Here is a 55,415-nt window from a genome sequence, read left to right as displayed (position 1 = left end):
GTATAAAGATATAAGTTTAAATTTTATAGAGAGTTTTTAGAATTTTCAATTAAAATATCAAGAATAAAATTTTATTGTGTAAGATATATAACAGGAACATATAAAATTATGTTTCTAATAAATAGGAGGATTTAACTAATGTTATTAGAAAATTTAAGAAAAGAGGTATTACAAGCGTCTTTAGACCTTTTAAACTATAATTTAGTTACACTAACAGGAGGAAATGTCAGTGGAAGAGATGAAGAAACTGGATATATAGCAATCACACCAAGTGGAATGGATTATAGAAATCTTACACCAAATGATATTGTCATAATAGACATAGATGGAAATACTGTAGATGGTAAATGGAAGGCATCAGTAGATTCACCAGACCACTTATATATATATAAACATAGAGATGATATAAATAGTATAATACATACACACTCTACATATTCAAGTTGCTTTGCAATTTTAAATGAATCTATAGAGTGTGCAAGTACAACTCTTGCAAATGAAGTGGGAGGTTCAGTTCCAGTCGCAAAATTTTCACCACCAACATCTAATCAGATGGGAAAATGCGTTATTGATGCAATAGGTGATAAGAGAGCTTGTCTTTTAGCAAATCATGGAGTGATTGCAGTTGGACCATCTGTAAACCATGCACTTACAGCAGCAGTAATGTTAGAAGATGCAGCAAAAGTGTATTATTTAGCGAAGTCAATTGGTACACCAGTATTATTACCAGATGAAGAAGTCAAAAGAGCTAGAAATGTATTTCTTAATGTGTATGGTCAGGATAAGTAAACTTGATAAAACTCTCAGAGTAATATAAAAACACAGATGTTCAGTAATAGTAAGGTGTTGTATTATGTTATAATAAGTTTAATGATTTAGAAATAATAATTTAAAGTTAAATACTATGTAAACTTATTTAAATTTAAAATAATATGAAGATAAAATATAAAAGGAGTCTGTATTTTTATGTATTACTTATTAAACAAAAACACCAATTCTTACTTTAACTTAGCTCTAGAAGAGTATCTATTTTTAAATGAGAAATATAATGATGATATCATAATTATATGGAGAAATGAAGAATCTATTTTTATGGGAAAAAATCAAAATCCATATCAGGAAATACATCATGATGTTATTGAAAAGGGTGAAATTCCCATTTTAAGAAGAATATCTGGTGGAGGTACTGTGTATCATGACTTAGGAAACATCAATATGTCATTTATACAAAAAAATAGGAATCTTCATGAAATCGATTTTTTAGAACATACTAAATTTATGCAAAGTATGCTTTTATCATTAGGATTAAATGTATCTATAACTGAAAGAAAAGATTTATTTTTGAATGGTAAAAAAATTTCTGGTTCTGCACAATCAATAAAAAGACAAAATTCTCTTTATCATGGAACTCTTCTTTATGATTCAGATTTAAATAAATTAACTAAGTATTTAAATTCAAATAAATCAACAGAATCAAAGGCAACTAAGTCTGTTTCAAGTAAAGTCACAAATATTAATTTTATACTCAAAAAAGATATAAACTATTTTTTAGATTATTGTGTTGATTATCTAAAGTCTAATATAAAAAATATAAAAGAAATTAAATTAGATGATGATGATATTAAAAGTGTATACAATTTGGTAGAAGATAAATATAAAAAGTTAGAGTGGATATATAATAAAACACCTAAGTTTCAAGTAATCTTACCAATTGATAATAAGAGTAAAATTAATGTACATATTAATAAGTGGAAAATATCTAAATGTTTTATTTCTTGCGAGGATAGTATTGTTAATCTGGATAAATTGATAGAAATAGATTTTAATAAACAAGAAATAAAAAATAATATTTTAGAGAATTATCCAGATTACATAGATTTAATTAATTTAATATTTTAATACAAAACCACTAGATTGATAAATTTGTTTTATATCAATTTAGTGGTTTAAACGTTTTTTATAGATATACAAACTGTTACAAAGTTGTAAAATAAAAAGATGAAGCTATTGAAAAATCAATATAATTTGCAACAGACACACATATTTTAGGTTAAAAAATGGATATTACCTATTTATACAACTGAAAATTTAATATATAATTAATCAGATGGTTAAAATATAAAAACAGTAAAAGTTTTAATAAATGATAGGTAAAAATAAAATACGAGGTGATACCATGTATAGTGTTATAATTGTTGCGGCAGGAAGCGGAAGGAGAATGAACTTAGACGTAAATAAGCAGTTCATAAAATTAAGAGAAAAAGAAATCATAGCGCATACAATTCAAGTTTTTTACGAAAATATAAATATAGATGAAATTGTGGTATGTATAAAAAAAGAAGAGGAAGATTTTTTTAAGGAAAATATAATAAATAAATATAACTTTAAAAATATAAAAATAGCATATGGTGGAAAAGAAAGACAAGATTCAATATATAATGGATTAAAAAAATTAGATAAAAATTGTGATATAGTACTTATTCATGATGGAGCGAGACCTTTTGTAGACCATAGAATAATAAATGAATCTATAAAAATGGCTAAAGAAAAAAAGGCCGTAGTTGTAGGTGTACCAGTAAGTGATACTATAAAAATAGTATCTGATGGTACAGTACAAGAAACTCCAGAAAGAAGGCTATTGTGGGCAGCACAAACCCCTCAAACTTTTGAATATAATCTTATAATAAATGCTTATGAACAAGCGTATAAAACTAACTATTATGGAACAGATGACTCAATGCTAGTAGAAAATATAGGGCAAAGTGTTACGATGGTAATGGGTTCTTATGAAAATATAAAAATAACTAGTCCAGAAGATTTAAATATAGCAGAACAAATATTAAATATGGAAAAAAGAGATGAAGTGAATAGTAGAAGGAGAATTATATGAGAATAGGATTGGGATATGATGTACACAAATTGACAGAAGAAAGAAAACTTATAATTGGTGGAGTAGAGATACCACATGATAAAGGTTTACTAGGTCATTCTGATGCTGATGTATTGATACATGCAATAATGGATTCTATTTTAGGGGCATTAGCTTTAGGCGATATAGGTAAGCATTTCCCAGATACAGATGAAAAATATAAGGGAATAGATAGTATGAAATTACTAGAACATGTATATAATCTAATAACAAGTAAAGGATATAAAATTGGAAATATAGATAGTACTATAATTGCTCAAAGTCCTAAGATGGCTCCTCACATTGAGAGTATGAGAAAAAATATAGCAAAAGTTTTAAATACAGATATTGAAAATATAAATATAAAAGCAACCACAGAAGAAGGTCTTGGTTTTACAGGAGCAAAACAAGGAATAGCTTCACAAAGTATTTGTTTATTATTATTGACAAGTCAGAATAATTAATATATTATTAGTAATAAGTTTAATGGATATCAAATAATAGGCCTATATAGAATATCTATAATATGTGAATTTAAGTAAAATTAATATAAATATAAAATTAGCTATGATAAAGAAATAGTAAAATGATGAAATCTTCACAGAGAGAAAACAGAGGTGAGAGTTTTCAAGAGGAAGTCTTTGAACCTGTCTTTTAGCTTAAAGATATAAAAATCTTTACGGTAGGAACCGTTACATTCCCTAAAGAGAGCTATTTACATAGCTAACTAGAGTGGTACCGCGGAAATTAAACCTTTCGTCTCTATACTTGTATAGAGATGAGAGGTTTTTTATATTTTCAGGAAAACAATATTCAGGAGGAATTTATTAATGAAAATGTCTAAAATGTTTATGCCAACATTGAAGGAGATTCCAGCAGATGCTGAAATCACAAGCCATCAATTAATGGTAAGGTCAGGAATGATAAAAAAAATGACTTCAGGGGTTTATAATCAATTGCCAATGGGGTTAAGGGTATTCAAAAAAATTGAGCAAATAATTAGAGAAGAATTAAATAAAAAAGATTGTCAAGAAATACTATGTGCGGCTTTACTTCCATCAGAATTGTGGAAAGAATCTGGAAGATGGACTGCTATGGGTGCAGAAATGTTTAGGTTAAAAGATAGAACAGAAAGAGACTACTGCCTTGGACCAACACATGAAGAAGCCTTTACTGACATAATAAGACAAGAAATTACTTCATATAAACAATTACCACTGAACTTGTATCAAATACAAGTAAAGTATAGAGATGAGAGAAGACCAAGATTTGGTGTTATGAGAACTAAGACTTTTACAATGAAGGATGCATACAGTTTTGATGTAGATGAAGCAGGGTTAGATAAATCATATCAAGATATGTTTGATGCATATGTAAGTATATTTGATAGATGTGGATTAGACAACAGTCCAGTTCAAGCGGATTCAGGTGCTATAGGAGGTTCCACATCAGCTGAATTTATGGTTAAATCAGAAGTTGGCGAAGATGAAGTTGTATTCTGTAGTGGATGTGATTATGCAGCCAATGTAGAAAGAGCAGAGTCTTGTAATGCAGTATCAGAAAAAGAAGAAATGAAAGAATTACAAGAAGTTCATACACCAGGAGCAGCTACAATAAAAGAATTAGAAGAATTTTTAAATGCTTCTCCAGATAAATTTGCTAAGACTTTAGTATATGAAGCAGATGGGAAAACAGTTGTAGTTGTTGTAAGAGGAGATAGAGAAGTTAATGAAGTTAAAGTATCTAATGCAATAGGTTCTGTTATAGAATTTGCACTTGCTACAGACGATGTTGTAAGAAAAGTAACTAATGCAGAGGTTGGATTTGCTGGACCAATAGGAGTAAATGCTGATTATGTCTTTATAGATAAAGAAATTGTTGAGCAAAGAAATATAGTTGTTGGAGCTAATAAAACTGAGTATCATATAAGAAATGCTAACTATGGAAGAGATTTTGAAGGTATAGTTGGAGACTTTAGAAATGTTCAAGAAGGTGACAAATGTATAGTATGTGGTAAACCTCTTGAAATAGCTAGAGGTGTTGAAGTAGGACATATATTTAAGTTAGGAACTAAATACTCAGAATCTATGAATGCAAACTTTATTGATAGAGATGGTAAATCAAAACCTATAATAATGGGATGCTATGGTATAGGTGTAGAAAGAACAGCAGCAGCTATAATTGAGCAACATAATGATGAAAAAGGTATAATTTGGCCTTTATCAGTAGCTCCATATCATGTTGTGATAATTCCAGCAAATATGAAAAATGAGGAACAAATGTCATTAGCTGAAAAGATATATAATGATTTACAAGATATGGGTGTAGAAGTCTTATTAGACGATAGAGATGAAAGAATTGGTGTTAAATTCAACGATTCAGAATTAATAGGAATACCTATGAGAATTACAGTAGGTAAAAATATTGATGAAGGGAAAGTAGAATTTAAACTTAGATATGAAGAAGATAAAGAATTAATTAAAATAGAAGAAATAAGTGAAAAAGTAAAAGCAGAATTTATCAAAAACAATGTTAAGTTAGGATAATAATTTAAAGAAAGCTACTGTATAGATAATCAGAGTTGTACTTTATAAATGCCCTTTTATCTATATAAAAAAGATAAAAGGGTGTTTTTGTATAAAAACATAATAAATGAGGAGGTAATTAAGATGGCAAAAAATGAAAAACAATTTGTTGAAGAAATAACAAAAATGGAAGATGATTTTCCACAATGGTATACGGATGTTATAACTAAGACTGATTTAGTTGATTATGCACCAGTAAAAGGATTTATGGTCGTGAAACCATACGGATATGCTTTATGGGAAAAAATGCAAGAATTTATGGATAAAAAATTCAAAGAAACTGGACATAAAAACTGTTATTTTCCATTATTAATACCAGAAAGTTTATTAAACAAAGAAGCAGAGCATGTTGAGGGGTTTGCTCCAGAAGTTGCATGGGTAACACATGGAGGAAATAAAAAATTAGAAGAAAGATTATGTGTAAGACCTACTTCAGAAACTATAATATGTACAATGTATGCTAAATGGTTAAAATCATATAGAGAGCTACCATATCTTTATAACCAATGGTGTTCAGTTGTTAGATGGGAAAAATCAACTAGACCTTTCTTAAGAACATCTGAATTCTTATGGCAAGAAGGTCATACATTACATGAAACAGCAGAAGAAGCACAACAAGAAACAATACAACAATTAGAAATATATAAAGCTTTATGTGAAGAATTGCTTGCAATGCCAGTTGTGTCTGGTCAAAAAAGTGAAAGTGAAAAATTTGCAGGTGGTGAAAGAACATATACTATAGAAGCTATGATGCATGATGGGAAAGCATTGCAATCAGGTACAAGTCACTTCTTAGGGCAACACTTTACAAAAGCTTTTGATATTACTTTTGCAGATAGAGAAGGTAACTTAGCTAATCCATATCATACATCTTGGGGAGCATCTACAAGACTTATAGGTGGGCTTATAATGACTCATAGTGATAATAGAGGTTTAGTATTCCCACCAAGAGTAGCTCCAATACAAGTTGTTATAGTTCCTATAGCTGCTAAAAAAGGCAATGTAATGGAAACTGTTGATAAAATATATGCAGATTTAAAAGCTAAAGGTGTAGCTGTAGAAGTTGATGATAGAGATAACTATACAACTGGATGGAAATTTAATGAGTGGGAAATGAAAGGTGTACCAGTAAGAATTGAAATTGGACCAAAAGATATAGAAAATAATCAAGCTATGATATTTAGAAGAGATACTCTAGAAAAGAGTTCTATGCCTCTAGAAGGATTAGCTGATGCTGTATATGATTTATTTGATGTTATTCACAATGAGATGTTTGAAAGAGCAAGAAAACATAGAGAAGATAACACATCTGTAGTTGAAAATATGGATGAGTTTAGAACAGCTTTGGAAGAAAAACCAGGATTCATAAAGACTATGTGGTGCGGGGATGCTGAATGTGAGGCTAAGATTAAGGAAGAAACAGGAGCAACTATAAGATGCTTACCTTTTGAACAAGAAAACTTAGGTCACAAGTGTGTATATTGTGGAAAAGAAGCAGACCATATGGTAGTAATGGCAAAAGCTTACTAGAATCATACATTTGAATAAATGTAAAAATAATTCAACTGAGATGTAAAGTATTTAATACTTTACATCTCAGTTTTTTTGTTGTTTACTATTCGGCTAAGATTAATAATACTTTCAAGATAATTATCTACATATTGTATATTTTATTATATGATACACCCTAAACTAGTTAATTAGTAAATAGAGAATCAAAGTATATTTATTAACTATATTTTACTTTTAAAATCATTATCTAAATTTACTTTATTATTATGGTAGAATATGTAATATGTATGCTTAAAAAATAAAGGAGTATTCTAAGATGATTAATAAAGATATAAAAAAAATATTGAATATTATTGTTATTACAATTATCAGTTCCTTTTTACTTGTTTGCATATTGATGTGGGTTTCAGCTTATTTATCCAATGATACAAAAGAATTTAATGAATATTGGAACATCAAAATACCTTCACCCAGTGAGGAAAAAGTAGTATTAATATCAGAAGAAAGCTTTCTTGGAGATGGAGAAAGTTTTATTATTTATAAATATTCAGATACTAAATTTGATAAAATAAAAAACTTACATATAGGCAAGAGTATAGATGATAAAAATATAAATAATATAAATGAACAGATTAAAAATTTTAAAAGTAAAATTTTAACTTTAAATGATGTTAAAGACGATTCTAATCGCAGGAAACATATAGAAGAAGCATTTGGAAATTATCCTATAAAAACATGTGTAAGCGATAACTATTTGCACATAAAAAAAGAGGATGGAAGTGAACTTCTTTTGATTGTTAGAAATGATGAAAGAAAAATATATATATTACAAATAATAATGTAGAAAGATACGATAGGTTGAGGAGTTTAGATGCTATGAGGTTTACAACAGATGCATTTTTGATTTTTTAAATTTTAGGGCTGTAGTACTATTTTTGATAGCATATTTATTATATAGACTTCTAAGAAGTTGATAATAAATATTTATGAATATTCATAAATAATACCTTTAATTTTTAGAAAAATAAATAGATTAAAAGAAAGATTTATGAAATTAAACCTAGTATTTTCTGATATAATAAACATGTGTATTTTTAAATAAAAAGGATATTATTATTAAGTTTGATTAAAAATAAACTTGCAAAACAATGTACTAGTTTAATATTATAGTTATATTGAATAAAATATCAGGAGGAAGTAAAAATGAATGTAAGAGTAAGGTTTGCACCAAGTCCAACAGGATTTGTACATATAGGTAGTTTAAGAACTGCTTTGTATAACTATTTATTTGCAAAGAAAATGGGTGGAGAATATATATTAAGAGTAGAAGATACAGACCAAAGTAGATTAGTAGAAGGTGCTATAGAGAATATGCTTAATGCTATGAAATGGGCTGGTGTTAATCATGATGAGGGTGTTATATTAGATGATAATGGAAAAGTAATACAAAAAGGAGAATATGGACCATATATTCAATCTCAAAGATTAGATATATACCAAGAATATATAAAACAACTTTTAGATAGTGGAAAAGCTTATTACTGTTTCTGTACAAAGGAAAGATTAGATGAAGTAAGAGATGCTCAAAAGGCAGCAGGAGAAACGGCTAAATATGATGGTTACTGCAAAAATCTTTCTAAAGAAGAGATAGAAGCTAATATAAAAGCAGGAGTACCATATGTTATAAGATTAAAATTACCAGAAAATCATACAATTAAATTTACAGATTTAGTTAGAGGAGACATGGAATTCAATACTAATGATTTGGATGACCAAGTTTTGATGAAAACAGATGGATTCCCAACTTATCATTTTGCAGTAGTGGTAGACGATTATTTAATGAAAATTACACATGTTATAAGAGGGGAAGAGTGGGTATCATCTACTCCAAAACATGTTTATTTATATGAAGCATTTGGATGGGAAGCACCAGTATTTGTACATTTACCAAATATACTTAATAAAGAAAAGAAAAAATTAAGTAAGAGACAAGGTGATGTGGCAGTTGAAGATTTTAAGAAAAAAGGATATTTACCAGAAGGATTAGTAAACTATGTAGCACTAGTTGGTTGGTCTCCAGAAGATAATCAAGAGTTATTTACAATGGAAGAATTAGAAAAAGCTTTCTCTGTGGAAAGAGTATCTAAAAGTGGAGGAGTATTTGACACTGAAAAGTTAAACTGGGTTAATCAACATTATATAAAAGATGGTGATGATGCTTATTTAACAGACTTAGCTATACCATTCTTAATAGAAGATGGATTTATAACAGAAGCAGAAGCTACTAGTAAGTATGAATTTTTAAAGAGTATGATATCAGTGCTTAAAGAAAAGTTACAATATGTAAAAGAAGTTACTGAGCATGCAAGTATATTTTTTGGAGATAAAGTAGAGGTAGAAACTGAAGAAGGAAGTGACTTCTTAAAATTAGAACACATACCTACTTTAATAGATGCATTACAAGAAAAAATAGAAAAAGCAGAAGTATTAAATGCTGAGTTTGGTCAAGCAATGCTTAAAGAGATACAAAAAGAGTATAAAATAAAAGGAAAAAATTTATTTATGGGTTCAAGAATAATTTTGACAGGACAAATGCATGGTCCAGATTTACCAAAAGTAATGGAAGTTTTAGGAAAAGAAACTTGCTTAAATAGAATAACTTATGTAAAAAATCATATATTATAGTCATAAAAGTCCGCTAATTTAGATGCGGACTTTTTTTGTGTTAGTATTTGGTGAAAAGATATGGCTAACAAAATGAAGGTATTTAGGCCAATAAATTTAATATATAAAAAGCAAAGCAAAAATATAAATAAAATATGAATAATAAACTAATAAAAATATTAAGCATAGAAGAATGTAATCTATTATTTTAGTTTGATTTAATTATTAAGGGGGTAATTACTATGTATAGTAATATTGATGATGTTAAAAAGGAATTAAAGGAGCTATGCTTAGAATATGTTACAATTTTAGAAAAGTTAAAAGACGAAAAAATGATTACAGAAGAGACTTTTGAAAAGTGTTCTTCTCAAAAAAAGATATTTTTAGAGGAACAATAGAAAATAGTGATAGTATTATTATGTAATTTAAAGGATAGTATGAAAAATGATAGTAGTACTATTATTTATTGCAATTTTCAACTATAATATAATATATGATGTTAATAAAATAATTTATAAAAATACAGTGAGGTGATGAGTGTGAAAGTTTATAATACATTAACTAGAGCAAAAGAAGAATTTGTTCCATTAGAAGAAGGAAAGGTAAAAATGTATGTGTGTGGTCCAACAGTTTATAACTATATCCACATAGGTAATGCAAGACCATTTATAATATTTGATACTCTAAGAAGGTATTTAGAGTATAGAGGATATGACGTAACTTATGTACAAAACTTTACAGATGTTGATGACAAGATTATAAATAGAAGCCACGAAGAAGGAATATCTCCAGAAGAAGTTGCTACTAAATACATAAAAGAGTATTTTGTAGATTGTGATGGATTAGGAATTAAGAGAGCTAATGTTCATCCTCAAGTTACAGATAATATACAACAAATTATAGATTTTATAAAAGAATTAGAAGATAAAGGATATGCATATGCAGTAAATGGCGATGTATATTTTGATACAAATAAATTTGAAGGCTATGGAAAACTTTCAGGCCAAAAACAAGAAGATTTAGAGGCTGGAGCTAGAATTGAAGTTAATGACCAAAAAAGACATCCTATGGACTTTGTTCTTTGGAAAGCAAAAAAAGAAGGAGAGCCAGGATGGGAGAGTCCTTGGGGAGAAGGTAGACCAGGATGGCATATAGAATGTTCTGTTATGTCTAAGAGATACTTAGGTGAGACAATTGATATACATGCAGGTGGTCAAGATTTAACATTCCCACACCATGAAAACGAAATAGCACAAAGTGAAGCTAGAAGTGGAAAAACATTCTCAAAATATTGGATGCATAATGGATATATAAATATAAATGATGAGAAAATGAGTAAATCAAAAGGTAATTTCTTTACAGTAAGAGATATATCAAAACTATATGATTTAGAAATAGTGAGATTTTTCATGTTATCAGCACATTATAGAAATCCAGTAAACTTTAGTGATGAAATGTTAAACCAAGCTAAAGCTGGTCTTGAAAGATTATATAATACCAAAGAAAAATTAGAGTTTACATTAAGTAATTTAAAAGAATCATCTCTAACAGAAAAAGAAGTAGAACTTGTTAAAGAATTGGATAACTTTAGACAAAGATTTATAGATGCTATGGATGATGATGTTAATACAGCAGATGCAATAAGTATTATATTTGAGTTGGCTAAGTTGATAAATTCTAATGTAGACGAAAATTCTTCTTTAGAGTTAGCTAAGAAATGTTTAGATGAATTTAATGAGCTTACAGGAGTATTAAATATTGTAAATAAGAAAAAAGATACTGTGCTAGATAAAGACATTGAAGAATTAATACAAAAGAGAACTGACGCAAAGAAAAATAAAGAATTCCAATTAGCAGATGATATAAGACAACAATTATTAGATATGGGAATTGTACTAGAAGACACAAGACAAGGTGTTAAGTGGAAAAGGGTATAAAAATGGAAAAAACTGAATTAGTTACTATGTCACCACTAGTTTTAGCATATTTAGGTGATACAGTGTATGAGACATATATAAGAGAACACTTGATTAGACAAAATACACAGCGAAAAGTTAATGATTTGCATAAGTTAGCCATAAAATATGTAAAAGCTAAAGCTCAAGCATCAATAATTCATGAAATCGAGAGTGAATTAACAGAAGAAGAGAGTAAAATTTATAAAAGGGGAAGAAATCAAAAATCAAATACTTCTCCTAAAAATGCAGATATTATAGACTATAAACATGCAACTGGATTTGAAGCATTAGTTGGATATTTGTATTTGAATAATGAAATAGAGAGACTTCAATATATTATCAATAAAGGAATCAAAATTATTGAAAGAGATATGTAAATATTAAAGAGTGTTGTCTTAATAATAATTAATAAGGCAACACTTTTTTTATAACTAATGTATAATAAATATATAGAAATTAGTAATAAGAAAGGACAAAAATTTATGAAAGTAAAATTAATATCACATACACCTGAACCCGAAAAAGTAATAGCTATGGCAGCTAAATTATGTTATTCACCAGTTGGGACAGACGAAATAGAAAAAGACTTAACAGAAGAAAGTATAGAAAAATTTTTAAATATGTTATTAAATATAGGGCATGGTTCAATATTAGAACATGCATCATTTACATTTTCAATAGAAGGTATTTCAAGAGCTTGTTCGCATCAAATTGTTAGACATCGTATAGCTAGTTTTTCACAACAAAGTCAAAGGTATGTTAAACTAGACCAATTTGAGTACATAATTCCTCCTGAAATAGAAAAAATAGAAAAAGCAAAAGAGTTATTTGTCAACTCAATGAAAAAGGATCAAGAGGATTATGACAAATTAGTGGAGATATTATTTGATAAGCATTATAATGACCTAATAAAAGAAGGAAAAAATGAGAAAACAGCAAAGAGACAAGCTGAAAAAAAAGCAATAGAGGATGCTAGATATGTATTTCCAAATGCATGTGAAACAAAAATGGTATTTACTATAAACGCTAGAAGTTTATTTAATTTCTTTGAACATAGATGCTGTGAAAGAGCACAATGGGAAATAAGAAACTTAGCTGTAGAAATGTTAAGAGAAGTTAAAAAAGTTGCTCCTATATTATTTAAAAAGACTGGTCCAAGCTGTGTAAATGGAAGTTGCCCAGAAGGAACTATGACTTGTGGTGATATAGTTCAAGTTAGAGAAAAATTTAAATCCTTGTAGGAGGTGAATAGTTTGGCAAGTATTGAAGGAAGAAATCCTGTAATAGAAGCGATAAAGAGTGATAGAGAAATAGACAAAATATTAATTGCAAACTCAGCTAAAGAAGGTTCAATTAAGAAAATAATAGGAATGGCAAAAGAAAAGAATATAATTATACAATATGTTGATAAACATAAGTTAGATGAAGTAAGCACAAGTCATTCTCATCAAGGTGTAATAGCTTATGCAAGTGAATATAAGTATTATGAATTAGATGAGTTAATAGACTCAGTAAAAAGTAAAAATGAAGACCCATTTTTTATTATACTAGATGAAATAACAGATCCACATAATTTAGGTTCAATAATAAGGACAGCAGATGCAGTAGGAGCACATGGAGTTATTATCCCAAAAAGAAGGTCTGTACACATAACTCCTGTAGTTACAAAAGCTTCTGCTGGAGCAGTAGAGTATATGCCAGTTTGTAAGGTAACCAATATAGTCAATACAATAAAAAGACTGAAGGATGAAGGGCTGTGGATTGCAGCTGCTGATATGGATGGAGAAACTTTTTATAAACAAAATCTTACAGGACCTTTAGGTGTAGTAATTGGAAGTGAAGGTTTTGGAATATCTAGATTGGTTAAACAAAACTGTGACTTTATAGTAAAAATGCCCATGATAGGTAATGTTACATCTTTAAATGCATCTGTAGCAGGTGGTATACTTTTATATGAAATATTCAGACAAAGACTGGATAAAAAGTAAATAAGTATGAGAAGAAACATAAATCACTACTTAATAATAGATGGCTATAATATTATAAATGCGTGGGATAATTTAAAAGAACTGGCTAAAGAGGATTTAGAAGATTCTCGAGAAAAACTTATTGATGATATTATAGAATTCTCTGAGTTTATGGGATATAAGACTATAATAGTTTTTGATGCTTATAATGTTAAGAATTCCCGAGAAAAAGTTGAAAAAAGAAAACACATAACAATAGTTTATACAAGAGAGCACCAAACAGCAGATAGTTATATAGAAAAATTTATAACTTCTCTATCAAAGTATGATGATGTAAAAGTAGCTACTAATGACTATGCAGAGCAACAAATGATTTTAGGAAAAGGTGCTATGAGAATGTCTGCTAGAGAATTAAAGTTAGAATTAGATCGTTCCAAGAATAAAATGAAGGAAAAAAATAGCGGTTTAAGGAAAAAAATTCAGCGAAATTGGTTGGAGGAAAGGTTAGATGAAGAAACATTGTCGAAACTTGAGAACATTCGTAGAAAGCGTTGAAATTACTAGGTTCTTTAGACTATAATATACCTATAAATTTGTTTTATATATGGGGGAGATTTACATGTTGGTAGCAAAAGAAAAAAGTTATGAGTTAATAGACAATTGTCAGCAAGATGAGTATAACATTGTATTAAAAGCAAGTGAAGGGGATAAGATAGCACTAGAGTACATTATTACCAAATACAGAAATTTTGTAAAGGCAAAAGCAAAGTCATATTTTTTAATTGGAGCAGATAAAGAAGATATAATACAAGAAGGAATGATAGGCCTTTATAAGGCAGTTAGAGATTTTGATGGAAGTAAGACAAATTCATTTAAATGTTTCGCAGAGATATGTATAACAAGACAAATAATAACTGCTATAAAAACTGCAACAAGACAAAAACATATACCTTTAAATTCATATGTTTCTTTGAATAAACCAATATATGATGAAGAGTCAGACAGAACACTTTTAGATATAATAGCTACAAGTATAGTAACAGATCCAGAAGAACTTATAATTAGTAAAGAAGAATTAAAAAATATAGAATCAAAGATGAACGAATTATTAAGTGACTTGGAATTAGAAGTACTAGAATTGTATTTGAATGGAAAGTCATACCAGTTCATAGCGGACAAACTTAAAAGAGATGTAAAGTCAATAGATAACGCTTTACAAAGGGTTAAGAGAAAATTAGAAAAACATCTTGAAAACAGAAATGATTAATAGTAAAATACTTACCATAAGCTTATTGTGAGCAAAATTAATTTATATCGAAAGATAAGGGAGGAAATTCAAAATGGCTAAAGCTAAATACGAAAGAACAAAACCTCATGTTAATATAGGGACAATAGGACACGTTGACCACGGTAAAACTACATTAACAGCAGCAATAACAAAAACATTATATGACAGATATCAATTAGGAGAAGCAGTAGATTTCGCAAACATAGATAAAGCTCCAGAAGAAAGAGAAAGAGGAATCACAATATCAACAGCACACGTTGAGTATGAAACTCCAAATAGACACTACGCACACGTTGACTGCCCAGGACATGCTGACTACGTTAAGAACATGATAACAGGAGCAGCACAAATGGATGGAGCAATATTAGTTTGTTCAGCAACAGATGGACCAATGCCACAAACAAGAGAGCATATACTATTATCAAGACAAGTTGGAGTACCATATATAGTAGTATTCTTAAACAAATGTGACATGGTAGATGACGAAGAGTTATTAGAACTAGTAGAAATGGAAGTAAGAGATTTATTAACAGAATATGATTTCCCAGGAGATGATACTCCAATAATAAGAGGATCAGCATTAATGGCATTAGAAGATCCAAAGAGCGAATGGGGAAATAAAATAGTAGAATTATTCGAGCAAATAGATGAATATATACCAGCACCAGAAAGAGATACTGACAAACCATTCTTAATGCCAGTAGAAGACGTATTCTCAATCACAGGAAGAGGAACAGTTGCAACAGGAAGAGTGGAAAGAGGAGTATTAAAAGTACAAGACGAAGTAGAATTAGTAGGATTAACAGAAGCACCAAGAAAAGTAGTAGTAACAGGAGTAGAAATGTTCAGAAAATTATTAGACCAAGCACAAGCAGGGGATAATATAGGAGCATTATTAAGAGGAGTACAAAGAACTGAAATAGAAAGAGGACAAGTACTAGCAAAGACTGGATCAGTAAAAGCACACACAAAATTTACTGCAGAAGTATATGTACTTAAAAAAGAAGAAGGTGGAAGACATACACCATTCTTTGATGGATATAGACCACAATTTTATTTCAGAACAACAGATGTAACAGGAGCTTGTAAGTTACCAGATGGAATAGAAATGGTAATGCCTGGAGATAACGTAACAATGGAAGTAGACTTAATAAACTCAATAGTTGTAGAAGAGGGATTAAGATTCTCAATAAGAGAAGGTGGAAGAACAGTAGCTTCAGGAGTTGTTGCTACAATAATCGAGTAATTCTTATTACTAAACTGATGGATTAAAGAATAATAAAAAGAGGGGTTATGCTCCTCTTTTTTTAACATAGAAATACAAAAACATTGACACAGCATAGGATTTTGTGATAACTTATACAAGGTAATGATTATAGGAAGTTAATAATATCTTGAATACTGTAGATTTTTAATAAATACATATTTTAAAGATATTATATTCACATATATTAACAATATATATTATTGTATTACAAAGTTGGAGGTGTATCAGATGAGAGTTAAAGTAACTTTAGCATGTACAGAGTGTAAGCAAAGAAACTACAACACTACTAAGAATAAGAAAAATAATCCAGACAGAATAGAATTACAAAAATATTGTAGATTCTGTAAAAAGCATACAACTCATAAAGAAACAAAATAGTTTTATAAGGATGTGAGTATGGAATGGCTGCCCAAACAAATGACGGTGCAAAAACTAAAAAGAGATTCAGTTTATTTGGATATTTAAAAGAAACTAAACAAGAATTGAAAAGAGTTACATGGCCGACAAAAAAAGAATTGTTTAAAAACACAGGTATAGTTTTAACTGTAGTTATTTCATGCACTATATTAGTATGGGGTATAGACACTATATTATCTGGTGCACTAGCGTTATTACTAAAATAGACGAAAAGAGGTAAGTTAAATGTCAGAATTACAAGAAGCAAGTTGGTATGTAGTTCATACTTATTCGGGACATGAAAATAAAGTTAAAGCTACAATAGAAAAAGCAGTTAAAACAAGAAGTATGGAAGACTGCATAAGACAAGTAGTTGTTCCAACAGAAGAAGTAGTGGAAACTACTAAAACTGGAAAAGAAAAAACTAGACAACGTAAAGTTTATCCAAGTTATGTTTTGGTTAAAATGATAATAACTGATGAATCTTGGTATGTAGTAAGAAATACTAAGGGAGTTACAGGTTTCGTTGGACCTGGTTCAAAACCAGTACCATTAAGTGAAGATGAAGTTAAAGCTATGGGTATAGATACAACTGACCCTAAAGTAGTAAATAGTGATATTGGCTTTGAAATAGGAGATACAGTAAAGGTATCTCAAGGACCATTTAGTGGACAAGTAGGAAACATAGAAGAGATTGACTTAGAAAACAGAGAAGTTAAAGTGTGCATAAATGCATTTGGTAAAAGGACTCTATTTGTAATAGAGCTTGAAGGTATAGAAAAAATCTAATACTATTATTATAGAAAAATCTGAGGAGGTGCGCTAAAAATGGCTAAAAAAGTTATAGGTCAAATAAAATTACAAATACCTGCAGGAAAGGCTACTCCAGCGCCACCAGTTGGACCAGCATTAGGACAACATGGTGTTAATATAATGGGATTCACAAAAGAATTTAATGCTAAAACTGCAGATCAAGCTGGGATGATAATACCAGTTGTTATAACTGTATATCAAGATAGATCATTCAGTTTTATAACAAAAACTCCACCAGCTGCAGTTTTAATTAAAAAAGCATTAAACTTAAAATCAGGTTCTGGAGAACCAAACAAAAAGAAAGTTGCTAAAATAACTTCAGCTCAAGTAAGAGAAATAGCTGAATTAAAAATGCCTGACTTAAATGCTGCATCAGTAGAAGCTGCTATGAGTATGATAGCTGGTACTGCTAGAAGCATGGGTGTTGTAGTAGAAGACTAATTAAAAGATACACTTTTTTTTATAAAGTGGGAGGCGAAAAGCCGAGATTAACCACAAGGAGGAAAATAAAATGGCTAAAAAAGGTAAAAGATATGCAGGTGCATTACAAAAAGTAGATAGAACTAAATTCTATGATGCATCAGAAGCATTAACATTAGTTTCAGATATAGCTGGAGCTAAATTTGACGAAACAGTAGAAGCACACATTAAATTAGGTGTTGACTCAAGACATGCTGATCAACAAGTAAGAGGTGCAGTTGTATTACCTCACGGAACTGGTAAAACTAAAAGAGTTTTAGTTTTTGCTAAAGGTGAAAAAGCTAAAGAAGCTGAACAAGCTGGTGCTGATTTTGTAGGAGCTGAAGAATTAGTTCAAAAAATACAAGGTGAAAACTGGTTTGATTTTGATATAGTAGTTGCTACTCCAGATATGATGGGTGTAGTAGGTAGATTAGGTAGAGTATTAGGACCTAAAGGTTTAATGCCAAACCCTAAATCAGGAACAGTTACATTTGATGTAGCTAAAGCTATAGATGAAATAAAAGCTGGTAAAGTTGAATACAGATTAGACAAAACTAACATAATACACGTTCCAGTAGGAAAAGTATCATTTGGTGGAGAAAAATTATCTGAAAACTTTGCTGCATTAATGGATGCTATAATAAAAGCTAAACCAGCTGCTGCTAAAGGGCAATATTTAAGAAGTATAACTGTAGCTTCTTCAATGGGACCTGGAGTTAAAATAAACCCAGCAAGAACAGCTGAATAATAAACTGTTGACACAGGTTGACAAAAATGTTATTATATCATTTGTCAATGTAAAAAAGAATAGATTTGCCGTAGATAGTGGGTGCGAAAGCTTAATATCCCACCGAGGTTTTAGATAAATTGAGATTACTAAAGCTTTTGATGTCTACTTTTGGCAACAAAAGCTTTTTATAATGTTGCGGTAAATACTAAGCCTATTTGGTGAAGGAGGTGCACATCTAGATGAGAAAAGCTATAGAAATTAAATCAGAAGTTGTTTCTGAAATAGTTGAAAAGTTACAAAAATCTTCTGCTGCGGTTGTTGTTGATTACAAAGGATTAACAGTTGAAGAAGTAACTGAGTTAAGAAAACAAATGAGAGAAGCTGGTGTAGATTACAAAGTATATAAAAATACTTTAGTTAGAAGAGCAGCTAAAGAAGTTGGCATAGAGCAATTCAATGAAGAATTATTAGTTGGTACTAATGCTATAGCATTTGGATATGATGATCCAGTTGCTCCAGCTAGAATATTAAAAGGATTCATGGATTCTCATCCAAAGATGAAATTAAAGATGGGTGTTGTAGAAGGTGTATTCTATGATGAAGCTAAGATTGTTGAAATGGCTAACATACCATCAAGAGAAGTTCTTATCGCTAAATTACTTGGTAGCTTAAAAGCTCCAATATCAAACTTTGCATACTTAATAGATGCAATAGCGAAAAAGGCAGAAGGTCAAGAAGAAGCTTAATTGCTTAACTAAAAAATTATAAATATTAATTTGAAAAGAAAATTCGGAGGTGCTAAAAATGACAATAGAACAAATATTAGAAGCTATAGAAAATATGAAAGTTTTAGAATTAAATGAATTAGTTAAAGCTGCTGAAGAAAAATTCGGCGTATCAGCTTCAGCTCCAGTAATGGTAGCTGGTGCAGCTGCTGGTGGACCAGCTGCTGAAGAAAAAACTGAGTTTGATGTAGTATTAGCTGAGGTTGGTTCTTCAAAAGTTGGAGTTATAAAAGCAGTTAGAGAAATAACAGGATTAGGATTAAAAGAAGCTAAAGAAGTAGTTGATAATGCTCCTAAGACAGTTAAAGAAGGAGCTTCTAAAGAAGAAGCTGATCAAATAAAAGAAAAATTAGAAGCTGCTGGAGCTAAAGTAGAAGTTAAGTAGTTTCTTTAAAAAGATACCCAAATGGGTATCTTTTTTTATTTATAAAAAATTGTGAAGAAAATATTTTTATAAAATAAAAAAAATTTATATAATAGTATTAAATTAAGGGTATCATATAGTGTGTAATGATATTTTAATTTAATACTATTAGAGAATATGTTTTTTGCTATGTCAGACACAGTTGTTAAATTAAAATATAAACAATTATTGTAATGTGCATATATAAGGTGATATAATAAAAAGAAAATTATATAAAACTACATATTATTTTATAAAATTACAAAAATACTTTAAAAATAAAATGTAATAAATAATTAATTAACAAATACAAATTTAAAATGAGTGAAATACTTCTAAAAATCGAAATATGTAGATTTCAAAAAATGCATTTAAGGAGGAGTTAATAATGGAAAAATTACAAGGTAAAGTTGCAGTGGTCACTGCAGCAACTAAAGGTATTGGATTGGCATCGGCTGAAATATTAGCACAAAATGGAGCAGTTGTATATTTAGCAGCTCGTTCAGAAGAATTGGCTAATGAAGTTATAGATAGAATAAGCGCAGAAGGTGGTTGTGCTAAGTTTGTTTATTTTAATGCTCGTGAAGAAGAAACATTTACTTCAATGATAGAAGATGTAGTTAAAAAAGAAGGCAAGATAGATATACTTGTAAATAATTTTGGTTCGACAAATCCTTCACTTGATAAAGACCTTTTAACTGGAGATACAGACAATTTCTTTGATACAGTAAATACTAATTTAAAAAGTGTATATTTACCATGTAAAGCCGCTATTCCTCATATGATAAAGAATGGCAAGGGAAGTATAATAAACATATCTAGTATAGGTTCTGTATTACCTGACCTATCTAGAATAGCTTACTGTGTATCAAAAGCAGCAATTAACTCATTAACTCAAAATATAGCAACACAATATGCAAAAGATAATGTTAGATGTAATGCTGTACTTCCAGGTCTTATTGCAACTAAAGCTGCTTTAGATAATATGTCTCCAGAATTTATAAAGGAGTTTCTAAAGCATGTTCCTTTAAATCGTATAGGGAAACCAGAAGACATAGCAAAAGCTGTTTTATTCTATGCTAGTGATGATTCATCATTTATAACAGGAGATTTACTTGAAGTAGCAGGAGGGTTTGGTTTACCTACACCACAATTTGCAGATAATATATTAGGATAATTACATTACTAATATATAGTAAAAATAAAAAACTTAATTATAGTAGAAATTCTATTTTTATAAAGACTGTAGATATAATTTATGATGGAAATAGTTTAAGATTAAAAACTCCAGATTAAATTCATTTATGGTCTTTATTTTGTATACTTAACAGGTTTTGTATAAATGTAATTATTTACTAGCACTTACTTATGGAATTATAATTAAATAGGGGTGTAGTATTGGAATGTAACTTTTTATAGAAAATTACACCGATAAATGAAAAAATTGGATTTTATATTGAAGAATTGTACATAATACATAATATATGCTTAAAATAATTTACAAAAAATCAAAAATAATGCATAGTTTACATATAAGATAAAAAATATATTGAAAAATACTTGACATTATGCTAAAATTATTAGATGCGTTAGAATGAACTATTGTTTTATTTTTAATTATTGAGAGGTGAAAAGTGAATGCCACATCCTGTCACGATAGGTAAAAGAACTAGAATGAGCTTTTCTAAAATTAAGGAAATAGCTGATGTGCCAAATCTTATAGAAATTCAAGTAGATTCCTATGAGTGGTTTTTAAAAGAAGGTTTAAAAGAAGTGTTTGATGATATTTCACCAATAGAAGATTATACTGGTAATCTTATATTGGAATTTGTTGACTATTCTTTAGATGATAAACCAAAGTACGATATAGAAGAGTGTAAAGAGAGAGATGCTACATATTGTGCACCTCTAAAAGTTAAGGTAAGACTTATAAATAAAGAAACAGGCGAAATAAAAGAACAAGAAGTATTTATGGGTGACTTCCCTTTAATGACAGAAAGAGGAACTTTCGTTATAAATGGGGCAGAAAGAGTTATCGTAAGTCAATTAGTTAGATCTCCTGGTGTTTACTATGCGGAAGAGAGAGACAAAACAGGTAAGAGATTAATTTCATCTACTGTAATTCCTAATAGAGGAGCATGGTTAGAATATGAAACAGATTCTAACGATGTAATATCTGTAAGAGTTGATAGAACAAGAAAACAACCAGTTACAGTTTTACTTAGAGCGTTAGGAATAGGGACAGATGCAGAAATAATTGACCTTTTAGGAGAAGACGAAAGATTATCTGCTACCTTAGAAAAGGATAATACTAAGACAGTAGAGGAAGGTCTTGTTGAGATATATAAAAAATTAAGACCAGGTGAACCGCCTACTGTAGAAAGTGCATCATCTTTGTTAAATGCTTTATTCTTTGATCCAAAGAGATATGATTTAGCAAAAGTTGGTAGATACAAATTTAATAAAAAACTTGCTTTATGCTATAGAATTATGAATAGAATTTCAGCAGAAGACATAATAAATCCTGAAACAGGAGAAGTATTTGTAAAAGCTGGAGAAAAAATAAGCTATGAGTTAGCTAAAGACATACAAAATGCAGGTATAAATGTAGTAAATCTATTGATGGATGATGATAAGAAAGTTAGAGTTATAGGAAATAATTTTGTAGACATTAAGTCTCATATTGATTTTGACATAGATGATTTAAACATAAAAGAAAAAGTGCATTATCCAACATTAAAAGAAATTTTAGATGGATATAGTGATGAAGAAGAAATAAAAGAAGCTATAAAATCAAGAATTAAAGAACTTATACCAAAACATATATTATTAGACGATATAATAGCTTCAATAAGTTATGAGTTCAATATCTTCTATAATATAGGAAATATTGATGATATAGACCATTTAGGAAATAGAAGAATAAGATCTGTAGGAGAATTATTACAAAACCAAGTTAGAATTGGTCTTTCAAGAATGGAAAGAGTCATAAAAGAAAGAATGACAGTTCAAGATATGGAAGCTATAACGCCTCAAGCGTTAGTTAACATAAGACCAGTTTCAGCTGCAATAAAAGAATTCTTTGGTAGTTCTCAGTTATCTCAGTTCATGGACCAAACAAATCCTTTATCTGAGTTAACACATAAGAGAAGATTATCAGCTCTTGGACCTGGAGGTCTTTCAAGAGAAAGAGCTGGATTCGAAGTGCGTGACGTTCACCATTCACACTACGGTAGAATGTGTCCGATAGAGACTCCAGAAGGACCAAATATCGGTCTTATAAACTCTCTTGGAACTTATGCAAAAATAAATGAATTTGGATTTATAGAATCACCATATAGAAAATTTGATAAAGTAACATCAACAGTTACTGATGAGATACATTATTTAACTGCTGATGAAGAAGATTTATTCGTAAGAGCTCAGGCAAATGAGCCATTAACAGACGATGGTAAATTCGTAAACCATAGAGTTGTTTGTAGAACTGTAAATGGTGCTGTTGAAATGGTTCCTGAAAGTAGAGTAGATTATATGGATATATCTCCTAAGCAGGTTGTATCTGTTGCCACTGCTATGATACCTTTCTTAGAAAATGATGACGCCAACCGTGCCCTTATGGGAGCGAACATGCAACGTCAGGCAGTGCCTCTAGTTAGAAGAGAAGCACCAATCATAGGAACTGGTATAGAATATAGAGCTGCAAAAGACTCTGGAGCAGTTGTTGTTGCTAGAAATTCTGGTATAGCAGAAAGAGTAACAGCAGATGAGATAATTATAAAAAGAGAAGATGGAAATAGAGATAGATATAATCTACTTAAATTTAAACGTTCAAACTCAGGTACTTGTATAAATCAAACACCTATAATAACTAAAGGTGAGCAAATAATGCAAGGAGATGTTATAGCAGACGGTCCAGCAACTGATTTAGGAGAAGTAGCACTTGGAAGAAACTGTCTTATAGCATTCATGACTTGGGAAGGTTATAACTACGAAGATGCCATATTAATAAATGAAAGATTAGTTAAAGAAGATAGACTATCAACAATTCATATAGAAGAATATGAATGTGAAGCTAGAGATACAAAACTAGGACCAGAGGAAATAACTAGAGATATACCTAATGTTGGAGATAGTGCAATTAAGAACTTGGATGACAGAGGTATAATAAGAATAGGTGCAGAAGTAGATTCAGGAGATATATTAGTTGGTAAAGTAACTCCAAAAGGGGAAACTGAACTTACAGCTGAGGAAAGATTACTTCGTGCAATATTTGGTGAAAAGGCTAGAGAAGTTAGAGATACTTCACTTAAAGTACCTCATGGTGAATCTGGTATAATAGTTGATGTAAAAGTATTTACTAGAGAAAATGGAGATGATTTATCTCCAGGAGTAAATGAATTAGTAAGATGTTATATAGCTAAAAAGAGAAAAATAAAAGTTGGAGATAAAATGGCTGGTCGTCATGGTAATAAAGGGGTTATCTCAAGAATATTACCAGAAGAAGATATGCCATTTATGGAAAATGGAACTCCACTAGATATAATACTTAACCCACAAGGTATACCATCACGTATGAACATCGGTCAGGTTTTAGAGGTTCATTTAGGACTTGCTGCTAAGACTTTAGGATGGTATGTTGCAACATCAGTATTTGATGGTGCCAATGAGTATGATATAATGGATGCCCTTGAAGACGCTGGATATCCTAGAGATGGTAAATTAACTTTATATGATGGTAGAACAGGTGAAACTTTTGATAATAGAATAACTGTTGGATATATGTACTACTTAAAACTACATCATTTAGTTGATGAAAAACTACATGCAAGAAGTACTGGACCATACTCATTAGTTACTCAACAGCCACTAGGTGGTAAAGCACAATTTGGTGGACAAAGATTTGGAGAGATGGAGGTTTGGGCTCTAGAAGCATATGGAGCTGCTCATATACTTCAAGAAATACTTACTGTTAAGTCTGATGATGTTGTAGGTCGTGTTAGAACTTACGAAGCTATAGTTAAAGGTGAAAATATACCTGAGCCAGGAATCCCAGAATCATTTAAGGTTCTTATAAAAGAACTTCAAAGTTTATGCTTAGATGTAAAAGTATTAACAGATGAAGATCAAGAAATAGAAGTAAGAGAATCTGTAGATGAAGATGACACAATAGGTGAATTTGAACTAGATGTTGTAAACAACATGGGAGAAGTTGAAGAAAGTAATATAATAGAAGAAATTGAAGATGATTTTACGGAAAACGTAGAAGATGAGGATATAGAGAATTTAGAAGAATTCGCTGAAGAAGATTTATTTGAAGAAGAAATAGACTTTGATGGTGATGACTTTGATGTGTAAATTTAATTAATGTAAATCTCAAATAGAAGGGAGAGAACTCCTTGTTTGAATTAAACAATTTCGAGTCGATAAAAATAGCATTGGCTTCTCCAGAAAAAATAAGACAATGGTCTAGAGGAGAAGTTAAAAAGCCAGAAACTATAAATTACCGTACTTTAAAACCAGAAAAAGATGGTCTTTTCTGCGAAAGAATATTTGGACCACAAAAAGACTGGGAGTGTCATTGTGGTAAATATAGAAGAGTTAGATACAAAGGTGTAGTTTGTGATAGATGTGGAGTAGAAGTAACTAAATCAAAAGTAAGAAGAGAAAGAATGGGACATATAGAGCTAGCAGCTCCTATGTCTCACATCTGGTACTTTAAAGGTATACCAAGTAGAATGGGACTTCTACTTGATATGTCACCAAGATCATTAGAAAAAATACTATACTTTGCTTCATATGTAGTAGTTGATCCAGGAGAAACTGGATTAAATGAAAAGCAGTTATTGACAGAAAAAGAGTATAGAACTGCTCTTGAAAAATATGGATATACTTTTACTGTAGGTATGGGTGCTGAAGCTGTAAAGATATTGTTACAAAACATAGATTTAGAGCAACAAAGCAAAGACCTAAGAGCGGAATTAAAAGACAGTACAGGACAAAAGAAAGTTAGAACAATAAGAAGATTAGAAGTTGTAGAAGCATTTAAAAAATCTGGGAATAAACCAGAATGGATGATTTTAGATGCAATACCAGTAATACCACCAGATTTAAGACCAATGGTACAACTTGATGGTGGAAGATTTGCAACTTCAGACTTAAATGATTTATATAGAAGAGTTATAAACAGAAATAATAGACTTAAGAGATTACTAGAGCTTGGAGCTCCAGATATAATTGTAAGAAATGAAAAAAGAATGCTTCAAGAAGCAGTTGATGCATTAATAGATAATGGTAGAAGAGGTAGACCTGTAACAGGACCTGGAAATAGACCACTTAAGTCTTTATCAGATATGTTAAAAGGGAAACAAGGTCGTTTCCGTCAAAACTTACTTGGTAAGCGTGTTGACTACTCAGGACGTTCTGTTATAGTTGTTGGACCAGAACTTAAATTCTATCAATGTGGTCTTCCAAAGAAAATGGCACTAGAACTATTCAAGCCATTTGTTATGGATAAACTAGTTAAAGAAGGATATGCACATAATATAAAAAGTGCAAAATCTATAGTAGAAAAAGTTAAGCCAGAAGTTTGGGATGTTTTAGAAGATGTTATAAAAAGCCATCCAGTTCTTCTTAACCGTGCGCCGACTCTACATAGATTAGGTATACAAGCATTTGAACCAATCTTGGTTGAAGGTAAAGCTATAAAGCTACATCCTCTTGTATGTACAGCTTACAATGCAGACTTCGATGGTGACCAAATGGCGGTCCATGTACCTTTATCAGTAGAAGCACAAGCTGAAGCAAGATTCTTAATGCTTTCTGTAAACAACATTCTTGCTCCTAAAGATGGTTCTCCTATAACTACTCCATCTCAGGATATGGTTTTAGGTTGTTATTATCTAACAATAGAAGCACAAGATGATGCTAAAGGAACAGGAATGGTATTTAAAGACTTTAATGAGCTATTACTTGCTTATTACAATAAATCAGTTCACCTACATGCGTTAGTAAAACTAAAGGTAACTCTTGAAGATGGAAGAAGTTCATTAGTTGAAAGTACAGTTGGTAGATTTATATTTAATGAAAGTATACCTCAAGATTTAGGATTTGTAGACAGAAATGAAAACCCATTTGCTCTTGAAGTTGACTTCTTAGCAGATAAAAAATCTCTTGGTAAAATAATAGATAAGTGCTTTAGAAAACATGGAAATACAGAAACAGCTGAATTACTAGATTATATAAAATCTCTAGGATTTAAATATTCTACATTAGGTGGTATAACAGTTGCGGTTGCTGATATGAGTGTTCCAGAAGAAAAGAAAGTATTTATATCTGAGGCAGAAGCAAAAGTTGATAAATATGAAAAAGCATACAGAAGAGGTTTAATATCTAATGAAGAAAGATATGAAAAAGTTATAGAGACATGGACAGAAACAACTGATAAGGTTACTGATGCTCTTATGGGTGGACTAGATAGATTAAACAATATATATATAATGGCACATTCAGGAGCCAGAGGTTCTAAAAACCAAATTAGACAGCTAGCAGGTATGCGTGGTCTTATGGCCAATGCATCTGGTAAAACAGTTGAGATACCAGTTAAATCTAATTTCCGTGAAGGTTTATCAGTACTTGAATACTTTACATCTTCACATGGTGCCAGAAAAGGTCTTGCTGATACAGCTATACGTACAGCTGAATCTGGATACTTAACAAGAAGACTTGTTGATGTAAGTCAAGATGTTATTGTAAGAGAAATAGATTGTGGAACAGAAGATACTACAGAAATTTATGCAATAAAAGAAGGAAATGAAGTTATAGAAGAGATATATGATAGAATTGTAGGAAGATACACTATAGACCCTATATTAAATCCTGAAACTGGTGAAATTATAGTTGAAGCTGACGCTATGATACAAGAAGATGAAGCAGAAACTATAGTAGATTTAGGTATTGAAAAAATTAGGATAAGAACAGTTCTTAACTGTAAAACTAATCATGGAGTTTGTTCTAAGTGCTATGGTAGAAACTTAGCTACAGGAAAAGAAGTTAATATAGGTGAAGCAGTTGGTATAATAGCAGCTCAATCTATAGGTGAGCCGGGTACTCAGCTTACAATGCGTACATTCCATACTGGAGGGGTTGCAGGAGCCGATATAACTCAAGGTCTTCCTAGGGTTGAAGAATTATTCGAAGCTAGAAAGCCAAAAGGCTTAGCTGTAATAACTGAAATATCTGGTAGAGTTGAAATAGATGAAACTGGAAAAAGAAAAGAAGTAAATGTAATACCAGGAGAAGGCGAAACTCAAACATATGTGATACCATATGGTTCTAGATTAAAAGTTAAGCAAGGACAAATGTTAGAAGCTGGAGATCCTTTAACACAAGGATTTATAAATCCTCATGATATAGTAAGAGTAAAAGGTGTTAAAGGCGTTCAAGAATATATAGTTAAAGAAGTTCAAAGGGTTTATAGACTTCAAGGGGTTGATGTTAACGATAAGCATATAGAAGTTATAGTAAGACAAATGCTATCTAAAGTTAAAGTTGAAGACCCAGGAGATACAGATTTATTACCAGGTGGATATGAAGATGTATTAACATTTAATAGATGTAATGAAGAAGCTATAGCTAAAGACTTAAGACCAGCAGTCGCTAAAAGAGTATTGCTTGGTATAACTAAAGCATCTCTTGCAACTGATTCATTCTTATCAGCAGCTTCATTCCAGGAAACAACAAGAGTATTAACAGAAGCTGCGATAAAAGGTAAAGAAGATCACCTAATAGGGCTTAAAGAGAATGTTATATTAGGTAAGCTAATACCAGCAGGAACAGGAATGAAGAAATATAGAAATATAGCTGTTGAAAAAATTGAAGATTAATGGCAGATAGAGTAAAGAAATCTTGACAACCATTATTTGTGGTGTTAAAATAGTAAAGTGTGTTGTTTAAAAGTACACTAAGGGCTTATATGAGCTCTTAGTGACTTTTAAATGGCAATAAACAAGAACTAAAAGCATCAAGCTAGAAAAGTGCTAATATCACATATTCATGTGCTATAAACATTAAATTGTAAGTAACAAATGTTACAATCAGTCAGTATGAGTATTCATATTGATGTAGTTGGCGGTCACTGATAAGATCGAAAATTTGGAAGGAGGTGCAGATGATGCCAACAATTAACCAATTAGTTCGTAAAAGTAGAAAAGCAGTTGAAAAGAAATCTACTGCTCCAGCATTACAAAAAGGTTACAACTCTTTAAACAAGAAAGTAACTGACGCGAGTGCTCCACAAAAAAGAGGGGTTTGTACTTCAGTAAAAACAGTTACTCCTAAGAAACCTAACTCAGCTTTAAGAAAAGTTGCCAGAGTTAGATTAACTAATGGTATAGAAGTTTCTGCTTATATACCAGGAGAAGGACATAACTTACAAGAGCATAGTGTTGTTCTTATAAGAGGCGGAAGAGTAAAAGACCTTCCAGGGGTTAGATACCATATACTAAGAGGTACTTTAGATACAGCAGGTGTTGATAAGAGAAGACAATCAAGATCTAAGTATGGTGCTAAGAAACCTAAGGACGCTAAAAAATAAAAACAATTAATGATTGATTATAGTTCGGTGCTTTAAATATATAGATATTTATGGCATCACGGCATTAAATGATTTATGTCGAGTACCTATGATTTAAGTTAAATAATTAAGGAGGGAAGCGAAATGCCAAGAAAAGGTAATGTTCCAAAGAGAGAAGTTTTACCAGATCCTATGTATGGGAGTAAGGTAGTTACTAAATTAATAAATAATTTAATGGTAGACGGAAAAAAAGGAAAGTCTCAAACAATAGTTTATGATGCTTTCACAGTTATTGCTGAAAAAACAGGAGAAGATGCTTTAGAAGTATTTAATAAGGCAATGGATAATATAATGCCTGTTTTAGAAGTAAAAGCAAGAAGAGTTGGTGGGGCAAACTACCAAGTGCCAATCGAAGTTAGACCTGAAAGAAGACAAACATTAGGTTTAAGATGGTTAGTAAAATATACTAGAGCTCGTGGAGAAAAAGGAATGGTTGATAAATTAGCTAAGGAAATAATGGACGCAGCTAACAACACAGGAGCTTCAGTTAAGAAAAAAGAAGATACTCATAAAATGGCAGAAGCTAATAAAGCATTTGCTCATTATAGATGGTAGGATATATAGATATCTTATAAAATTGAGGATATCATAAGGAGGATAACCATGGCTAGAAAGTTTCCTTTGGAAAGAACTAGGAATATAGGAATCATGGCTCATATAGATGCAGGGAAAACTACTACTACAGAAAGAATCCTGTTTTACACTGGGCAAACTCATAAGATAGGAGAAACTCATGAAGGAGCTTCTCAAATGGACTGGATGGAGCAAGAAAAGGAAAGAGGTATAACAATAACTTCTGCCGCTACTACTGCTTCATGGAAAGACCATAGAATAAATATAATAGATACTCCTGGACACGTGGACTTCACAGTTGAAGTTGAAAGATCTCTAAGAGTTCTTGACGGTTCAGTTGCTGTATTCTGTGCAAAAGGTGGGGTTGAGCCTCAATCAGAAAATGTATGGAGACAAGCTGAAACTTATGGAGTACCTAGAATAGCTTTTGTAAATAAAATGGATATATTAGGTGCAGATTTCTACAATGTTGTAAGCATGATGAAATCTAGATTAAATTCTAATGCAGTTCCTATGCAATTACCAATAGGTAAAGAAGATTCATTCATAGGTATAATAGACTTGTTAAAAATGGATGCTGTTATATACAAAGACGACCTAGGGGTTGAAATGGAAGAAACAGACATACCAGAAGACATGAAAGAATTAGCCGCTGAGTGGAGAGAAAAATTAGTTGAATCAGTAGCTGAAACTGATGAAGAATTAATGATGAAATATCTTGAAGGTGAAGAACCTACTATAGAAGAATTAAAAGTTGCTATAAGAAAAGCTACTATAGCTTGTGAAATGAACCCAGTTTTCTGTGGTACAGCTTATAGAAACAAAGGTGTTCAATTAGTAATAGATGCAGTTTTAGATTACTTACCAGCACCAACAGATATAGCAGCTATAAAAGGTATATTGGAAGATGGAGAAGAAGCTGAAAGACATTCTTCTGATGAAGAGCCATTCTCTGCATTAGCATTCAAAATAATGACTGACCCATTTGTTGGAAAACTAGCGTTCTTCAGAGTTTACTCTGGAACATTAGAATCTGGTTCTTATGTTTTAAATGCAACTAAGAACAAGAGAGAAAGAATTGGTCGTATACTACAAATGCATGCCAATACAAGAGAAGAAATAACTAAAGTTTATGCTGGAGATATAGCAGCAGCAGTAGGATTAAAAGATACTACTACTGGAGACACATTATGTGACCCTGCTAATCCAATAATACTTGAATCTATGGAATTCCCTGAGCCAGTTATATCTGTTGCTATAGAACCAAGTTCTAAAGCAGCTCAAGAAAAAATGGGTATAGCTCTTCAAAAGTTAGCTGAAGAAGACCCAACTTTCACAGTTAAAACTGACCAAGAAACAGGACAAACTATAATATCTGGTATGGGTGAGTTACACTTAGAGATAATAGTAGATAGATTATTAAGAGAATTTAAAGTAGAAGCTAAAGTTGGTGCTCCACAAGTTGCATATAGAGAAACTATAACTCAACCAGTTGATGTTGAATACAAGTACTCTAAGCAATCAGGTGGTAGAGGACAATACGGTCACGTTAAGATTAGAGTTGCTCCTCAAGAGCCAGGTGAAGGATACAAGTTCACAAACAAAACTGTTGGTGGATCTGTACCAAAAGAATATGTTGGTCCAGTTGACATGGGTGTACAGGGAGCTATGCAGTCTGGTATAGTTGCTGGTTATCCAGTTGTAGACGTTGCTGTTGAGTTATATGATGGTTCTTACCATGAGGTTGACTCTTCTGAGATGGCGTTCAAAATGGCTGGTTCAATGGCATTCAAAGATGCTATGAAGAAAGGTAATGCAGTTCTTTTAGAGCCTTACTTCAAAGTAGAAGTTGTTACTCCTGAAGATTACATGGGAGATGTTATGGGTGACTTAAACTCAAGAAGAGGATTAATACAAGGAATGGAAGCAAGAAGCGGTGCACAAGTTATAAATGCATTCGTTCCACTTTCAGAAATGTTTGGATACTCTACAGACCTAAGATCTTCAACTCAAGGTCGTGCAACTTATACAATGATATTCGATCACTATGAACAAGTTCCAGCTTCAGTTGCTAAAAAGATAGCTGAAGGAAAATAATTTAAAAATTAATTAATAATATAAATATAAAAAATAATCAGCAAGACGAGACTTGTCTCGTCTTGCACAAGATTAAAGGGAGGAAATTCAAAATGGCTAAAGCTAAATACGAAAGAACAAAACCTCATGTTAATATAGGGACAATAGGACACGTTGACCACGGTAAAACTACATTAACAGCAGCAATAACAAAAACATTATATGACAGATATCAATTAGGAGAAGCAGTAGATTTCGCAAACATAGATAAAGCTCCAGAAGAAAGAGAAAGAGGAATCACAATATCAACAGCACACGTTGAGTATGAAACTCCAAATAGACACTACGCACACGTTGACTGCCCAGGACATGCTGACTACGTTAAGAACATGATAACAGGAGCAGCACAAATGGATGGAGCAATATTAGTTTGTTCAGCAACAGATGGACCAATGCCACAAACAAGAGAGCATATACTATTATCAAGACAAGTTGGAGTACCATATATAGTAGTATTCTTAAACAAATGTGACATGGTAGATGACGAAGAGTTATTAGAACTAGTAGAAATGGAAGTAAGAGATTTATTAACAGAATATGATTTCCCAGGAGATGATACTCCAATAATAAGAGGATCAGCATTAATGGCATTAGAAGATCCAAAGAGCGAATGGGGAAATAAAATAGTAGAATTATTCGAGCAAATAGATGAATATATACCAGCACCAGAAAGAGATACTGACAAACCATTCTTAATGCCAGTAGAAGACGTATTCTCAATCACAGGAAGAGGAACAGTTGCAACAGGAAGAGTGGAAAGAGGAGTATTAAAAGTACAAGACGAAGTAGAATTAGTAGGATTAACAGAAGCACCAAGAAAAGTAGTAGTAACAGGAGTAGAAATGTTCAGAAAATTATTAGACCAAGCACAAGCAGGGGATAATATAGGAGCATTATTAAGAGGAGTACAAAGAACTGAAATAGAAAGAGGACAAGTACTAGCAAAGACTGGATCAGTAAAAGCACACACAAAATTTACTGCAGAAGTATATGTACTTAAAAAAGAAGAAGGTGGAAGACATACACCATTCTTTGATGGATATAGACCACAATTTTATTTCAGAACAACAGATGTAACAGGAGCTTGTAAGTTACCAGATGGAATAGAAATGGTAATGCCTGGAGATAACGTAACAATGGAAGTAGACTTAATAAACTCAATAGTTGTAGAAGAGGGATTAAGATTCTCAATAAGAGAAGGTGGAAGAACAGTAGCTTCAGGAGTTGTTGCTACAATAGTTGAATAAATCTTTTACTAAGCTAATTGATTTCATATAAAAAAAGAGGGGGCTTAACCTCTCTTTTTTGTTTTTTGTTGACAAGTAGCAATAAAGCATATATACTAAACTAGTGCCTTGAGATAGATTAATAATCAAGTTTGAGGTTATAATGTTGTAAGAAAAAATAAAATTGAAAAAAACATAAAAAAAACTTGAAAAAATGTAACAAATGATATAAAATATAATAGTGTGCTTGAGAGATTAAGAAAATAAGAATTAAATCCTAGTGAAATACGAACTGGTATCGATTTGAAAGTTACAACACACCCGGAGCAGTGTGTCGGTATTGGTTGTACGCAACTTGAAAATTAAACACGTGATAAAGGAGGGAAAACAAAATGGCTAAGAATGAAAAAATAAGAATAAGATTAAAATCATATGATCACAAATTATTAGATTTTTCAGCAGGTAAAATAGTTGAAACTGCTAAAAAGGCTGGATCACAAGTTTCAGGACCTGTGCCTCTACCAACAGAAAAGCAAATTGTAACTATATTAAGAGCTGTACATAAGTACAAAGACTCTAGAGAACAATTTGAAATAAGAACTCATAAAAGACTAATCGACATAGCTAATCCAACACCTAAGACAGTTGACTCATTAATGAGATTAGACTTACCAGCAGGTGTAGATATAGAAATAAAATTATAAGAACCCCTAAGATATTATCCTATAGGTAACTATCTTAGAATGATTACTTCTAAAATGATGTAATCCGCTGTAAGAATTATAGGAGGTGCTAATATGAATGGAATATTAGGAAAAAAAGTTGGTATGACTCAAATATTCACTGATAAAGGTGTAGTTATACCTGTAACAGCTGTTGAAGCAGGACCTATGGTCGTTACTCAAATAAAAACAGTTGATAAAGATGGATACAATGCTATACAAATAGGTTTTGAAGATGCTAAAGAAAAATCTTTAAATAAACCTAAAAAAGGACATTTAGCTGCTGCTAATGTTTTAAAGAAACATTTAAAAGAGTTTAGAGTAGATTCTGTAGAAGGATACACAGTTGGACAAGAAATAAAAGCTGATGTATTTGAAGCAGGTGCAAAAATAGATGTTACTGGAATAAGTAAAGGTAAGGGATTCCAAGGTCCAATAAAAAGACATGGACAAAGTAGAGGTCCTGAAACTCACGGTTCTAGATACCACAGAAGACCAGGTTCAATGGGAGCTTGTTCTTACCCAGGTAGAGTATTTAAAAACAAAAAATTAGCTGGACACATGGGAAGCGTAAAGGTAACAGTTCAAAACTTAGAGGTTGTTAAAGTAGATGCTGATAAGAACCTTATATTAGTTAAGGGAGCTATACCAGGAGCTAAAGGTTCAGTAGTAACTATAAAAGAAGCTGTAAAGGTTTCTAAATAATGACTAACCTAGAGAAAGGAGGAATAACAATGCCAAAATTAAATGTACTAAATGTTAGTGGACAAAACGTTGGAGAAATAGAATTATCAGATTCTATATTTGGCGTAGAAGTTAATGGACATGTTTTATATGAAGTTGTAAAAAATCAATTAGCAAATAAGAGACAAGGAACTCAATCTGCTAAAACTAGAGCAGAAGTTAGAGGTGGCGGAAGAAAACCTTGGAAACAAAAAGGAACAGGTAGAGCAAGACAAGGTTCTACAAGATCTGTACAATGGGTAGGTGGAGGAGTTGCTTTTGCACCTAAACCAAGAAGTTACAAATATACATTACCTAAGAAGGTAAGAAGATTAGCTATGAAGAGTGCTTTATCTTCAAAAATACAAAATAGTGAAGTTATAGTATTAGACGCATTAAATATGGATGCTCCTAAAACTAAAGAATTCGCTCAAATATTAAATAATATAAATGCTGCTAAAAAAGCTTTAGTAGTTATAGCTGATAAAAATGATAATGTAATAAAATCAGCTAGAAATATAGAAGGTGTTCAAACTGCATTAGTTAATACTATGAATGTATATGATATATTAAAATATGATTCATTTATAATAACTACAGATGCTGTTAAAAAAGTGGAGGAGGTGTACGCATAATGACTAATCCACATGATGTAATAATAAGACCAGTTGTAACTGAGCACAGTATGGCTGAAATGGGTGAAAAAAAATACACTTTTGTTGTGGCTAAAGATGCGAACAAAACTGAAATAAAAAAAGCAGTAGAAAAAGTATTCGGAGTTAGTGTTGATAAAGTAAATACTTTAAACTACGATGGAAAAGTTAAAAGAATGGGTAGAACTCAAGGAAGAACAGCAAGCTTTAAGAAAGCAGTAGTTAAATTAACTGCTGATAGTAAAGAAATAGAATTCTTCCAAGGAATGTAATATTATAACAAACGAAGGAGGGAAAACAGATGGCTATAAAAAAGTTTAGACCAACTTCTCCTGCCTTAAGACAAATGACAGTTTTAGTTTCTGATGAAATAACATGTAATCAACCAGAAAGATCTCTTTTAGTTAACTTAAAGAAAAATGCTGGTAGAAACGTACATGGTAGAATAACTGTTCGTCATAGAGGTGGAGGACAAAAAAGAAAATATAGAATAATAGATTTTAAAAGAGATAAAGATGGTATACCTGCTAAGGTTGCTACTATAGAATATGATCCAAACAGAACTGCAAATATTGCATTATTAAATTATGCTGATGGAGAAAAAAGATATATATTAGCTCCAGTTGGAATCAACGTTGGAGATACTATCTTATCAGGATTAGGTGCTGATATAAAACCAGGAAACTGTTTAGCATTAAAAGATATGCCAGTTGGTACTATCATTCATAATATAGAATTAAAGCCAGGAAAAGGAGCTCAATTAGTTAGATCTGCTGGAGTTTCTGCACAATTAATGGCTAAAGAAGGAAAAAATGCTTTATTAAGATTACCATCAGGTGAAATGAGATTAGTAAGCATAAACTGTAAAGCTACTATAGGACAAGTTGGAAATATAGAGCACGGTAACGTAGTTATTGGTAAAGCAGGTAGAAAAAGACATATGGGAATAAGACCTACTGTAAGAGGTTCTGTAATGAACCCTAACGACCATCCACACGGTGGAGGGGAAGGTAGATCTCCAATAGGTAGACCATCTCCTGTTACTCCATGGGGTAAACCAGCTCTTGGATACAAAACTAGAAAGAAAAACAAAGCTTCAAATAAGTTAATAGTATCAAGAAGAACTAAGTAGTAAATTTATTTTTGCTCGGAAAGGAGGAATATAAATGTCAAGATCAACTAAAAAAGGACCTTTTGTCCATGCAAGACTTTTAAAGAAAATAGAAGCTATGAATGCTAGTGGAAGTAAAGAAGTTATAAAGACTTGGTCAAGATCTTCAACTGTATTTCCACAAATGGTAGAAAACACTATAGCTGTTCATGATGGAAGAAAACATGTTCCAGTATATATAACAGAAGATATGGTTGGACACAAATTAGGTGAGTTCGTTCCTACTAGAACTTTCAAAGGACATAAGGATGACGAAAAATCTAATAAGAGAAAATAATTAAATTATGACTAAGAAAGGAGGAATAACAATGGAAGCAAAAGCTACTGCTAAATATGTACGTGTATCACCAAGAAAAGCAGGCCAAATCTGTGACCTTGTTAGAGGAAAGAATGTTGATGAAGCATTAGCGATATTAAAGTTCACTCCAAGAGGAGCAGCTTCAATAATATCTAAAGTTGTAAAGTCAGCTAAAGCTAACGCAGAAAACAATCACGAAATGGATACTGAAAAATTATATATAGCATCAATAGTTGCTAATCAAGGACCAACAATGAAGAGATTCATGCCTAGAGCTATGGGTCGTGCAACTACAATAAGAAAAAGAACTTCTCATATAGAGGTTGTTGTGAAAGAAAAAAAATAATTAATAGATAGGAGGGAAAGTAATGGGTCAAAAGGTTAATCCACACGGCTTAAGGGTCGGTGTTATAAAAGATTGGGACTCAAGATGGTTCGCTACTGATAAAAAAGAGTTCGGAAACTTATTATTAGAAGACCATAATATACGTAAATTCTTAAAGAAAAGATTATACTCAGCTGGAGTTGCTAAGATAGAAATAGAAAGATCAGCTAACAAAATAAAAATGGACTTACACGTTGCTAAGCCAGGTGTAGTTATAGGAAGAGCTGGTGCTGGAATCGAAGCATTAAAAGTTGAATTAGAAAAAATGACAAAGAAAAGTATAATAGTTAACATAGTAGAAGTAAGAAGTACAGATAAAAATGCTCAGTTAGTATCTGAAAATATAGCTTTAGCTATAGAAAGAAGGGTTGCTTTCAGAAGAGCAATGAAACAAGCTATACAAAGAGCAATGAAATCTGGTGCTAAAGGGATAAAAGTTTCTGCTTCAGGAAGATTAGGTGGAGCTGAAATGGCTAGAACTGAAGGTTATAGTGAAGGAAATGTACCACTACAAACTTTAAGAGCAGATATAGATTATGGTTTCGCTGAAGCTAATACTACTTATGGAAAAATAGGTATAAAAGTTTGGATATGTAATGGTGAAGTTTTACCAACTAGAGATGGTGTAAATCCAAGAGAAGAAAGCAGAAAGAGCGACAGAAGAGACAACAAGAGAGATAACAGAAGAAACGATAGAAGAGGAAATGATAGAAGAGGAAACGATAACAGAGGAAACTACAGAGGGCAAAGACCTCAAGGTGGACAAAGACCTCAAGGTGGATCAAGACCTCAAAGAACTGAAAACAAAGGAAATTAATAATAGTTAGGTTCAAGGAAGGAGGAAAAATACTCATGTTAATGCCAAAAAGAGTAAAGCGTCGTAGAGTTCATAGAGGAAGTATGGCTGGGCAAGCTCATAAAGGTAACAAAGTTACTTATGGTGAGTTTGGACTAGTAGCTTTAGAAGCTTCTTGGATAACTTCTAATCAAATAGAAGCTGCCAGAATCGCGATGACTAGATATATAAAAAGAGGGGGAAAGGTTTGGATAAAAATATTCCCTCATAAACCAGTAACAAGAAAACCAGCAGAAACTCGTATGGGTGCAGGGAAAGGTTCTCCAGAATATTGGGTAGCTGTAGTTAAGCCAGGAAGAGTTATGTTTGAATTAGCAGGTGTTTCTGAAGATAAAGCAAGAGAAGCTATGAGACTTGCTGCACATAAATTACCAATCAAATGTAAATTTGTTAAAAAAGAAGATTTAGAAGTAAAGGGTGGTGAATAGGATGAAAGCTAAAGAATTAAGAGATTTAACAAGCGAAGAGCTAATGAACAAATTAAACGACTTCAAAAGTGAATTATTTAGCTTAAGATTCCAATTAGCTACTGGTCAATTAGAAAATACAGCTAGAATAAAGTTTGTTAAGAAGGATATAGCAAAAGTTAAAACTGTTCTTGCTGAAAGAAAGTTATACGAAACTAGAGCTTAATTTGGAAAGGAGGCTTTTTAAACATGGAAAGAGGAAGAAGAAAAGTTAGAATGGGCCGTGTTGTTAGTGATAAGATGGATAAAACAATAGTAGTAGCTGTTGAAGAATTCGTACGTCATCCACTATATAATAAACGTGTTAAGAGAACTAAGAAATTTAAGGCTCATGATGAAAAGAATATATGTAACATCGGAGATAGAGTTAAAATAATGGAAACTAGACCTTTATCTAAAGATAAGAGATTCAGACTAGTTGAAGTTGTTGAGAAAGTTAAGTAGTTTTTGAAGAAGGAGGGATTACGATATGATACAACAAGAATCACGTCTAAGAGTTGCTGATAACTCAGGAGCTAAAGAAATTTTATGTATACGTGTTCTAGGCGGAAGTAAAAGAAGATATGGTAACATAGGCGACGTTATAGTTGCTACTGTTAAAAGTGCAACACCTGGTGGAGTTGTAAAAAAAGGTAAGGTTGTTAAAGCTGTTATAGTAAGAAGCAAACAAGGCGTAAGACGTAATGACGGAAGCTATATATCTTTTGATGAAAATGCTGCTGTTATAATAAAGGACGATAAAACTCCAGTAGGAACTCGTATATTCGGGCCTGTTGCTAGAGAGTTAAGAGACAATGAATTCATGAAAATAGTTTCTCTTGCTCCAGAAGTACTATAATTAAGGAGGTGCAATAGGACATGATGCGTGTTAAAAAAGGTGACACTGTTGTAGTTATAGCAGGTAAAGATAAAGGTAAAAAAGGTTCAGTTTTAAAGGTATACCCTAAAGCCGATAAAGTATTAGTTGAAGGTGTAAACGTAATAACTAAACATCAAAAACCAAGTGCTATGAACCAACAAGGTGGAATAATAAACAAAGAAGCCGCAATACACATATCTAATGTAATGCCATTTGATCCTGAAACAGGAAAAGGCGTTAGAGTAAGATATGAAGTAAAAGATGGCACAAAAGTAAGAGTATCAGCAAAGAGCGGAAAAGAATTATAATAAATATTGCTTGAAAGGAGGGACCTTAAATGGCTTCTAGATTACAAGAAAAATACATGAAAGAAGTTGCTCCTGCTTTAATGGAGAAATTTGGATATAAAAACGTAATGGAGATACCTAAGTTAAATAAAATAGTTATTAACATGGGTATAGGTGACGCTAGAGAAAATCCAAAAGGATTAGAAAAAGGCGTTGAAGAATTAGAAATAATATCAGGACAAAAGCCTGTTATAACTAAAGCTAGAAAATCTGTTGCTAACTTCAAACTAAGAGAAGGAATGCCAATAGGAACAAAAGTTACATTAAGAGCTGATAAAATGTTCTACTTTATGGACAAATTAGTATCAGTTTCTTTACCAAGAGTTAGAGACTTTAGAGGTGTTAACCCTAATGCTTTTGATGGTAGAGGAAACTATGCTTTAGGAGTTAAAGAACAATTAATATTCCCTGAAATAGAATATGATAAAATTGATAAAGTAAGAGGAATGGATATAATATTCGTTACTACAGCAAAAACTGACGAAGAAGCTCGTGAATTATTAAAATTATTAGGAATGCCATTTTCTAAGTAAGCAAAGGAGGGATTCCCGTGGCTAGAAAAGCGATGGTTGTTAAACAACAAAGAAAGCAAAAGTACGCTACTAGAGAATACACTAGATGTACTATATGCGGAAGACCGCATTCAGTTTTGAAAAAATTTGGTATATGCCGTATATGCTTTAGAGAATTAGCTTATAAAGGTCAAATACCTGGTGTTAGAAAAGCAAGCTGGTAGAAGCTTGATTAGAATGGAAGGAGGGCTACAAAATGACAATGACAGATCCAATTGCAGATATGCTTACTCGTATAAGAAATGCTAATGTTGTTAAGCATGAAACTGTAGATGTTCCAGCTTCTAATATGAAGAAAGAGTTAGCTAGAATCTTATTAGAAGAAGGTTTCATAAGAGGTTATGATGTTATAGAAGATGGAAAACAAGGTATCATAAGAATACAATTAAAGTACGGACAAGAAGGCGAAAGAGTTATCACAGGTCTTAAGAAAATATCTAAGCCTGGTATGAGAGTTTACGCTGCTAACCACGAAATACCAAAAGTATTAAATGGATTAGGAATATCAGTAATATCTACTTCAAAAGGAATATTAACTGACAAGCAAGCTAGAAAAGAAAATGTTGGTGGAGAAGTAATCTGCTACGTTTGGTAATTAATATGAACAATGTAAGGAGGTGCGACCATGTCAAGAATAGGTGTTAAGCCAATAATAATACCAGCAGGTGTTGAAGTTACTATAGCTGAAGGAAATTTAGTTACAGTAAAAGGTCCAAAGGGAACTTTAACTAAACAATTAAGTGCTGAGTTAAATATAAAAAAAGAAGAAAATACAGTAATGGTTGAAAGACCAACTGATAATAAAAAACACAGATCTTTACACGGATTAACTAGAACTTTATTAGATAATATGGTTGTAGGTGTAAATACTGGTTTCGAAAAGAAATTAGAACTAAAAGGTGTTGGATACAGAGCTCAAAAACAAGGAAAGAAATTAGTTATGAACTTAGGTTTCTCTCATCCAGTTGAAATGGAAGATCCAGAAGGAATAACTGTTGAAGCTCCAAACCAAACTGAGTTAATAGTAAAAGGTATAGACAAGCAATTAGTAGGAAACTATGCTGCTAAAATAAGAGCTTGGAGAAAACCAGAGCCATACAAAGGTAAAGGTATAAAATACGTTGATGAAGTAATCAGACGTAAAGAAGGAAAAACTGGTAAAAAATAATACCAAAACTTAAACGCTAGAAAGGAGTGAGCTAGGTGTTAAAAAAGGCTGATAAAAATGCTAATAGACTTCAAAGACATAAGAGAGTTCGTAGAAAAATAAGCGGTACTGCTCAAAGACCAAGATTATGTGTATTTAGAAGTGCTAACAATATATATGCTCAAATAATAGATGACACAAACAGAGTAACTCTAGTTGCTGCATCTTCTTTAGAAGCAGAAGTTAAGAGTGCTGTTAATCATACAGGAAACAAAGAAGCAGCTAAGAAAGTTGGAGAATTAGTTGCTAAAAAAGCTGTTGAAAAAGGAATCACTGAAGTTGTATTTGACAGAGGTGGATACTTATATCATGGAAGAATTCAAGAATTAGCTGAAAGTGCTAGAGAAGCTGGTCTTAAGTTCTAATACGAAGGAGGGAAAAATACATGCTACGTCGTAAGCCGATAGATGCAGGACAACTTGACTTACAAGAAAAAGTTGTTGAAGTAAGACGTGTTACTAAGGTTGTAAAAGGTGGTAGAAACTTTAGATTTGCAGCGTTAGTAGTTGTTGGAGATGAAAACGGACACGTTGGTATAGGTGCTGGGAAAGCAATGGAAGTACCAGACGCTATAAAAAAAGCAGTTGAAGATGCTAAGAAAAATCTAATAGTAGTGCCAATGGTTGGGACTACAATTCCTCACGAAGTACGCGGACACTTTGGTGCTGGAAATATATTAATAATGCCTGCTGTAGAAGGTACAGGAGTAATAGCTGGGGGACCTGCTAGAGCCGTACTTGAGTTAGCTGGACTAAAAGACGTTAGAGCTAAATCTTTAGGATCTAACAATCCAAGAAATATGGTAAATGCTACAATAGAAGGACTTAATTCTCTAAAAACAGTTGAAGATATAGCTAAACTTAGAGGTAAAAAAGTTGAAGAACTTCTAGGGTAAGGAGGTAGTGTAAAATGGCTAAATTACAAATAAAATTAGTTAGAAGTGTTATAGGAACTACTCCTAACCAAAAAAAGAATGTTGAAGCGTTAGGATTAAGAAAAAGAGAACAAGTTGTTGTAAAAGAAGACAATGCTCAAATAAGAGGTATGATAAATAAAGTAAGTCATTTATTAGAAGTAACTGAAATAGCTGAATAATTTTTAAAAAGTAGTGCAAGGAGGTGCAATCCATGAAGTTACATGAGTTAAAACCTGCTGAAGGTGCAGTAAGAGCTAAAAGAAGATTAGGTAGAGGTACTGCAACTGGACAAGGTAAAACTGCAGGACGTGGACAAAAAGGTCAATGGTCTCGTTCTGGTGGTGGAGTAAGAGTAGGGTTCGAAGGTGGACAAATGCCACTAGCTAGAAGACTTCCTAAGAGAGGTTTCAATAACATATTTAAGAAAGTTTACACAGAAGTTAATGTTGAAGTTTTAAATAGATTTGAAAATGGAACAGAAATAACTGCAGAATTATTAAAATCTACTAAAACTATAAGCAAAATAGGTAAAGATGGAATTAAAATCTTAGGTGAAGGTAATTTAGAAAAAGCTTTAACTGTTAAAGCTGCTAAGTTTACAGCTTCAGCTCAAGAAAAAATAGAAAAAGCTGGTGGAAAAGCAGAGTTAGTATAATAACCTGCTAATCTCCTAGCCAGTACAGGCGGGGTGAATTAGCGTGCTGTCAAAATTAAAACAAGCTTGGAAGATTAAAGCAGTAAGAAAAAAAGTAATGTATACACTTATGATGATCGTGATATTCAGAATAGGTACTACAATACCAGTTCCAGGTATAGACACTAGTATTATACAAAAGATGGTAGGCGGCAATAGTCTACTTTCTCTGTATAATATGTTTACTGGTGGAGCATTTAGTAACTTTTCACTATTTGCTTTGGGTATAAGTCCATATATCACTGCATCTATCATAATACAGCTTCTAACAGTAGGTTTTGAAAGTTTAGCAGAACTTCAAAAATCTGGTGAAGAAGGAAAGAAAAAAATCAATAAGTACACTAAATATACAGCACTAGCTCTAGCAGTTGTACAAGCTTTGGGAATTACATTAGGAATTGTAAGAAGTGCTTTAATATCAAATAGTGTGTTTTTTATCACAACTGTTGTAATAACATTAGTTTCAGCAAGTATGTTAGTAATGTGGATTGGGGACAAAATTACCGAAAAAGGAATTGGTAATGGTAGTTCAGTAATAATATTTGCAGGTATCATATCAAGAATACCAACAGATGTTATTAAAATCGCACAACAAGTTAAATCTGGTCAAGTTGCACCTTGGGTAATAATACTTCTAATTGTAGTTATATTACTTACAGTTACAGGAGTTACATTTATACAAGAAGCGACTAGAAAGATACCTGTACAATATGCTAAAAGAGTTGTTGGAAGAAAAATGTATGGAGGACAAAGTTCTCATATACCAATGAAAGTTAACCAATCAGGAGTTATGCCTATAATTTTTGCTAGTTCACTTTTAGCTTTTCCACAAACAATAGCTATGTTTATGGGGGCAGATGCTCAAGCTTTTGTTCAAAAATACTTAAGTATGGCAACAGAACAAGGATTTTGGACATACAGATCAATTGAAATTCTACTTATAATTTTCTTCTCATATTTTTATACAACTGTATCATTCAATACAGAAGATATATCTAAAAATATGAAAAATAATGGTGGATTTATACCAGGTATCAGACCAGGTGAACCTACTATGGATTATTTAAATAGAATCTTAACAAGATTAACTTTAGCTGGAGCTACTTTCTTAGCAATAATTGCTATGGTACCAGCTCTTACAACACATTATATGAATGTAAATATGAGCCTAGCTGGGACTTCATTGCTAATCGTTGTTGGGGTTGCTTTGGAGCTTAAGAGACAGTTAGAATCAAACTTAGTTATGAGAAGCTATCAAGGTTTCTTAAAATAAAATGGAGATGGATAATATGAGAATAATATTACTTGGACCTCCAGGTGCTGGTAAAGGCACTCAGGCGGCAGGAATAGTAGAAAAATACAATATACCTCATATATCAACAGGAGATATATTCAGAAAGAATATAAAAGAGGGAACAGAACTTGGAAAAAAAGCTAAAGAATACATGGACCAAGGTTTATTAGTACCAGATGAGTTAACTGTAGGTTTAGTTACTGATAGAATATCTCAAGAAGACTGTAAAAATGGATTTATGTTAGATGGATTTCCAAGAAATGTAGCACAAGGTGAGCATTTAGATATATTCTTAAAAAATGCTGGTATAGTACTAGATAAAGTTGTCAATATTGAAGTTGATAAGAGCATATTAGTATCTAGAGCAGTTGGTAGAAGAATATGCAAGTCTTGTGGAGCTACTTATCATGTTGAGTTTAATCCTCCTAAAGTAAAAGGTGTATGTGATGTATGCCAAGGAGAATTGTATCAAAGAGCTGATGATAATGAAGAAACTGTATCTAAGAGAATACAAGTTTATCTAGATGAAACTAAGCCTTTAGTAGATTATTATAGCAAACAAGGTATAATAGCTGATATAAAAGGTGACCAAGCAATAGATAAAGTATTTGAAGATATTGTTGCAGCTTTAGGAAGTGGAAAATAAATGATTATCTTGAAATCAAAGAAAGAAATAGAACTTCTAAGAGAAGCAGGTAAAATTGTTGCTGATACTCATGAAGTTTTAAGAAGAGCTATTTCTCCGGGAATATCTACTTTAGAATTAGATAAAATAGCTGAAGAGAATATAAGAAAATACAATGCTGAACCTTCTTTTAAAGGATATGGAGGTTTTCCAGGAAGTATATGTGCTTCTATCAATAGAGAAGTTGTACATGGAATTCCAGGTGAAACTCTATTAAAAGAAGGAGACATTGTAAGCTTAGATATAGGAGCCTATTATAAAGGATATCATGGTGATTCTGCGAAAACTCATGGAGTAGGCATGATATCTGAAGAAGATAGGAAATTAATAGAAGTAACTAAAGAAAGCTTCTATGAAGGAATAAAATTTGCTAAATTAGGATATAGACTTTCGGATATCTCACACGCAGTACAAACATACGTTGAGAAACATGGTTTCTCAGTAGTTAGGGATTTGGTAGGACATGGAGTTGGAGCAAATCTTCATGAAGATCCACAGGTACCTAATTATGGACTCCCAGGAAAAGGACCAAGACTTAGAGAAGGAATGGTTATTGCTATAGAGCCAATGGTTAATGCTGGTCGTTATCATGTAAAGACTCTATCAGATGGGTGGACGACTGTTACAATAGATGGAAAAAAATCAGCTCATTATGAGCATACGATAGCAATTACTGAACATGAACCTTTGATATTGACAAAGTTGTAAATTAAGAAGTAGGTGAAAAAAGTGCTATCAGATAATTTAAGTATAGGTCAAGTTGTTAAGGTTTCATTAGGTCGAGATCAAGGAAATTTATTTTTCGTAGTCAAGATAATTAATAATGAATATGTATTAATAGCTGATGGAAAGAAAAGAAAACTTGACAAACCTAAGTTAAAGAAAGTTAAGCACTTAAAAAAATATAATTTTATTAATGATGAAGTTAGAAAAAGAGTAGTATCTGGACAAGAGATTACAGATTCTTTTTTAAGAGCTGAACTTACTAAGTTAAATTAGATGATTTAACTTATTGAAATGGAGGGCTGGTTAGTTAATGGCCAAAAAAGATGTTATAGAATTAGAAGGTACAGTTTCAGAAGCTTTACCTAATGCTATGTTCAAAGTTAAACTAGAAAATGGACATGAGATATTATGCCACATTTCTGGAAAGCTAAGAATGAACTTCATAAGAATTCTTGAAGGTGATAAGGTGAATGTTGAACTTTCTCCATATGACCTTACAAGAGGAAGAATCACTTGGCGTAAGAAGTAGACTATCTTGATATTTAGTCTAAGGAGGGATTAATAATGAAAGTTAGACCATCAGTAAAACCAATATGTGAAAAATGCAAAGTAATAAAAAGAAAAGGAAAAGTAATGGTTATCTGTGAAAATCCAAAGCATAAGCAAAAACAAGGATAAGAAATTATTACTAGTATTTTGTTAAATTTTATAGTATAATACTATATTGTGATGTTAACAAAAGAACGTTAAAATCGTTAAACAATCTGACGTAGGATTGATATATGATATGAAGTTTTAAACACTAAAAACTATGTGTAGGAGGTGCGATCATGGCAAGAATAGCTGGGGTAGATTTACCTAGAGAAAAAAGAGCGGAGATAGGCTTAACTTATATATATGGTATAGGTAAAGCAACTGCTAACGAAATATTAGCTAAAGCTGAGATAAATCCAGATACAAGAATAAAAGATTTATCAGAAGATCAAGTTAATGAGTTAAGAAAAGTTATAGATGACGATTTCTTAGTTGAAGGTGACTTAAGAAGAGAAATTGCTTTAAACATAAAGAGATTAAGAGATATAAAATGTTATAGAGGAATTAGACATGGTAAAGGTCTTCCATTAAGAGGACAAAGAACTAAAACTAATGCTAGAACTAGAAAAGGTCCTAGAAAAACAGTATCTCGTAAAAAGAAAAAATAATTAAATAATAATTAGATGAAGGAGGGAAAAGGAAAATGGCTAAACCAAAAAAGAAAGTTACACGTGTTAGAAGAAGAGAACGTAAAAATATAGAACGTGGTCATGCTCATATACAGTCAACTTTCAATAATACAATAATAACTTTAACTGACGTTCATGGAAATGCTATATCTTGGGCAAGTTCAGGACAATTAGGATTCAAAGGATCAAGAAAATCAACTCCATTTGCATCTCAAATGGCTGCTGAAACAGCTGCAAAAGCTGCTATGGAACACGGATTAAAAAGTGTTGAGGTATTCGTAAAGGGGCCAGGTTCAGGAAGAGAAGCTGCTATAAGAGCTTTACAAGCAACTGGACTAGAAGTAACTATGATAAAAGACGTTACTCCAATCCCACATAACGGATGTAGACCACCAAAGAGAAGAAGAGTGTAATTAATAAGAGTACAAATAGGAGGTGTAGATAAATGGCAAGATATACAGGTGCATCATGTAGACAATGCCGTAGAGAGGGAATGAAATTATTCCTTAAAGGTGATAGATGTTATACAGATAAATGTGCTATAGTTAAAAGAAACTATGCTCCAGGTCAACATGGCCAAGGAAGAAAGAAAGTTTCTAACTATGGATTACAATTAAGAGAAAAACAAAAAGTTAAAAGAATATATGGAGTTTTAGAAACTCAATTTAGAAACTTATATGAACGTGCTGAAAACATGCCTGGAAAATCAGGTGAGAATTTATTAAGTTTATTAGAGAGAAGATTAGACAATGTAGTTTACAGAATGGGACTAGCATCTTCTAGAAAAGAAGCTAGACAATTAGTAACTCATGGTCATTTCACTTTAAATGGAAATAAAGTAGATATAGCTTCATTAACAGTTAAAGTTGGAGATGTGATAGAAGTTAAAGAAAAATCAAGATCTTCTGCAAAATTCAAAAATTTAGTAGAAGTTAACTCAAGAATAGCTCCTAAATGGTTAGAAGCTAATGTAGAAGGAATGACAGCAAAAGTAGTTGGTGTTCCAACAAGAGAAGATATAGATCTTGAAATAGCAGAGCACTTAATCATAGAACTTTACTCTAAATAATAAGCACACTTTTAAAAATTATTTTAAAATTTTGTTTACCCTCAGTGGATTACTGAATTTTAAGGAGGGTTTTGTCCATGATAGAAATAGAAAAGCCAAAAGTAGATATAGTTGAGCTTAGCGAAGACTATAGATATGGTAAGTTTGTTATAGAACCTCTAGAAAGAGGATATGGAATAACTATAGGTAACGCACTAAGAAGAATATTATTATCATCTTTACCAGGTGTAGCAGTAAATGCTATAAAAATAGATGGAGTTCTTCATGAATTCTCTACAATACCTGGCGTTAAAGAAGACGTTACAGAGATAATATTAACTTTAAAAGAGCTTTCAGCAACTATAGATGGTGAAGGAAGTAGAACACTTAAAATAGAGGCTCAAGGACCATGCTCTATCACAGGTTCAGATATAATCTGTCCTCCAGATGTTGAGATATTAAGCAAAGACTTAGCAATAGCTACATTAGATGATAATGCCAAGTTTAATATGGAAATATTTGTAGATAAAGGTAGAGGTTATGTTTCTGCTGAAGAAAATAAAACAGAGAATGTTCCAATAGGTGTTTTACCTGTGGATTCAATATATACTCCTGTTGAGAAAGTTAGTTATCATGTAGAAAACACAAGAGTTGGTCAAAAAACAGATTATGATAAATTAGTACTAGAAGTTTGGACTAATGGTAGTATAAACCCTCAAGAAGGTATATCATTAGCTGCAAAAGTATTAGTTGAGCATTTAAATCTATTTATAGACTTAACTGAACATGTAAGTAGTGTTGAAATCATGGTAGAAAAAGAAGAAGATCAAAAAGAAAAAGTTCTTGAAATGACTATAGAAGAATTAGATTTATCAGTTAGATCATACAACTGTTTAAAGAGAGCGGGAATTAACACAGTTGAAGAATTAGCCAATAAGTCTGAAGACGATATGATGAAGGTTAGAAACCTAGGTAAAAAGTCATTAGAAGAAGTAATACAAAAACTAGAGGAACTTGGACTAGGTTTAAAACCAAGTGAAGAATAGCGAGCAAAGGAGGGATAAGAATGGCTAAGTACCGTAAATTAGGACGTGAAACAGCTCACAGAAACCTTATGTTAAGAAACTTAGTAACTTGTTTACTAAGAAGTGGAAGAATAGAAACTACAGTAACTAGAGCTAAAGAAACTCGTAGAATGGCTGAAAAGATGATAACTCTTGCTAAAAGAGGAGATCTTCATGCTAGAAGACAAGTTTTAGCTTATGTTATGGATGAAACAGTAGTTAATAACTTATTCACAGATTTAGCTCCAAAATATGTTGAGAGAAATGGTGGATACACTAGAATAATAAAAATAGGGCCAAGAAAAGGCGATGCTGCTGAAATGGCTTTTATAGAATTAGTATAGTAAGGAAAGGATTAGGCTTGATGGCTTAATCTTTTTTTTATTTTTTTGACTAAGGTGTGATATAATAATGTGTAAAATGATTTTTATAAGTTATTGCTTACTAAAAGGAGTATGAATTAATGGATAATATAATAAAAGTAAACAATATTTCATTTGAGTATATTACAGATGAAGCAAAACTTAAAGCGATAGATAATTTAAGCTTGGATGTTAAAAAGGGAGAATTTGTCGCAATAATAGGACATAATGGTTCTGGTAAGTCTACTTTATCTAAAAACTTAAATGCTATTCTTATGCCTACAGAAGGAAATATTCTCATTGATGGAATGGATACCAAAGAAGAAGAAAGATTATGGGATATAAGACAAACAGCAGGTATGGTATTTCAAAACCCAGATAATCAAATTGTTGCCACAATAGTAGAAGAAGATGTGGCTTTTGGGCCTGAAAACTTAGGTATAGAGCCAAAAGAGATAAGACGTATTGTAGAAGAGTCTTTAAAAAGTGTAGGTATGTATGATTTAAGAGGTAGACAACCACATTTGTTATCAGGTGGTCAAAAACAGAGGGTTGCAATAGCAGGTATAATTGCCATGAGGCCTAAGTGTATAATATTTGATGAAGCAACAGCGATGTTAGACCCATCTGGAAGAAAAGAAGTTATGAAAACAATAAAAAGACTTAATAAAGAAGAAAATATAACTGTTTTACATATAACGCACTTTATGGAAGAAGCTGTAGAAGCTGATAGAGTTGTTGTTATGGAGAAAGGTAAGAAACTTTTAGAAGGGACTCCTAAAGAAGTATTTAGCAAAATAGAGATGTTAAAGGAAATCGGTTTAGATGTACCTTGTATGACAGAGTTGTCTAGTTTATTAATAGAAGAAGGTATAAATATTAGTAGTGATATATTAACTGTGGATGAGATGGTGATGGAATTATGTCAATTATAGTAAAGAACTTAACACATATATATAATGAAGGGATGCCTTTTGCAAGTAAGGCACTTGATGATGTATCTTTTGAGATTAAAGATAGAGATTTTGTTGGACTTATAGGTCATACAGGTTCAGGAAAGTCGACATTGATACAACATTTAAATGGACTATTAAAGCCTTCCTCAGGAGAGATTTTTATAAATGATTTTAATATAACAGATAAGAATTTAAACTTAACTGAGATAAGAAAAAGAGTAGGTGTTGTATTTCAATATCCAGAATATCAATTATTTGAAGAAACAATTGATAAAGATATAGCATTTGGACCCGCTAATTTAGGTCTAGAAGAGGCTGAGATACATAATAGGGTAAAAGCATCGATGGAAGCTGTAGGGCTTGAATATGAGGAATTTAAAGATAAATCTCCATTTGAATTATCAGGAGGTCAAAAGCGTAGAGTTGCAATAGCTGGAGTTATAGCAATGAATCCAGAAGTACTTATATTAGATGAGCCAACTGCGGGTCTTGACCCTGGTGGAAGAGATGAAATTTTTAATTTAATAAAAAACCTACATGAAAAAAACAATATGACTATAATATTGTCATCACATAGTATGGATGATATGGCAAAGCTGGCACAAACTTTAATTGTTATGAATCATGGTAAAATAGAATTTATGGGTACTCCTAGAGATGTATTTAAATCAAATGCTATTAAATTAAAAGAAATTGGTTTAGATATTCCACAAGTTTTAGAACTTGCATTGAAATTAAGAGAACAAGGTTTTGACATTAGTGAAGACATATTGACTTTAGAAGAAGCAAAACAGGAAATATTAAGAGTTGTGAGAGGACGAGGATTATGTTAAAAGATATAACTATAGGGCAATACTACCCAACAAGTTCTGCTATTCATAAATTAGATCCAAGGATAAAACTTGTAGCAACAATTGTATTTATGGTATCTATATTTGTAGTAAATAAATTTTGGCCTTATATGATAGTTTTATTATGTTTATTAGGTATGATAAAGTTAGCTAATATACCAGTTAAGTATATTGTTAAGGGTGTAAAGCCTCTTAAGTGGATTATTTTATTTACATTTATTATAAATATTTTTTTCTTACCAGGTGATGAGATATGGTCATTTGGATTTTTAACGATAACAAGTCAAGGTTTGAGACAAGCAATTTTTATGGCAATAAGACTTATATTTTTAGTAATTGGAACATCATTACTTACTTTAACAACTTCACCAATAGAATTGACAGATGGTATAGAGAGATTATTAAATCCCTTTAAGAAAATTGGTTTACCAGTTCATGAGCTTGCAATGATGATGACAATTGCTTTACGCTTTATTCCTACATTATTGGATGAAACAGACAAAATAATGAAAGCACAGATGTCTAGGGGTGCAGACTTTGAAAGTAAAAATCTTATAAATAGAGCTAAAAATCTAGTACCTCTTTTAGTTCCACTATTTGTTAGTGCATTTAGAAGAGCAGATGAATTGGCTATGGCTATGGAAGCTAGATGTTATAGAGGTGGGCACAATAGAACAAAAATGAGAGAGTCTGTTATAGTAAAAGCAGATTATATAGCATGTGTGTTTCAAGTTATTTATTTAGGATTAATAATAGCTACTAGATTTATAGCGATTTAATAGAAGCATATATAGATGAGGTAAAATATGAGAAATATAAAGATTACAATCCAATATGATGGTAGAAATTATTGTGGATGGCAGAAGCAACCAGATTCTCTAGGGATACAAGGTACAATTGAAAAAGCTATATATGAGATAACGAATGAAGAAGTTAAACTTATAGGGTCAGGTAGAACTGATTCAGGAGTTCATGCTCTTGCACAAACTGCAAATTTTAAAATAAATTCAAGTATAAGTATAGAAAGTATACCAATGGCACTAAATGCTAAATTACCAAAAGATATATCAGTTATAGAGGCACATGAAGTTAATGATGACTTTCATTCAAGATACAGTGCAAAAGGAAAAACATATAAATATTTAATATATAACAGTAAGTTTAGACACCCAATACTTAACAACATATCATATCAAGTAAAGTACGAACTTGATTTTGATAAAATGTGTATAGAATCAAAAAGCTTATTGGGTACACATGATTTTAAAGGTTTTATGAGCTCTGGTTCATCTATAAAAGAGACAATACGAACAATATATGATATAAATATAAAAAAAACAGATGATTTGATTACTTTAGAAATTAGTGGAGATGGGTTCTTATATAATATGGTGAGAATTATTGTTGGAACACTTGTTGATATAGGACGTGGTAGAATTAATGAATCATTTTTAGATATAATAGAATCAAAAAACAGATCAAAATGTGGACATACAGCTCCAGCACAAGGATTATTTCTTAAAAAAGTTCATTATTAACTTGACACACCAGGCTACATGTATTAAAATATATGAGAATGTGTTAATAAGTCCACTTGCCCCGGACTTGACATAAACGGTAAAAAATTTTTATGAAAAGTAGTTAAGGAGGGACAGTTATGAAAAGTTATATAGCTAAGCCAGCTGATGTACAAAGAAAATGGTACTTAGTTGATGCTGAAGGAAAAACATTAGGTCGTATAGCAACAGAAATTGCGACAGTATTGAGAGGTAAACATAAACCAACATTTACTCCTCACGTTGATGGTGGAGATTTTGTTGTTGTAGTAAATGCAGAAAAAGTAGTTTTAAGTGGAAAAAAATTAGATCAAAAATATTACAGATACCACACTGGTTATGTAGGTGGATTAAAAGAAATATCTTATAGAGATATGATGGATAAAAAACCAGAAGAAGTTATAGCACATGCTGTAAATGGTATGTTACCTAAAAACAAATTAAGAAGTAGAATGATGACTAGATTAAGAGTATTTGCAGGTGCTGAACACACTCATGCAGCTCAAAATCCAGAAGTTTTAAACTTTAAATAAGATTAATAGGTGAAAGGAGGAGTTTATAATGGCTAACGTTCAATATTATGGAACTGGAAGAAGAAAAAGTTCTGTTGCTAGAGTAAGACTAGTTGCAGGTGAAGGAAATATATTAGTAAATGGAAGAGCATTAGAAAATTATTTTAACTATGAAACATTAATAAGAGATGTTAAACAACCATTAGTTTTAACTGGTAATGAAAATAAATATGATATTATAGTAAAAGTTGAAGGTGGAGGATTCACTGGACAAGCTGGAGCTATAAGACATGGTATATCTAGAGCTTTATTAAAAGCTGATTTAGATTTAAGACCTGCTTTAAAGAAAGAAGGTTTCTTAACTAGAGATGCAAGAATGAAGGAAAGAAAGAAATACGGATTAAAAGCAGCAAGAAGAGCTCCACAATTCTCAAAAAGATAATTATTTATTTTTTTGGAAAAGCAAAATCCTTTATTTTCTGTTATTCAGAAAATATGGGAGTATGTTAAAATGTTGGGTTTAAGTTAATGATTGATATACAATAAAATAATAAGATATCTTATTAGGATGTTTTTCTATAGAAAAACATCCTTTTTATTGTTTTAATTGTTTAATAAAAAATTACATGTTAGAGTTATTGAGATAATAGTTCTATTGAAAAATTGATAAAGAAATTTACAGTAAATATAATTAAAAATTTTACATTTTATAAGTAATAGAATTTAGCTTACTTAATAACATAATTCATAATATAAATTGTCATAATTTATTATACCTGTTATTCGATAATAATTAAAAATGGGAATTTAGAGTAGATATGAATATAGCATATTTATGTAATCATATATTAATATTAAAAAATAGAGATTGATAAATACTAAAATGAAACTTAAATGTTTGTACTAATATTTGGAATATTATAGTGTTTTTATAAGTATACATATACAGGGTGATGTTGTGAGAAAGTACATAAAACATATAATTTTTAGTTTTGTTATGGTGTGTCTAGTAATAGTATCAATATTTGAAGTGAAAAATATTTCTGAAGATGTTATCAAATATATGCCAATAACAAATAAAACAATAATTTTAGATGCTGGTCATGGAGGAATTGATCCAGGCGCATTAAACAAAGATAAGAGCACATCTGAAAAAGATATCAACTTAGCAATAACGCTTAAGCTTAGAGAGCTTATAGAATCAAGTGGAGGTCTTGTAATATTAACCAGAGAAGATGACAGTAGCCTCTATAAAGAAGAAAATAATAAAACGACAAGACAAAAATATAATGAGAACTTGAAAAATAGAAAAGAAATAATCTCTAATTCCAATGCTAATATGTTCGTATCAATACATCTAAATGCATTTGAACAATCTAAATACTATGGAGCTCAGACCTTTTATCCTAAAGATAAACAAGATAGCAAGGAATTATCGAAGTGTATTCAAGAAGAGCTTAAAAGAGTTGTAGATAAAACAAATAACAGAGAGGTCAAGCCAAGAGATGACATATACCTTTTGAAAGAAAATAATATTCCATCAGTATTAATAGAATGTGGTTTTCTTTCAAATGAAAAGGAATGTAAGCTTTTGACAGATGAAACATATCAAGAAAAGATAGCATGGGCAATATACATAGGTATACAGAAATATCTAAGTTGAAATAATTATAAAAATAAGTCTAAATATGTAAATAGCTTGTATTGAAGTGTTTAAAAATGCATTAATATGAGCTATTTTTGTTTTGACAAAAAAATAATTAAAATAAAAGTTAAAAAAGCGTTGACTTAGAATAACATAGATGGTATTATATATGAGTGCCCAAAAGGAGCACGAAAATAAGACAAAAGAACTTTGAAAATTAAACAGTAGGTTAATTTATAAACAAGAAACAAACCATAAAGCCAGATATTTTGATAACAATAGTATCTGAGCCTGATAAACTTTTATTTGAGAGTTTGAT

Annotated in this window: 69 protein-coding genes and 2 other annotated features; all 69 genes read left to right on the top strand. The window is 31.5% G+C overall.

All coding sequences use genetic code 11. The features are described 5' to 3' along the window. The first annotated feature begins 138 nt into the window (after window positions 1–138). The 69 genes from KGF50_RS04205 (at window position 139) to cwlD (ending at window position 55,114) form a co-directional block, all read left to right on the top strand. Window positions 139–789 (top strand): class II aldolase/adducin family protein, encoded by a 651-nt coding sequence (locus KGF50_RS04205; protein WP_227846934.1) that lies wholly within the window; start codon window positions 139–141, stop codon window positions 787–789. Between the two features lie 177 nt (window positions 790–966). Then, entirely contained in the window at window positions 967–1,899 is a 933-nt protein-coding gene (locus tag KGF50_RS04200; protein WP_227846933.1) for a lipoate--protein ligase family protein, read from the top strand. A gap of 277 nt (window positions 1,900–2,176) precedes the next feature. Beyond that, window positions 2,177–2,890 (top strand): 2-C-methyl-D-erythritol 4-phosphate cytidylyltransferase, encoded by a 714-nt coding sequence (ispD, locus tag KGF50_RS04195; RefSeq protein ID WP_227437077.1) that lies wholly within the window; start codon window positions 2,177–2,179, stop codon window positions 2,888–2,890. Next, entirely contained in the window at window positions 2,887–3,372 is a 486-nt protein-coding gene (gene ispF / locus KGF50_RS04190) for a 2-C-methyl-D-erythritol 2,4-cyclodiphosphate synthase (RefSeq protein ID WP_227846932.1), read from the top strand. The genes ispD and ispF overlap by 4 nt, the downstream gene beginning before the upstream one ends. A gap of 94 nt (window positions 3,373–3,466) precedes the next feature. After that, window positions 3,467–3,675, top strand: a binding site (T-box leader). A 63-nt stretch (window positions 3,676–3,738) separates the two neighbouring features. Beyond that, window positions 3,739–5,454 (top strand): proline--tRNA ligase, encoded by a 1,716-nt coding sequence (locus KGF50_RS04185; RefSeq protein ID WP_227846931.1) that lies wholly within the window; start codon window positions 3,739–3,741, stop codon window positions 5,452–5,454. A 123-nt stretch (window positions 5,455–5,577) separates the two neighbouring features. Further along, the gene (proS, locus tag KGF50_RS04180; RefSeq protein ID WP_227846930.1) at window positions 5,578–7,023 is read left to right on the top strand and encodes a proline--tRNA ligase; all 1,446 of its coding nucleotides are present in this window, start codon (window positions 5,578–5,580) and stop codon (window positions 7,021–7,023) included. Between the two features lie 298 nt (window positions 7,024–7,321). Beyond that, complete coding sequence (locus KGF50_RS04175; protein ID WP_227846929.1) at window positions 7,322–7,849, top strand: hypothetical protein; 528 nt, start codon at window positions 7,322–7,324, stop codon at window positions 7,847–7,849. 359 nt (window positions 7,850–8,208) lie between these two features. Then, window positions 8,209–9,690: a glutamate--tRNA ligase gene (gene gltX / locus KGF50_RS04170; protein ID WP_227846928.1), complete on the top strand. Its 1,482-nt coding sequence runs from the start codon at window positions 8,209–8,211 to the stop codon at window positions 9,688–9,690. Window positions 9,691–9,911: 221 nt separating this feature from the next. Continuing rightward, window positions 9,912–10,067, top strand: a complete 156-nt coding sequence (locus tag KGF50_RS04165; RefSeq protein ID WP_003421202.1) for a hypothetical protein — start codon at window positions 9,912–9,914, stop codon at window positions 10,065–10,067. Window positions 10,068–10,208: 141 nt separating this feature from the next. After that, entirely contained in the window at window positions 10,209–11,606 is a 1,398-nt protein-coding gene (cysS, locus tag KGF50_RS04160) for a cysteine--tRNA ligase (RefSeq protein WP_227846927.1), read from the top strand. Beyond that, on the top strand, window positions 11,591–12,004 hold the full coding sequence (locus KGF50_RS04155) for a Mini-ribonuclease 3 (RefSeq protein ID WP_227846926.1): 414 nt from the start codon (window positions 11,591–11,593) through the stop codon (window positions 12,002–12,004). Before cysS ends, KGF50_RS04155 begins: the two co-directional genes overlap by 16 nt. A gap of 105 nt (window positions 12,005–12,109) precedes the next feature. Beyond that, the gene (gene thyX, locus KGF50_RS04150; RefSeq protein WP_227841314.1) at window positions 12,110–12,868 is read left to right on the top strand and encodes an FAD-dependent thymidylate synthase; all 759 of its coding nucleotides are present in this window, start codon (window positions 12,110–12,112) and stop codon (window positions 12,866–12,868) included. 12 nt (window positions 12,869–12,880) lie between these two features. Then, complete coding sequence (gene rlmB / locus KGF50_RS04145) at window positions 12,881–13,615, top strand: 23S rRNA (guanosine(2251)-2'-O)-methyltransferase RlmB (protein WP_227830460.1); 735 nt, start codon at window positions 12,881–12,883, stop codon at window positions 13,613–13,615. A 6-nt stretch (window positions 13,616–13,621) separates the two neighbouring features. Continuing rightward, complete coding sequence (locus KGF50_RS04140) at window positions 13,622–14,149, top strand: NYN domain-containing protein (RefSeq protein WP_227437059.1); 528 nt, start codon at window positions 13,622–13,624, stop codon at window positions 14,147–14,149. A gap of 64 nt (window positions 14,150–14,213) precedes the next feature. Then, a complete protein-coding gene (gene sigH, locus KGF50_RS04135) occupies window positions 14,214–14,861 on the top strand; it encodes an RNA polymerase sporulation sigma factor SigH (RefSeq protein ID WP_227437057.1) in 648 nt (215 codons plus the stop codon). Window positions 14,862–14,934: 73 nt separating this feature from the next. Further along, window positions 14,935–16,128: an elongation factor Tu gene (tuf, locus tag KGF50_RS04130; RefSeq protein WP_227846925.1), complete on the top strand. Its 1,194-nt coding sequence runs from the start codon at window positions 14,935–14,937 to the stop codon at window positions 16,126–16,128. A 249-nt stretch (window positions 16,129–16,377) separates the two neighbouring features. Beyond that, the gene (gene rpmG / locus KGF50_RS04125) at window positions 16,378–16,527 is read left to right on the top strand and encodes a 50S ribosomal protein L33 (protein ID WP_003421192.1); all 150 of its coding nucleotides are present in this window, start codon (window positions 16,378–16,380) and stop codon (window positions 16,525–16,527) included. A 23-nt stretch (window positions 16,528–16,550) separates the two neighbouring features. Continuing rightward, window positions 16,551–16,772: a preprotein translocase subunit SecE gene (gene secE, locus KGF50_RS04120; RefSeq protein ID WP_227437053.1), complete on the top strand. Its 222-nt coding sequence runs from the start codon at window positions 16,551–16,553 to the stop codon at window positions 16,770–16,772. A gap of 19 nt (window positions 16,773–16,791) precedes the next feature. After that, window positions 16,792–17,334, top strand: coding sequence for a transcription termination/antitermination protein NusG (nusG, locus tag KGF50_RS04115; RefSeq protein WP_227846924.1), 543 nt, complete (start codon window positions 16,792–16,794; stop codon window positions 17,332–17,334). A gap of 39 nt (window positions 17,335–17,373) precedes the next feature. After that, the gene (gene rplK / locus KGF50_RS04110; protein ID WP_054268674.1) at window positions 17,374–17,799 is read left to right on the top strand and encodes a 50S ribosomal protein L11; all 426 of its coding nucleotides are present in this window, start codon (window positions 17,374–17,376) and stop codon (window positions 17,797–17,799) included. Between the two features lie 70 nt (window positions 17,800–17,869). Then, window positions 17,870–18,568, top strand: coding sequence for a 50S ribosomal protein L1 (rplA, locus tag KGF50_RS04105; protein WP_227437049.1), 699 nt, complete (start codon window positions 17,870–17,872; stop codon window positions 18,566–18,568). Window positions 18,569–18,618: 50 nt separating this feature from the next. Next, window positions 18,619–18,747, top strand: a sequence feature (ribosomal protein L10 leader region). A gap of 42 nt (window positions 18,748–18,789) precedes the next feature. Continuing rightward, entirely contained in the window at window positions 18,790–19,296 is a 507-nt protein-coding gene (gene rplJ / locus KGF50_RS04100) for a 50S ribosomal protein L10 (protein ID WP_227846923.1), read from the top strand. Between the two features lie 58 nt (window positions 19,297–19,354). Then, window positions 19,355–19,720 carry a 50S ribosomal protein L7/L12 gene (rplL, locus tag KGF50_RS04095; RefSeq protein ID WP_021382505.1) on the top strand — a complete coding sequence of 122 codons (366 nt, stop codon included), beginning with the start codon at window positions 19,355–19,357 and terminating at the stop codon, window positions 19,718–19,720. Window positions 19,721–20,126: 406 nt separating this feature from the next. After that, window positions 20,127–20,915, top strand: a complete 789-nt coding sequence (locus tag KGF50_RS04090; RefSeq protein ID WP_227846922.1) for an SDR family oxidoreductase — start codon at window positions 20,127–20,129, stop codon at window positions 20,913–20,915. Window positions 20,916–21,376: 461 nt separating this feature from the next. After that, a complete protein-coding gene (locus tag KGF50_RS04085) occupies window positions 21,377–25,093 on the top strand; it encodes a DNA-directed RNA polymerase subunit beta (protein ID WP_227846921.1) in 3,717 nt (1,238 codons plus the stop codon). Window positions 25,094–25,134: 41 nt separating this feature from the next. Continuing rightward, window positions 25,135–28,620 (top strand): DNA-directed RNA polymerase subunit beta', encoded by a 3,486-nt coding sequence (rpoC, locus tag KGF50_RS04080; RefSeq protein WP_227846920.1) that lies wholly within the window; start codon window positions 25,135–25,137, stop codon window positions 28,618–28,620. A gap of 287 nt (window positions 28,621–28,907) precedes the next feature. Continuing rightward, window positions 28,908–29,330 (top strand): 30S ribosomal protein S12, encoded by a 423-nt coding sequence (gene rpsL, locus KGF50_RS04075; RefSeq protein WP_227437039.1) that lies wholly within the window; start codon window positions 28,908–28,910, stop codon window positions 29,328–29,330. Between the two features lie 123 nt (window positions 29,331–29,453). Next, window positions 29,454–29,924 (top strand): 30S ribosomal protein S7, encoded by a 471-nt coding sequence (gene rpsG / locus KGF50_RS04070; RefSeq protein ID WP_227437037.1) that lies wholly within the window; start codon window positions 29,454–29,456, stop codon window positions 29,922–29,924. Window positions 29,925–29,972: 48 nt separating this feature from the next. Continuing rightward, window positions 29,973–32,039 (top strand): elongation factor G, encoded by a 2,067-nt coding sequence (gene fusA, locus KGF50_RS04065; protein ID WP_227846919.1) that lies wholly within the window; start codon window positions 29,973–29,975, stop codon window positions 32,037–32,039. A 92-nt stretch (window positions 32,040–32,131) separates the two neighbouring features. Then, window positions 32,132–33,325, top strand: a complete 1,194-nt coding sequence (gene tuf, locus KGF50_RS04060; RefSeq protein WP_227846918.1) for an elongation factor Tu — start codon at window positions 32,132–32,134, stop codon at window positions 33,323–33,325. A 371-nt stretch (window positions 33,326–33,696) separates the two neighbouring features. After that, window positions 33,697–34,008, top strand: coding sequence for a 30S ribosomal protein S10 (rpsJ, locus tag KGF50_RS04055; protein WP_054268679.1), 312 nt, complete (start codon window positions 33,697–33,699; stop codon window positions 34,006–34,008). 93 nt (window positions 34,009–34,101) lie between these two features. Further along, window positions 34,102–34,731 (top strand): 50S ribosomal protein L3, encoded by a 630-nt coding sequence (gene rplC / locus KGF50_RS04050; RefSeq protein WP_227846917.1) that lies wholly within the window; start codon window positions 34,102–34,104, stop codon window positions 34,729–34,731. Window positions 34,732–34,760: 29 nt separating this feature from the next. Beyond that, complete coding sequence (gene rplD / locus KGF50_RS04045) at window positions 34,761–35,384, top strand: 50S ribosomal protein L4 (protein ID WP_227437028.1); 624 nt, start codon at window positions 34,761–34,763, stop codon at window positions 35,382–35,384. Next, window positions 35,384–35,674 (top strand): 50S ribosomal protein L23, encoded by a 291-nt coding sequence (gene rplW / locus KGF50_RS04040; RefSeq protein ID WP_003421170.1) that lies wholly within the window; start codon window positions 35,384–35,386, stop codon window positions 35,672–35,674. Before rplD ends, rplW begins: the two co-directional genes overlap by 1 nt. A gap of 29 nt (window positions 35,675–35,703) precedes the next feature. Further along, window positions 35,704–36,534, top strand: a complete 831-nt coding sequence (gene rplB / locus KGF50_RS04035) for a 50S ribosomal protein L2 (RefSeq protein ID WP_169470378.1) — start codon at window positions 35,704–35,706, stop codon at window positions 36,532–36,534. Window positions 36,535–36,568: 34 nt separating this feature from the next. Next, the gene (rpsS, locus tag KGF50_RS04030) at window positions 36,569–36,850 is read left to right on the top strand and encodes a 30S ribosomal protein S19 (protein ID WP_021386634.1); all 282 of its coding nucleotides are present in this window, start codon (window positions 36,569–36,571) and stop codon (window positions 36,848–36,850) included. Between the two features lie 31 nt (window positions 36,851–36,881). Beyond that, window positions 36,882–37,217, top strand: a complete 336-nt coding sequence (gene rplV / locus KGF50_RS04025; protein ID WP_227846916.1) for a 50S ribosomal protein L22 — start codon at window positions 36,882–36,884, stop codon at window positions 37,215–37,217. Window positions 37,218–37,239: 22 nt separating this feature from the next. After that, window positions 37,240–38,073: a 30S ribosomal protein S3 gene (gene rpsC / locus KGF50_RS04020; protein ID WP_227846915.1), complete on the top strand. Its 834-nt coding sequence runs from the start codon at window positions 37,240–37,242 to the stop codon at window positions 38,071–38,073. A gap of 35 nt (window positions 38,074–38,108) precedes the next feature. Continuing rightward, window positions 38,109–38,540 carry a 50S ribosomal protein L16 gene (rplP, locus tag KGF50_RS04015; RefSeq protein WP_003421160.1) on the top strand — a complete coding sequence of 144 codons (432 nt, stop codon included), beginning with the start codon at window positions 38,109–38,111 and terminating at the stop codon, window positions 38,538–38,540. A gap of 1 nt (window position 38,541) precedes the next feature. Further along, window positions 38,542–38,745 (top strand): 50S ribosomal protein L29, encoded by a 204-nt coding sequence (gene rpmC, locus KGF50_RS04010; RefSeq protein WP_003421158.1) that lies wholly within the window; start codon window positions 38,542–38,544, stop codon window positions 38,743–38,745. Between the two features lie 23 nt (window positions 38,746–38,768). Then, on the top strand, window positions 38,769–39,023 hold the full coding sequence (gene rpsQ, locus KGF50_RS04005; RefSeq protein ID WP_227846914.1) for a 30S ribosomal protein S17: 255 nt from the start codon (window positions 38,769–38,771) through the stop codon (window positions 39,021–39,023). A 25-nt stretch (window positions 39,024–39,048) separates the two neighbouring features. Then, entirely contained in the window at window positions 39,049–39,417 is a 369-nt protein-coding gene (rplN, locus tag KGF50_RS04000; protein ID WP_227846913.1) for a 50S ribosomal protein L14, read from the top strand. A 23-nt stretch (window positions 39,418–39,440) separates the two neighbouring features. Then, on the top strand, window positions 39,441–39,746 hold the full coding sequence (gene rplX, locus KGF50_RS03995) for a 50S ribosomal protein L24 (protein WP_227846935.1): 306 nt from the start codon (window positions 39,441–39,443) through the stop codon (window positions 39,744–39,746). Between the two features lie 29 nt (window positions 39,747–39,775). Next, window positions 39,776–40,318 (top strand): 50S ribosomal protein L5, encoded by a 543-nt coding sequence (rplE, locus tag KGF50_RS03990; protein ID WP_003421151.1) that lies wholly within the window; start codon window positions 39,776–39,778, stop codon window positions 40,316–40,318. A gap of 17 nt (window positions 40,319–40,335) precedes the next feature. Further along, window positions 40,336–40,521, top strand: a complete 186-nt coding sequence (locus tag KGF50_RS03985; protein WP_003421149.1) for a type Z 30S ribosomal protein S14 — start codon at window positions 40,336–40,338, stop codon at window positions 40,519–40,521. Between the two features lie 32 nt (window positions 40,522–40,553). Continuing rightward, on the top strand, window positions 40,554–40,952 hold the full coding sequence (rpsH, locus tag KGF50_RS03980) for a 30S ribosomal protein S8 (RefSeq protein WP_003421148.1): 399 nt from the start codon (window positions 40,554–40,556) through the stop codon (window positions 40,950–40,952). Between the two features lie 30 nt (window positions 40,953–40,982). After that, window positions 40,983–41,525 carry a 50S ribosomal protein L6 gene (gene rplF, locus KGF50_RS03975; protein ID WP_227846912.1) on the top strand — a complete coding sequence of 181 codons (543 nt, stop codon included), beginning with the start codon at window positions 40,983–40,985 and terminating at the stop codon, window positions 41,523–41,525. Window positions 41,526–41,560: 35 nt separating this feature from the next. Next, the gene (gene rplR / locus KGF50_RS03970; protein ID WP_227437023.1) at window positions 41,561–41,929 is read left to right on the top strand and encodes a 50S ribosomal protein L18; all 369 of its coding nucleotides are present in this window, start codon (window positions 41,561–41,563) and stop codon (window positions 41,927–41,929) included. A 20-nt stretch (window positions 41,930–41,949) separates the two neighbouring features. Continuing rightward, window positions 41,950–42,459: a 30S ribosomal protein S5 gene (rpsE, locus tag KGF50_RS03965; RefSeq protein WP_227437021.1), complete on the top strand. Its 510-nt coding sequence runs from the start codon at window positions 41,950–41,952 to the stop codon at window positions 42,457–42,459. Window positions 42,460–42,473: 14 nt separating this feature from the next. Further along, on the top strand, window positions 42,474–42,659 hold the full coding sequence (gene rpmD / locus KGF50_RS03960) for a 50S ribosomal protein L30 (RefSeq protein WP_227846911.1): 186 nt from the start codon (window positions 42,474–42,476) through the stop codon (window positions 42,657–42,659). A 32-nt stretch (window positions 42,660–42,691) separates the two neighbouring features. Next, the gene (gene rplO / locus KGF50_RS03955; RefSeq protein ID WP_003421135.1) at window positions 42,692–43,135 is read left to right on the top strand and encodes a 50S ribosomal protein L15; all 444 of its coding nucleotides are present in this window, start codon (window positions 42,692–42,694) and stop codon (window positions 43,133–43,135) included. 43 nt (window positions 43,136–43,178) lie between these two features. Continuing rightward, a complete protein-coding gene (secY, locus tag KGF50_RS03950; RefSeq protein WP_227437017.1) occupies window positions 43,179–44,447 on the top strand; it encodes a preprotein translocase subunit SecY in 1,269 nt (422 codons plus the stop codon). A gap of 16 nt (window positions 44,448–44,463) precedes the next feature. Further along, window positions 44,464–45,114: an adenylate kinase gene (locus tag KGF50_RS03945; protein WP_227846910.1), complete on the top strand. Its 651-nt coding sequence runs from the start codon at window positions 44,464–44,466 to the stop codon at window positions 45,112–45,114. Continuing rightward, complete coding sequence (gene map / locus KGF50_RS03940) at window positions 45,115–45,861, top strand: type I methionyl aminopeptidase (RefSeq protein WP_227846909.1); 747 nt, start codon at window positions 45,115–45,117, stop codon at window positions 45,859–45,861. A gap of 21 nt (window positions 45,862–45,882) precedes the next feature. Next, window positions 45,883–46,152: a KOW domain-containing protein gene (locus tag KGF50_RS03935; RefSeq protein ID WP_227437012.1), complete on the top strand. Its 270-nt coding sequence runs from the start codon at window positions 45,883–45,885 to the stop codon at window positions 46,150–46,152. A 37-nt stretch (window positions 46,153–46,189) separates the two neighbouring features. Beyond that, window positions 46,190–46,408 carry a translation initiation factor IF-1 gene (infA, locus tag KGF50_RS03930; protein ID WP_003421127.1) on the top strand — a complete coding sequence of 73 codons (219 nt, stop codon included), beginning with the start codon at window positions 46,190–46,192 and terminating at the stop codon, window positions 46,406–46,408. Between the two features lie 35 nt (window positions 46,409–46,443). After that, window positions 46,444–46,557, top strand: coding sequence for a 50S ribosomal protein L36 (rpmJ, locus tag KGF50_RS03925; RefSeq protein ID WP_002509257.1), 114 nt, complete (start codon window positions 46,444–46,446; stop codon window positions 46,555–46,557). A 152-nt stretch (window positions 46,558–46,709) separates the two neighbouring features. Further along, window positions 46,710–47,081, top strand: a complete 372-nt coding sequence (rpsM, locus tag KGF50_RS03920; protein WP_227437009.1) for a 30S ribosomal protein S13 — start codon at window positions 46,710–46,712, stop codon at window positions 47,079–47,081. Between the two features lie 35 nt (window positions 47,082–47,116). Beyond that, window positions 47,117–47,515: a 30S ribosomal protein S11 gene (gene rpsK / locus KGF50_RS03915; protein WP_227437007.1), complete on the top strand. Its 399-nt coding sequence runs from the start codon at window positions 47,117–47,119 to the stop codon at window positions 47,513–47,515. A 32-nt stretch (window positions 47,516–47,547) separates the two neighbouring features. Continuing rightward, window positions 47,548–48,171 carry a 30S ribosomal protein S4 gene (gene rpsD / locus KGF50_RS03910; RefSeq protein WP_227437005.1) on the top strand — a complete coding sequence of 208 codons (624 nt, stop codon included), beginning with the start codon at window positions 47,548–47,550 and terminating at the stop codon, window positions 48,169–48,171. A 77-nt stretch (window positions 48,172–48,248) separates the two neighbouring features. Then, a complete protein-coding gene (locus tag KGF50_RS03905) occupies window positions 48,249–49,196 on the top strand; it encodes a DNA-directed RNA polymerase subunit alpha (protein ID WP_227437003.1) in 948 nt (315 codons plus the stop codon). 20 nt (window positions 49,197–49,216) lie between these two features. Beyond that, on the top strand, window positions 49,217–49,558 hold the full coding sequence (gene rplQ / locus KGF50_RS03900; RefSeq protein ID WP_227830328.1) for a 50S ribosomal protein L17: 342 nt from the start codon (window positions 49,217–49,219) through the stop codon (window positions 49,556–49,558). 119 nt (window positions 49,559–49,677) lie between these two features. After that, window positions 49,678–50,511, top strand: coding sequence for an energy-coupling factor transporter ATPase (locus KGF50_RS03895; RefSeq protein WP_227825412.1), 834 nt, complete (start codon window positions 49,678–49,680; stop codon window positions 50,509–50,511). Further along, entirely contained in the window at window positions 50,499–51,365 is an 867-nt protein-coding gene (locus KGF50_RS03890) for an energy-coupling factor transporter ATPase (RefSeq protein WP_227846907.1), read from the top strand. The genes KGF50_RS03895 and KGF50_RS03890 overlap by 13 nt, the downstream gene beginning before the upstream one ends. Then, on the top strand, window positions 51,359–52,162 hold the full coding sequence (locus KGF50_RS03885) for an energy-coupling factor transporter transmembrane component T family protein (protein WP_227436997.1): 804 nt from the start codon (window positions 51,359–51,361) through the stop codon (window positions 52,160–52,162). The genes KGF50_RS03890 and KGF50_RS03885 overlap by 7 nt, the downstream gene beginning before the upstream one ends. Window positions 52,163–52,189: 27 nt before the next feature. Beyond that, window positions 52,190–52,921, top strand: coding sequence for a tRNA pseudouridine(38-40) synthase TruA (truA, locus tag KGF50_RS03880; RefSeq protein WP_227846906.1), 732 nt, complete (start codon window positions 52,190–52,192; stop codon window positions 52,919–52,921). 119 nt (window positions 52,922–53,040) lie between these two features. Further along, the gene (gene rplM, locus KGF50_RS03875; protein ID WP_227436993.1) at window positions 53,041–53,472 is read left to right on the top strand and encodes a 50S ribosomal protein L13; all 432 of its coding nucleotides are present in this window, start codon (window positions 53,041–53,043) and stop codon (window positions 53,470–53,472) included. 28 nt (window positions 53,473–53,500) lie between these two features. Continuing rightward, the gene (rpsI, locus tag KGF50_RS03870; RefSeq protein ID WP_227846905.1) at window positions 53,501–53,893 is read left to right on the top strand and encodes a 30S ribosomal protein S9; all 393 of its coding nucleotides are present in this window, start codon (window positions 53,501–53,503) and stop codon (window positions 53,891–53,893) included. Between the two features lie 516 nt (window positions 53,894–54,409). Then, window positions 54,410–55,114 (top strand): N-acetylmuramoyl-L-alanine amidase CwlD, encoded by a 705-nt coding sequence (gene cwlD / locus KGF50_RS03865; RefSeq protein WP_227436991.1) that lies wholly within the window; start codon window positions 54,410–54,412, stop codon window positions 55,112–55,114. Window positions 55,115–55,415 lie beyond the last annotated feature (301 nt).

It is taken from the genome of Clostridioides sp. ZZV15-6598, assembly GCF_020657705.1.
GTDB classification, from domain to species: domain Bacteria; phylum Bacillota; class Clostridia; order Peptostreptococcales; family Peptostreptococcaceae; genus Clostridioides; species Clostridioides difficile_F.
This window is presented reverse-complemented; position numbering and strand designations above follow the sequence as displayed.

Excerpts from the sequence above, each read along its gene's own strand:
- KGF50_RS04205 (WP_227846934.1), top strand. The coding sequence starts at position 139 with ATGTTATTAGAAAATTTAAGAAAAGAGGTATTACAAGCGTCTTTAGAC.
- KGF50_RS04200 (WP_227846933.1), top strand. The coding sequence starts at position 967 with ATGTATTACTTATTAAACAAAAACACCAATTCTTACTTTAACTTAGCT.
- ispD (WP_227437077.1), top strand. The coding sequence starts at position 2,177 with ATGTATAGTGTTATAATTGTTGCGGCAGGAAGCGGAAGGAGAATGAAC.
- ispF (WP_227846932.1), top strand. The coding sequence starts at position 2,887 with ATGAGAATAGGATTGGGATATGATGTACACAAATTGACAGAAGAAAGA.
- KGF50_RS04185 (WP_227846931.1), top strand. The coding sequence starts at position 3,739 with ATGAAAATGTCTAAAATGTTTATGCCAACATTGAAGGAGATTCCAGCA.
- proS (WP_227846930.1), top strand. The coding sequence starts at position 5,578 with ATGGCAAAAAATGAAAAACAATTTGTTGAAGAAATAACAAAAATGGAA.
- KGF50_RS04175 (WP_227846929.1), top strand. The coding sequence starts at position 7,322 with ATGATTAATAAAGATATAAAAAAAATATTGAATATTATTGTTATTACA.
- gltX (WP_227846928.1), top strand. The coding sequence starts at position 8,209 with ATGAATGTAAGAGTAAGGTTTGCACCAAGTCCAACAGGATTTGTACAT.
- KGF50_RS04165 (WP_003421202.1), top strand. The coding sequence starts at position 9,912 with ATGTATAGTAATATTGATGATGTTAAAAAGGAATTAAAGGAGCTATGC.
- thyX (WP_227841314.1), top strand. The coding sequence starts at position 12,110 with ATGAAAGTAAAATTAATATCACATACACCTGAACCCGAAAAAGTAATA.
- KGF50_RS04140 (WP_227437059.1), top strand. The coding sequence starts at position 13,622 with ATGAGAAGAAACATAAATCACTACTTAATAATAGATGGCTATAATATT.
- sigH (WP_227437057.1), top strand. The coding sequence starts at position 14,214 with ATGTTGGTAGCAAAAGAAAAAAGTTATGAGTTAATAGACAATTGTCAG.
- tuf (WP_227846925.1), top strand. The coding sequence starts at position 14,935 with ATGGCTAAAGCTAAATACGAAAGAACAAAACCTCATGTTAATATAGGG.
- rpmG (WP_003421192.1), top strand. The coding sequence starts at position 16,378 with ATGAGAGTTAAAGTAACTTTAGCATGTACAGAGTGTAAGCAAAGAAAC.
- secE (WP_227437053.1), top strand. The coding sequence starts at position 16,551 with ATGGCTGCCCAAACAAATGACGGTGCAAAAACTAAAAAGAGATTCAGT.
- nusG (WP_227846924.1), top strand. The coding sequence starts at position 16,792 with ATGTCAGAATTACAAGAAGCAAGTTGGTATGTAGTTCATACTTATTCG.
- rplK (WP_054268674.1), top strand. The coding sequence starts at position 17,374 with ATGGCTAAAAAAGTTATAGGTCAAATAAAATTACAAATACCTGCAGGA.
- rplA (WP_227437049.1), top strand. The coding sequence starts at position 17,870 with ATGGCTAAAAAAGGTAAAAGATATGCAGGTGCATTACAAAAAGTAGAT.
- rplJ (WP_227846923.1), top strand. The coding sequence starts at position 18,790 with ATGAGAAAAGCTATAGAAATTAAATCAGAAGTTGTTTCTGAAATAGTT.
- rplL (WP_021382505.1), top strand. The coding sequence starts at position 19,355 with ATGACAATAGAACAAATATTAGAAGCTATAGAAAATATGAAAGTTTTA.
- KGF50_RS04090 (WP_227846922.1), top strand. The coding sequence starts at position 20,127 with ATGGAAAAATTACAAGGTAAAGTTGCAGTGGTCACTGCAGCAACTAAA.
- KGF50_RS04085 (WP_227846921.1), top strand. The coding sequence starts at position 21,377 with ATGCCACATCCTGTCACGATAGGTAAAAGAACTAGAATGAGCTTTTCT.
- rpsL (WP_227437039.1), top strand. The coding sequence starts at position 28,908 with ATGCCAACAATTAACCAATTAGTTCGTAAAAGTAGAAAAGCAGTTGAA.
- rpsG (WP_227437037.1), top strand. The coding sequence starts at position 29,454 with ATGCCAAGAAAAGGTAATGTTCCAAAGAGAGAAGTTTTACCAGATCCT.
- fusA (WP_227846919.1), top strand. The coding sequence starts at position 29,973 with ATGGCTAGAAAGTTTCCTTTGGAAAGAACTAGGAATATAGGAATCATG.
- tuf (WP_227846918.1), top strand. The coding sequence starts at position 32,132 with ATGGCTAAAGCTAAATACGAAAGAACAAAACCTCATGTTAATATAGGG.
- rpsJ (WP_054268679.1), top strand. The coding sequence starts at position 33,697 with ATGGCTAAGAATGAAAAAATAAGAATAAGATTAAAATCATATGATCAC.
- rplC (WP_227846917.1), top strand. The coding sequence starts at position 34,102 with ATGAATGGAATATTAGGAAAAAAAGTTGGTATGACTCAAATATTCACT.
- rplD (WP_227437028.1), top strand. The coding sequence starts at position 34,761 with ATGCCAAAATTAAATGTACTAAATGTTAGTGGACAAAACGTTGGAGAA.
- rplW (WP_003421170.1), top strand. The coding sequence starts at position 35,384 with ATGACTAATCCACATGATGTAATAATAAGACCAGTTGTAACTGAGCAC.
- rplB (WP_169470378.1), top strand. The coding sequence starts at position 35,704 with ATGGCTATAAAAAAGTTTAGACCAACTTCTCCTGCCTTAAGACAAATG.
- rpsS (WP_021386634.1), top strand. The coding sequence starts at position 36,569 with ATGTCAAGATCAACTAAAAAAGGACCTTTTGTCCATGCAAGACTTTTA.
- rplV (WP_227846916.1), top strand. The coding sequence starts at position 36,882 with ATGGAAGCAAAAGCTACTGCTAAATATGTACGTGTATCACCAAGAAAA.
- rpsC (WP_227846915.1), top strand. The coding sequence starts at position 37,240 with ATGGGTCAAAAGGTTAATCCACACGGCTTAAGGGTCGGTGTTATAAAA.
- rplP (WP_003421160.1), top strand. The coding sequence starts at position 38,109 with ATGTTAATGCCAAAAAGAGTAAAGCGTCGTAGAGTTCATAGAGGAAGT.
- rpmC (WP_003421158.1), top strand. The coding sequence starts at position 38,542 with ATGAAAGCTAAAGAATTAAGAGATTTAACAAGCGAAGAGCTAATGAAC.
- rpsQ (WP_227846914.1), top strand. The coding sequence starts at position 38,769 with ATGGAAAGAGGAAGAAGAAAAGTTAGAATGGGCCGTGTTGTTAGTGAT.
- rplN (WP_227846913.1), top strand. The coding sequence starts at position 39,049 with ATGATACAACAAGAATCACGTCTAAGAGTTGCTGATAACTCAGGAGCT.
- rplX (WP_227846935.1), top strand. The coding sequence starts at position 39,441 with ATGCGTGTTAAAAAAGGTGACACTGTTGTAGTTATAGCAGGTAAAGAT.
- rplE (WP_003421151.1), top strand. The coding sequence starts at position 39,776 with ATGGCTTCTAGATTACAAGAAAAATACATGAAAGAAGTTGCTCCTGCT.
- rpsH (WP_003421148.1), top strand. The coding sequence starts at position 40,554 with ATGACAATGACAGATCCAATTGCAGATATGCTTACTCGTATAAGAAAT.
- rplF (WP_227846912.1), top strand. The coding sequence starts at position 40,983 with ATGTCAAGAATAGGTGTTAAGCCAATAATAATACCAGCAGGTGTTGAA.
- rpsE (WP_227437021.1), top strand. The coding sequence starts at position 41,950 with ATGCTACGTCGTAAGCCGATAGATGCAGGACAACTTGACTTACAAGAA.
- rpmD (WP_227846911.1), top strand. The coding sequence starts at position 42,474 with ATGGCTAAATTACAAATAAAATTAGTTAGAAGTGTTATAGGAACTACT.
- rplO (WP_003421135.1), top strand. The coding sequence starts at position 42,692 with ATGAAGTTACATGAGTTAAAACCTGCTGAAGGTGCAGTAAGAGCTAAA.
- KGF50_RS03945 (WP_227846910.1), top strand. The coding sequence starts at position 44,464 with ATGAGAATAATATTACTTGGACCTCCAGGTGCTGGTAAAGGCACTCAG.
- map (WP_227846909.1), top strand. The coding sequence starts at position 45,115 with ATGATTATCTTGAAATCAAAGAAAGAAATAGAACTTCTAAGAGAAGCA.
- infA (WP_003421127.1), top strand. The coding sequence starts at position 46,190 with ATGGCCAAAAAAGATGTTATAGAATTAGAAGGTACAGTTTCAGAAGCT.
- rpmJ (WP_002509257.1), top strand. The coding sequence starts at position 46,444 with ATGAAAGTTAGACCATCAGTAAAACCAATATGTGAAAAATGCAAAGTA.
- rpsM (WP_227437009.1), top strand. The coding sequence starts at position 46,710 with ATGGCAAGAATAGCTGGGGTAGATTTACCTAGAGAAAAAAGAGCGGAG.
- rpsK (WP_227437007.1), top strand. The coding sequence starts at position 47,117 with ATGGCTAAACCAAAAAAGAAAGTTACACGTGTTAGAAGAAGAGAACGT.
- rpsD (WP_227437005.1), top strand. The coding sequence starts at position 47,548 with ATGGCAAGATATACAGGTGCATCATGTAGACAATGCCGTAGAGAGGGA.
- KGF50_RS03905 (WP_227437003.1), top strand. The coding sequence starts at position 48,249 with ATGATAGAAATAGAAAAGCCAAAAGTAGATATAGTTGAGCTTAGCGAA.
- rplQ (WP_227830328.1), top strand. The coding sequence starts at position 49,217 with ATGGCTAAGTACCGTAAATTAGGACGTGAAACAGCTCACAGAAACCTT.
- KGF50_RS03895 (WP_227825412.1), top strand. The coding sequence starts at position 49,678 with ATGGATAATATAATAAAAGTAAACAATATTTCATTTGAGTATATTACA.
- KGF50_RS03890 (WP_227846907.1), top strand. The coding sequence starts at position 50,499 with ATGTCAATTATAGTAAAGAACTTAACACATATATATAATGAAGGGATG.
- KGF50_RS03885 (WP_227436997.1), top strand. The coding sequence starts at position 51,359 with ATGTTAAAAGATATAACTATAGGGCAATACTACCCAACAAGTTCTGCT.
- truA (WP_227846906.1), top strand. The coding sequence starts at position 52,190 with ATGAGAAATATAAAGATTACAATCCAATATGATGGTAGAAATTATTGT.
- rplM (WP_227436993.1), top strand. The coding sequence starts at position 53,041 with ATGAAAAGTTATATAGCTAAGCCAGCTGATGTACAAAGAAAATGGTAC.
- rpsI (WP_227846905.1), top strand. The coding sequence starts at position 53,501 with ATGGCTAACGTTCAATATTATGGAACTGGAAGAAGAAAAAGTTCTGTT.